General features: G+C 67.0%; 52 protein-coding genes and 1 tRNA gene (1 of these 53 only partly in view). 23 read left to right on the top strand and 30 right to left on the bottom strand.

What is annotated here, in order from left to right; all coding sequences use genetic code 11:
* The 6 genes from WS49_RS07880 to nagE all read left to right on the top strand — a co-directional run.
* A protein-coding gene (locus tag WS49_RS07880; RefSeq protein WP_059526171.1) for an error-prone DNA polymerase crosses the window boundary here: on the top strand, positions 1-566 show its 3' portion. Its footprint begins 2,650 nt before the window's first position; the window shows 566 of its 3,216 coding nt (coding positions 2,651-3,216); its start codon lies off the left edge, out of view; it ends in the stop codon at positions 564-566.
* 320 nt (positions 567-886) lie between these two features.
* Positions 887-1,621, top strand: coding sequence for a GntR family transcriptional regulator (locus WS49_RS07875; protein WP_059526168.1), 735 nt, complete (start codon positions 887-889; stop codon positions 1,619-1,621).
* 107 nt (positions 1,622-1,728) lie between these two features.
* Positions 1,729-2,832 carry an N-acetylglucosamine-6-phosphate deacetylase gene (gene nagA, locus WS49_RS07870; RefSeq protein WP_059526166.1) on the top strand — a complete coding sequence of 368 codons (1,104 nt, stop codon included), beginning with the start codon at positions 1,729-1,731 and terminating at the stop codon, positions 2,830-2,832.
* Entirely contained in the window at positions 2,825-3,832 is a 1,008-nt protein-coding gene (locus tag WS49_RS07865) for an SIS domain-containing protein (RefSeq protein ID WP_059526163.1), read from the top strand. The genes nagA and WS49_RS07865 overlap by 8 nt, the downstream gene beginning before the upstream one ends.
* 15 nt (positions 3,833-3,847) lie before the next feature.
* Complete coding sequence (gene ptsP, locus WS49_RS07860) at positions 3,848-6,430, top strand: phosphoenolpyruvate--protein phosphotransferase (RefSeq protein WP_059526160.1); 2,583 nt, start codon at positions 3,848-3,850, stop codon at positions 6,428-6,430.
* Positions 6,431-6,516: 86 nt separating this feature from the next.
* A complete protein-coding gene (gene nagE / locus WS49_RS07855; protein WP_059526157.1) occupies positions 6,517-8,280 on the top strand; it encodes an N-acetylglucosamine-specific PTS transporter subunit IIBC in 1,764 nt (587 codons plus the stop codon).
* A 174-nt stretch (positions 8,281-8,454) separates the two neighbouring features.
* Here the strand turns inward: nagE and WS49_RS07850 are convergent, their stop codons facing one another.
* The 6 genes from WS49_RS07850 to rpoH all read right to left on the bottom strand — a co-directional run bounded on the left by WS49_RS07850 (position 8,455) and on the right by rpoH (position 15,956).
* Entirely contained in the window at positions 8,455-10,938 is a 2,484-nt protein-coding gene (locus tag WS49_RS07850; RefSeq protein WP_059526151.1) for a family 20 glycosylhydrolase, read from the bottom strand.
* Between the two features lie 560 nt (positions 10,939-11,498).
* Entirely contained in the window at positions 11,499-11,621 is a 123-nt protein-coding gene (cydX, locus tag WS49_RS07845) for a cytochrome bd-I oxidase subunit CydX (RefSeq protein WP_059526148.1), read from the bottom strand.
* A gap of 54 nt (positions 11,622-11,675) precedes the next feature.
* Positions 11,676-12,812: a cytochrome d ubiquinol oxidase subunit II gene (gene cydB / locus WS49_RS07840; protein ID WP_059526145.1), complete on the bottom strand. Its 1,137-nt coding sequence runs from the start codon at positions 12,810-12,812 to the stop codon at positions 11,676-11,678.
* Between the two features lie 31 nt (positions 12,813-12,843).
* On the bottom strand, positions 12,844-14,424 hold the full coding sequence (locus tag WS49_RS07835) for a cytochrome ubiquinol oxidase subunit I (RefSeq protein ID WP_059526141.1): 1,581 nt from the start codon (positions 14,422-14,424) through the stop codon (positions 12,844-12,846).
* On the bottom strand, positions 14,414-14,692 hold the full coding sequence (gene cydP, locus WS49_RS07830; protein ID WP_059526138.1) for a cytochrome oxidase putative small subunit CydP: 279 nt from the start codon (positions 14,690-14,692) through the stop codon (positions 14,414-14,416). Before cydP ends, WS49_RS07835 begins: the two co-directional genes overlap by 11 nt.
* A gap of 328 nt (positions 14,693-15,020) precedes the next feature.
* A complete protein-coding gene (gene rpoH / locus WS49_RS07825; protein WP_059526134.1) occupies positions 15,021-15,956 on the bottom strand; it encodes an RNA polymerase sigma factor RpoH in 936 nt (311 codons plus the stop codon).
* 361 nt (positions 15,957-16,317) lie between these two features.
* Between rpoH and WS49_RS07820 the strand changes: the two genes are divergently transcribed.
* Together WS49_RS07820 and WS49_RS07815 are read left to right on the top strand one after the other, a co-directional pair.
* The gene (locus WS49_RS07820) at positions 16,318-16,887 is read left to right on the top strand and encodes an acyloxyacyl hydrolase (protein ID WP_059526132.1); all 570 of its coding nucleotides are present in this window, start codon (positions 16,318-16,320) and stop codon (positions 16,885-16,887) included.
* 45 nt (positions 16,888-16,932) lie between these two features.
* On the top strand, positions 16,933-17,316 hold the full coding sequence (locus WS49_RS07815; RefSeq protein WP_059526129.1) for a nuclear transport factor 2 family protein: 384 nt from the start codon (positions 16,933-16,935) through the stop codon (positions 17,314-17,316).
* Between the two features lie 143 nt (positions 17,317-17,459).
* Here WS49_RS07815 and leuA read toward each other — a convergent pair whose 3' ends face one another.
* Both leuA and ybiB read right to left on the bottom strand, forming a co-directional pair.
* On the bottom strand, positions 17,460-19,106 hold the full coding sequence (gene leuA / locus WS49_RS07810; RefSeq protein ID WP_059526126.1) for a 2-isopropylmalate synthase: 1,647 nt from the start codon (positions 19,104-19,106) through the stop codon (positions 17,460-17,462).
* Between the two features lie 394 nt (positions 19,107-19,500).
* Positions 19,501-20,475 (bottom strand): DNA-binding protein YbiB, encoded by a 975-nt coding sequence (gene ybiB, locus WS49_RS07805; RefSeq protein ID WP_059526292.1) that lies wholly within the window; start codon positions 20,473-20,475, stop codon positions 19,501-19,503.
* A gap of 183 nt (positions 20,476-20,658) precedes the next feature.
* Here ybiB and maiA point away from each other — a divergent pair, with 183 nt between their 5' ends.
* Positions 20,659-21,303: a maleylacetoacetate isomerase gene (maiA, locus tag WS49_RS07800; RefSeq protein WP_059526123.1), complete on the top strand. Its 645-nt coding sequence runs from the start codon at positions 20,659-20,661 to the stop codon at positions 21,301-21,303.
* A 94-nt stretch (positions 21,304-21,397) separates the two neighbouring features.
* On the opposite strand, the gene ftsY is transcribed toward maiA, so the two are convergent.
* A complete protein-coding gene (gene ftsY / locus WS49_RS07795) occupies positions 21,398-22,558 on the bottom strand; it encodes a signal recognition particle-docking protein FtsY (protein ID WP_059526120.1) in 1,161 nt (386 codons plus the stop codon).
* 202 nt (positions 22,559-22,760) lie between these two features.
* Between ftsY and rsmD the strand changes: the two genes are divergently transcribed.
* From rsmD to WS49_RS07780, 3 genes are all read left to right on the top strand, one after another.
* Positions 22,761-23,375: a 16S rRNA (guanine(966)-N(2))-methyltransferase RsmD gene (gene rsmD, locus WS49_RS07790; protein ID WP_059526118.1), complete on the top strand. Its 615-nt coding sequence runs from the start codon at positions 22,761-22,763 to the stop codon at positions 23,373-23,375.
* Positions 23,376-23,486: 111 nt separating this feature from the next.
* Complete coding sequence (gene coaD, locus WS49_RS07785) at positions 23,487-23,984, top strand: pantetheine-phosphate adenylyltransferase (protein WP_006398238.1); 498 nt, start codon at positions 23,487-23,489, stop codon at positions 23,982-23,984.
* A 59-nt stretch (positions 23,985-24,043) separates the two neighbouring features.
* Complete coding sequence (locus tag WS49_RS07780) at positions 24,044-24,310, top strand: YfhL family 4Fe-4S dicluster ferredoxin (RefSeq protein ID WP_059526115.1); 267 nt, start codon at positions 24,044-24,046, stop codon at positions 24,308-24,310.
* Between the two features lie 64 nt (positions 24,311-24,374).
* Here the strand turns inward: WS49_RS07780 and hisC are convergent, their stop codons facing one another.
* From hisC to WS49_RS07740, 8 genes are all read right to left on the bottom strand, one after another.
* Positions 24,375-25,442 (bottom strand): histidinol-phosphate transaminase, encoded by a 1,068-nt coding sequence (hisC, locus tag WS49_RS07775; RefSeq protein WP_059526111.1) that lies wholly within the window; start codon positions 25,440-25,442, stop codon positions 24,375-24,377.
* Between the two features lie 128 nt (positions 25,443-25,570).
* Positions 25,571-26,170, bottom strand: coding sequence for an aminoacyl-tRNA hydrolase (gene pth, locus WS49_RS07770; protein WP_059526108.1), 600 nt, complete (start codon positions 26,168-26,170; stop codon positions 25,571-25,573).
* A gap of 120 nt (positions 26,171-26,290) precedes the next feature.
* Positions 26,291-26,899, bottom strand: a complete 609-nt coding sequence (locus WS49_RS07765; protein WP_059526288.1) for a 50S ribosomal protein L25/general stress protein Ctc — start codon at positions 26,897-26,899, stop codon at positions 26,291-26,293.
* 162 nt (positions 26,900-27,061) lie between these two features.
* Positions 27,062-28,024, bottom strand: coding sequence for a ribose-phosphate pyrophosphokinase (locus WS49_RS07760; RefSeq protein ID WP_059526106.1), 963 nt, complete (start codon positions 28,022-28,024; stop codon positions 27,062-27,064).
* Positions 28,025-28,068: 44 nt separating this feature from the next.
* Positions 28,069-28,145, bottom strand: a tRNA-Gln gene (locus WS49_RS07755).
* A 53-nt stretch (positions 28,146-28,198) separates the two neighbouring features.
* On the bottom strand, positions 28,199-29,080 hold the full coding sequence (gene ispE / locus WS49_RS07750) for a 4-(cytidine 5'-diphospho)-2-C-methyl-D-erythritol kinase (protein WP_059526104.1): 882 nt from the start codon (positions 29,078-29,080) through the stop codon (positions 28,199-28,201).
* Between the two features lie 27 nt (positions 29,081-29,107).
* On the bottom strand, positions 29,108-29,728 hold the full coding sequence (gene lolB / locus WS49_RS07745; RefSeq protein ID WP_059526102.1) for a lipoprotein insertase outer membrane protein LolB: 621 nt from the start codon (positions 29,726-29,728) through the stop codon (positions 29,108-29,110).
* Positions 29,728-31,551, bottom strand: coding sequence for a tetratricopeptide repeat protein (locus tag WS49_RS07740; RefSeq protein WP_059526101.1), 1,824 nt, complete (start codon positions 31,549-31,551; stop codon positions 29,728-29,730). The genes lolB and WS49_RS07740 overlap by 1 nt, the downstream gene beginning before the upstream one ends.
* 86 nt (positions 31,552-31,637) lie before the next feature.
* Between WS49_RS07740 and mutM the strand changes: the two genes are divergently transcribed.
* Both mutM and mutY read left to right on the top strand, forming a co-directional pair.
* Positions 31,638-32,465 carry a bifunctional DNA-formamidopyrimidine glycosylase/DNA-(apurinic or apyrimidinic site) lyase gene (gene mutM / locus WS49_RS07735; RefSeq protein ID WP_059526099.1) on the top strand — a complete coding sequence of 276 codons (828 nt, stop codon included), beginning with the start codon at positions 31,638-31,640 and terminating at the stop codon, positions 32,463-32,465.
* A gap of 37 nt (positions 32,466-32,502) precedes the next feature.
* On the top strand, positions 32,503-33,609 hold the full coding sequence (gene mutY, locus WS49_RS07730; RefSeq protein ID WP_059526097.1) for an A/G-specific adenine glycosylase: 1,107 nt from the start codon (positions 32,503-32,505) through the stop codon (positions 33,607-33,609).
* Positions 33,610-33,728: 119 nt separating this feature from the next.
* Here the strand turns inward: mutY and WS49_RS07725 are convergent, their stop codons facing one another.
* The 11 genes from WS49_RS07725 to kdsD form a co-directional block, all read right to left on the bottom strand.
* On the bottom strand, positions 33,729-34,364 hold the full coding sequence (locus WS49_RS07725; RefSeq protein ID WP_059526095.1) for an LON peptidase substrate-binding domain-containing protein: 636 nt from the start codon (positions 34,362-34,364) through the stop codon (positions 33,729-33,731).
* 26 nt (positions 34,365-34,390) lie between these two features.
* Complete coding sequence (rapZ, locus tag WS49_RS07720) at positions 34,391-35,299, bottom strand: RNase adapter RapZ (RefSeq protein WP_059526093.1); 909 nt, start codon at positions 35,297-35,299, stop codon at positions 34,391-34,393.
* Between the two features lie 77 nt (positions 35,300-35,376).
* Positions 35,377-36,345 carry an HPr(Ser) kinase/phosphatase gene (gene hprK, locus WS49_RS07715; RefSeq protein WP_011353227.1) on the bottom strand — a complete coding sequence of 323 codons (969 nt, stop codon included), beginning with the start codon at positions 36,343-36,345 and terminating at the stop codon, positions 35,377-35,379.
* A gap of 119 nt (positions 36,346-36,464) precedes the next feature.
* Complete coding sequence (locus WS49_RS07710) at positions 36,465-37,004, bottom strand: PTS sugar transporter subunit IIA (protein WP_059526091.1); 540 nt, start codon at positions 37,002-37,004, stop codon at positions 36,465-36,467.
* A gap of 170 nt (positions 37,005-37,174) precedes the next feature.
* Positions 37,175-37,534 (bottom strand): ribosome hibernation-promoting factor, HPF/YfiA family, encoded by a 360-nt coding sequence (gene hpf, locus WS49_RS07705; RefSeq protein WP_006477786.1) that lies wholly within the window; start codon positions 37,532-37,534, stop codon positions 37,175-37,177.
* A 159-nt stretch (positions 37,535-37,693) separates the two neighbouring features.
* Positions 37,694-39,199, bottom strand: coding sequence for an RNA polymerase factor sigma-54 (locus tag WS49_RS07700; protein WP_059526090.1), 1,506 nt, complete (start codon positions 39,197-39,199; stop codon positions 37,694-37,696).
* Positions 39,200-39,366: 167 nt separating this feature from the next.
* Complete coding sequence (gene lptB / locus WS49_RS07695; protein ID WP_021162599.1) at positions 39,367-40,143, bottom strand: LPS export ABC transporter ATP-binding protein; 777 nt, start codon at positions 40,141-40,143, stop codon at positions 39,367-39,369.
* On the bottom strand, positions 40,140-40,805 hold the full coding sequence (lptA, locus tag WS49_RS07690; RefSeq protein ID WP_059526088.1) for a lipopolysaccharide transport periplasmic protein LptA: 666 nt from the start codon (positions 40,803-40,805) through the stop codon (positions 40,140-40,142). The genes lptB and lptA overlap by 4 nt, the downstream gene beginning before the upstream one ends.
* Positions 40,806-40,825: 20 nt before the next feature.
* Complete coding sequence (gene lptC, locus WS49_RS07685) at positions 40,826-41,440, bottom strand: LPS export ABC transporter periplasmic protein LptC (protein ID WP_059451451.1); 615 nt, start codon at positions 41,438-41,440, stop codon at positions 40,826-40,828.
* A gap of 3 nt (positions 41,441-41,443) precedes the next feature.
* A complete protein-coding gene (locus tag WS49_RS07680; protein WP_059526086.1) occupies positions 41,444-41,980 on the bottom strand; it encodes a KdsC family phosphatase in 537 nt (178 codons plus the stop codon).
* Positions 41,980-42,963: an arabinose 5-phosphate isomerase KdsD gene (gene kdsD, locus WS49_RS07675; RefSeq protein ID WP_059526084.1), complete on the bottom strand. Its 984-nt coding sequence runs from the start codon at positions 42,961-42,963 to the stop codon at positions 41,980-41,982. The genes WS49_RS07680 and kdsD overlap by 1 nt, the downstream gene beginning before the upstream one ends.
* Before the next feature lie 125 nt (positions 42,964-43,088).
* Between kdsD and WS49_RS07670 the strand changes: the two genes are divergently transcribed.
* From WS49_RS07670 to purU, 5 genes are all read left to right on the top strand, one after another.
* On the top strand, positions 43,089-45,095 hold the full coding sequence (locus WS49_RS07670) for a monovalent cation:proton antiporter family protein (RefSeq protein WP_059526284.1): 2,007 nt from the start codon (positions 43,089-43,091) through the stop codon (positions 45,093-45,095).
* Positions 45,096-45,173: 78 nt separating this feature from the next.
* Positions 45,174-45,740 carry an adenine phosphoribosyltransferase gene (locus tag WS49_RS07665; protein ID WP_059526281.1) on the top strand — a complete coding sequence of 189 codons (567 nt, stop codon included), beginning with the start codon at positions 45,174-45,176 and terminating at the stop codon, positions 45,738-45,740.
* A gap of 34 nt (positions 45,741-45,774) precedes the next feature.
* Entirely contained in the window at positions 45,775-46,389 is a 615-nt protein-coding gene (locus WS49_RS07660; protein ID WP_059526081.1) for a LysE family translocator, read from the top strand.
* 4 nt (positions 46,390-46,393) lie between these two features.
* Entirely contained in the window at positions 46,394-47,251 is an 858-nt protein-coding gene (locus WS49_RS07655) for an NUDIX hydrolase (protein ID WP_059526079.1), read from the top strand.
* Positions 47,252-47,339: 88 nt separating this feature from the next.
* Positions 47,340-48,224: a formyltetrahydrofolate deformylase gene (gene purU, locus WS49_RS07650; RefSeq protein ID WP_059526077.1), complete on the top strand. Its 885-nt coding sequence runs from the start codon at positions 47,340-47,342 to the stop codon at positions 48,222-48,224.
* A 123-nt stretch (positions 48,225-48,347) separates the two neighbouring features.
* Here the strand turns inward: purU and WS49_RS07645 are convergent, their stop codons facing one another.
* Entirely contained in the window at positions 48,348-49,430 is a 1,083-nt protein-coding gene (locus WS49_RS07645; RefSeq protein WP_059526075.1) for an AI-2E family transporter, read from the bottom strand.
* Between the two features lie 255 nt (positions 49,431-49,685).
* Positions 49,686-52,571, bottom strand: a complete 2,886-nt coding sequence (uvrA, locus tag WS49_RS07640; protein WP_059526073.1) for an excinuclease ABC subunit UvrA — start codon at positions 52,569-52,571, stop codon at positions 49,686-49,688.
* Positions 52,572-52,846: 275 nt separating this feature from the next.
* Here uvrA and WS49_RS07635 point away from each other — a divergent pair, with 275 nt between their 5' ends.
* The 4 genes from WS49_RS07635 to phaP all read left to right on the top strand — a co-directional run bounded on the left by WS49_RS07635 (position 52,847) and on the right by phaP (position 56,861).
* Entirely contained in the window at positions 52,847-54,034 is a 1,188-nt protein-coding gene (locus WS49_RS07635) for an MFS transporter (RefSeq protein WP_059451442.1), read from the top strand.
* 103 nt (positions 54,035-54,137) lie between these two features.
* Positions 54,138-54,701 carry a single-stranded DNA-binding protein gene (locus tag WS49_RS07630; RefSeq protein WP_059526071.1) on the top strand — a complete coding sequence of 188 codons (564 nt, stop codon included), beginning with the start codon at positions 54,138-54,140 and terminating at the stop codon, positions 54,699-54,701.
* 350 nt (positions 54,702-55,051) lie between these two features.
* The gene (locus WS49_RS07625) at positions 55,052-55,816 is read left to right on the top strand and encodes a ParA family protein (RefSeq protein ID WP_059526069.1); all 765 of its coding nucleotides are present in this window, start codon (positions 55,052-55,054) and stop codon (positions 55,814-55,816) included.
* 463 nt (positions 55,817-56,279) lie between these two features.
* Positions 56,280-56,861: a TIGR01841 family phasin gene (phaP, locus tag WS49_RS07620; protein WP_059526067.1), complete on the top strand. Its 582-nt coding sequence runs from the start codon at positions 56,280-56,282 to the stop codon at positions 56,859-56,861.
* Positions 56,862-57,195: the final 334 nt, after the last annotated feature.

The following is a 57,195-nucleotide window of genomic DNA, read 5'->3' as shown; positions in this document are numbered from 1 at the left end:
AAGCGCTCGCCGCCGCGAACGCGCTCGCGACGCTCGCCGGCCATCGCCGCGATGCACTGTGGCAGGCCGTCGCCGCGGCACCGGAGCGCGACCTGCTCGCCGCCGCGCCGATCGACGAAACGGAGCAGCCGGTGCTCGGCGCGCCGTCGGAAGCCGACGACATCCTCGCCGACTATCACACCACCGGCCTCACGCTGAACCGCCACCCGGTCGCGCTGCTGCGGCCCGCGTTGCGCGCGCAGCGGCTGTCGTCCGCGGCCGAGTTGCGCGACCGTCCCGACGGCCGGCTCGCGCGTGCGTGCGGGCTCGTGATCGCGCGGCAGATGCCGGGCACCGCGAAGGGCGTGATGTTCATGACGCTCGAGGACGAGACGGGCTGCGTGAACGTGATCGTGCGGCCCGAGCTGCTCGCGCGGCAGCGCCGCGAAACGCTCGATTCGCGACTGCTCGCGGCGTCGGGCGTGTGGCAGGTCGTCAGCGACGTGAGGCACCTCGTCGCGCAGCATTTCGAGGATCTGACGCCGCTGCTCGGCGGCCTGCGCACGTCGAGCCGCGAGTTCCACTGACGCTGCGCGCCGGCACGCCGTCCGCGCGTTGCCGCCGGATGCATACCAGTCGGCCGAACTGGTTCTATTCCGGTATCGTTTCCGGCTTCCCAAGCCTGGCAAATCCGGCCCGGGAACTGTCCCCTTGCATACCAATCCGGGTAAATCCCTATCCCGCATCGCATTGTAAACAAAGGCTTTCCTGCAACTAAAACGCTTGCCGGGCAAGGCTCCCGGCGATTTTCATGCCGCTAATACCAGTTCGTTGACTGGTATTATGGTGGTTATATAATGCGTTCACTTTCGACGGTCCGAGATCGTCGTCCGACACCCGGAGGCACATGGAAACCGGCTGGTCCGAACTGGCGCCCGATCCCCTCGACGACACGCCGCTGTATCTGCAGCTCGCCCGTAACCTGGCGAGCGCGATTCACGCCGGCGCGTGGCGGGCCGGCGAGGCGCTGCCGTCGGAGCGGCTGCTGTCGGGTTCGGTCGGCGTGTCGCGGATCACGGCCCGCCGTGCGCTCGCGCTGCTGGTCGAGCAGGGGCTGATCAAGCGGGCGCGCGGGGCGGGCAGCTTCATCACGCCGCGCGTTGCCGATCCGCTGTCGCGTCTCGTCGGCTTCACCGCGAAGATGCAGCAGCGCGGTTTCGTGCCCGATTCGGTGTGGCTGTCGCGCACGCTGCGCACCGCGAGCCGCGACGAGATCACGCGTCTCGGCCTCGCGCCCGGCGCGACGGTCGCGCGGCTCGAGCGGCTGCGCCGCGCGGACGGCATCGTGATGGCCGTCGAGCATTCGACGCTGCCGGCCGCCGTGGTGCCCGATCCGCAGGCGCTCGGCGCGTCGCTGTACGAATACCTCGACGCACGCGGGATGACCGTCGTGCGCGCGCTGCAGCACTTTCGCGCGGCGAACGCGACGCACGAGATCGCGAAGTGGATGTCAGTGAAGCCGGGCTCGGCCCTGCTCGTGATCACGCGCATCGGCTACGGTGTCGACCAGCGCGCGATCGAAGTGTCCGAAACGTATTGCCGCGACGACTATTACGACTTCGTCGCCGAACTGAAACGCTGACGCGCGAGACTGCCCGTGCGCCACGCGCGGCGGAGCGCAACGAAGCACAACGGATTTGCAAATCGCGACGCGGATGTCCGCGTCACCAGATCATCAAGAGAAACGTCATGCTGACTGGAAACATCCTCACCCCCGACGGCTGGATTCTCGGCTCGCTCGACAGCGAGAACGGCCGCATCACCACGCTCGACGGCACGCCCGCCGATCCCGCGAAGAACGACGCGCCGTACATCCTGCCCGGCTTCATCGACCTGCACGTGCACGGCGGCGGCGGCGCCGACGTGATGGAAGGCGGCGACGCGATCGAGACGATCGCGAGCACGCACGCGCAGTTCGGCACGACGAGCCTGCTCGCGACGACGATGACCGCGCCGCGCGACGAACTGATGCAGGTCGTCGCGAATCTCGGCACCGTCGCGCGCACCCGCACGCCCGGCGGCGCGCGCGTGCTCGGCGTGCATCTCGAAGGGCCGTACATCAACCCCGGCAAGCTCGGCGCGCAGCCGGACGCGGCCGTGTCGGCCGTGCTCGACGAAGTGCTGAAGTACCTGTCGATCGCGCCGATCCGGGTCGTCACGCTCGCGCCGGAAATCGCCGGTCACATCGAGATCATCGGCGAGATGGCCGCGCGCGGCGTGCGCGTGCAGCTCGGCCACTCGCTCGCGACCTACGACGACGCCGTCGCCGCGCTCAAGCACGGCGCATGCGGCTTCACGCACCTGTTCAACGCGATGTCGCCGCTGCATCACCGCAACCCGGGCCTCGTCGGCGCCGCACTCGCGCATGCCGAATACGCGGAAATCATCCCCGACCTGCTGCACGTGCATCCGGGCGCGATTCGTGCGGCGCTGCGCGCGATCCCGCGCCTGTACGTCGTGACCGACAGCACGTCCGCCACCGGCATGCCCGACGGCGAATACCGGCTCGGCAGCCAGCACGTGACCAAGTGCCTCGGCGGCGTGCGGCTCGCCGACGGCACGCTCGCCGGCAGCACGCTGACGATGGACCAGGCGCTGCGCAACCTCGTGTCGCTCGGCCTGCCGATCGCCGACGTGTCGAACCGGATGTCGCGCTATGCGGCCGACTACCTCGGCGTCACCGATCGCGGCCGCCTCGAGCGAGGCGCATGGGCCGACCTCGCCGTGTTCGATCGCGACCTGAACCTCACCGCGACCTACGTCGAAGGAGAATCGATTGTCGAATATGCTTAAGGAAGCGCGCGAGTCCGCCCAGGTCGTCGCCGCGCAACTCGCCGACACCACGCGCGTCGAAGCGCTCGCCGGCCAACTCCTCGATCACCCGCCGGCCGTCGCGCTGACGGTCGCGCGCGGCAGCTCGGATCACGCCGCCAGCTATTTCGCGAGCCTGACGATGAGCCGCCTCGGCGTGCCCGTCGCGTCGCTGCCGATGTCGGTCGCGACGCTGCAGCAGGCGCCGCTGAAGGTGCAGGACCAGCTCGCGCTGGCATTCTCCCAGTCGGGCAAGAGCCCCGACCTCGTCAACACGATGGCCGCGCTGCGCGAAGCCGGCGCGCGCACCGTCGCCGCCGTCAACGTGCTGCCGTCGCCGCTCGCCGACGCGTGCGAGCATCAGCTGCCGCTGCTGGCCGGCCCCGAACTGTCGGTCGCCGCGACCAAGAGCTACATCGCGATGCTGTCGCTGTCCGCGCAGATCGTCGCGTACTGGCAGCGCGACGCCGCGCTGATCACGGCACTGCGCGGCCTGCCCGACGTGCTCGCGCAGGCGGGCCGGCTCGACTGGTCGCCGGCCGTCGCCGCGCTCGCGGGCATCGAGCGGATGATCGTGATCGGCCGCGGCCTCGGTCTTGCGATCGCGCAGGAAGCCGCGCTGAAACTGAAGGAAACCTCCGGCATCCAGGCCGAGGCGTTCTCGAGCGCCGAAGTCCGTCACGGCCCGATGGAGCTGATCGACCGCGACTATCCGCTGCTCGTGTTCGCGCCGCCGGGCCCGGAGCAGGCCGGACTGCTGCAGCTCGCGCAGGACATGCGCGCACGCGGCGCGGCCGTGCTGCTCGCGGCGCCCGCCGGCACGCCCGGCGCGACCTTGCCGCTCGCGCAGTCCGCCCATTCGGCGCTCGACCCGATCGCCGCCATTCTTTCGTTCTACGTGATGGCGGCGGATCTCGCCGTCGCGCGCGGCCGCAATCCCGACACGCCGCGCCACCTGAACAAAGTCACCGAAACGCACTGATAGCCGAGACAGCCGATGAGACGCGCCGAGGAGTCCCAGTTGAAGAGTTCCACCCATGATCAGATCGTCCTGCTTGCCCCGCTGACCGGGCCGATCGTCGCGTTGGCCGACGTGCCCGATCCGGTGTTCTCCGGCGGGATGTTCGGTGACGGCATCGGCATCGATCCGCTCGCGGGCCGGCTCGTCGCGCCGTGCGCCGGCATTGTGTCGCATCTCGCGCGCACCGGCCATGCGGTGACGATCACGACGCCGCAGGGCGCGGAAGTGCTGCTGCACATCGGCATCGACACCGTCGAGCTGAACGGGCAGGGCTTCACCGCGCGCGTCGAAGCCGGCGCGCGTGTCGCGGCGGGCGACCTGTTGATCGAGTTCGACCAGGACGCGGTCGCGCGCAGCGCGCATTCGCTCGTCTCGGTGATCGCGATCGCGAACTCCGACGCGTTCGACGTCGTCGAGCGCGCGAGCGGTTTCGCGACGGCCGGCGAGACGCAGTTGCTGACGCTGCGCGGCAAGGGCGAAGCCGCCGCGCAGGCGGCGCAGGCCGGCGCGGCGGCGATGAACGAAGTGCGCCGCGCGGTCGTGCTGACGCAGCCCGGCGGCCTGCATGCGCGCCCGGCCGCGCGGGCGCGCGAAGCCGCGCGCGGGCTCGACGCACATGTCGACGTGCTTTTCGACGGCCGCAAGGCGCCGATTGCAAGCGTGGTCGGCCTGCTCGGCCTCGGCGCCGGCGAAGGCGCGACGATCGAACTGATCGGCCGCGGTGCGCACGCGCGGGAAGCCGTCGAAGCGGTCGAGCGTGAGTTGCTGCGCGAAGCGCATGGCGAGGTCGAGGAAAAGCCGGCGCGGCTCAAGTCGCCCGCACCGCAGCCGATCGTGCGCAACACCGGCGCAACACTCGATCCGAACACGCTCGCGGGCGTGTGCGCGGCGCCCGGCATCGCGGTCGGCACGCTGGTGCGTCTCGACGATGCGGACATCGTGCCGCCCGAACAGGCGACCGGCACGCCCGCGTCGGAAAGCCGCCGGCTCGATCAGGCGCTGACGGCGGTCGATGCCGAACTCGACGAAACGGTGCGCAACGCATCGGCGCGCGGCGCGGTCGGCGAGGCGGGAATCTTCGCGGTGCATCGCGTGCTGCTCGAGGACCCGACGCTGGTCGACGCGGCGCGCGACCAGATCAGCCTCGGCAAGAGCGCGGGCTTCGCGTGGCGCGCGACGATCCGCGCGCAGATCGATACGCTGTCGAAGCTCGACGACGCGCTGCTCGCCGAGCGCGCGGCGGACCTCCGCGACATCGAGAAGCGCGTGCTGCGCGCGCTCGGCCACACGAGCGGCGCGACGCGCACGCTGCCCGACGAGGCCGTGCTCGCCGCCGAGGAATTCACGCCGTCGGACCTGTCGTCGCTCGATCGCCAGCGCGTGACCGCGCTCGTGATGGCGCGCGGCGGCGCGACGTCGCATGCGGCGATCATCGCGCGTCAGCTCGGCATTCCGGCGCTCGTCGCGGTCGGCGACGCGCTGTACGCGATTCCGGACGGCACGCAGGTCGTCGTCGATGCGAGCGCGGGCCGTCTCGAACACGCGCCGACCGCGCTCGACGTCGAACGCGCACGCCACGAACGCCAGCGCCTGGACGGCGTGCGCGAAGCGAACCGGCAACAGGCCGGCGCTGCCGCCGCGACCATCGACGGCCGCGCCATCGAGGTCGCCGCGAACATCGCGACGCTCGACGACGCGAACACCGCGGTCGACAACGGCGCGGACGCGGTCGGCCTGCTGCGCACCGAACTGATGTTCATCCATCGCCAGGCCGCGCCGAGCGTGGTCGAGCACCAGCAGAGCTACCAGTCGATCGTCGACGCGCTGCAGGGCCGCACCGCGATCATCCGCACGCTCGACGTCGGCGCCGACAAGGAAGTCGACTACCTGACGCTGCCGCCCGAACCGAATCCGGCGCTCGGCCTGCGCGGCATTCGCCTCGCGCAGGTGCGCCCCGATCTGCTCGACGATCAGCTGCAGGGCCTGCTCGCGGTGAAGCCGTTCGGCGCGGTGCGGATCCTGCTGCCGATGGTGACGGATGCGGGCGAGCTCGTGCGGCTGCGCAAGCGGATCGACGAATTCGCGCGTGCGCAGGGCCGTACCGAGCCGATCGAGGTCGGCGTGATGATCGAGGTGCCGTCGGCGGCACTGCTCGCCGACCAGCTCGCGCAGCACGCGGATTTCCTGTCGATCGGCACCAACGACCTGACGCAGTACACGCTCGCGATGGACCGCTGCCAGGCCGATCTGGCCGCGCAGTCCGACGGCCTGCATCCGGCCGTGCTGCGCCTGATCGACATCGCGGTGCGCGGCGCGGCGAAGCACGGCAAGTGGGTCGGCGTGTGCGGCGCGCTCGGCGGCGATCCGCTCGCGGTGCCGATCCTCGTCGGCCTCGGCGTGACCGAACTGTCGGTCGACCCGGTGTCGGTGCCGGGCATCAAGGCGCGCGTGCGCCGTCTCGATTACCAGCTGTGTCGCCAGCGTGCACAGGATCTGCTCGCACTCGACTCGGCACAGGCGGTAAGGGCAGCAAGCCGCGAGGTCTGGCCGCTCGACTGAACGTCGACGGCGGGCGCGCGAGCGTTTCACCACGCAAGCAATTAGGTCAACGACGATTAATGACGAGACATGGATTGGAGGACTGAATGGACGGGAATCCGTTTCTGAAGATACAGGGCCTGGGTCGAGCGCTGATGCTGCCGATCGCGGTGTTGCCGGTCGCCGGCATCCTGCTGCGGCTCGGACAGCCGGACGTGTTCAACATCAAGATGATCGCCGACGCCGGCGGCGCGATCTTCGACAACCTGCCGCTGCTGTTCGCGATCGGCGTGGCGGTCGGTTTCGCGAAGGACAACAACGGCGTGGCGGCGCTCGCGGGCGCGATCGGTTACCTGATCGAAACCGCGATCATGAAGGATATCGATCCCAAGCTGAACATGGGCGTGCTGTCCGGGATCATCGCGGGCGTGGTCGCGGGCTTGCTGTACAACCGCTACAAGGACATCAAGCTGCCGGACTACCTCGCGTTCTTCGGCGGCAAGCGGTTCGTGCCGATCATCACGGGGCTGGTGTGCGTGGTGCTCGGCATCGCGTTCGGGTACGTGTGGCAGCCGATCCAGCATGCGATCGACGCGGCCGGCCAGTGGCTGACGACGGCGGGCGCGATCGGTGCGTTCGTGTTCGGCTTCCTGAACCGCCTGTTGCTCGTCACGGGCCTGCACCACATCATCAACTCGCTCGCGTGGTTCGTGTTCGGCAACTTCACGCCGCCGGCCGGCGGCGAGCTCGTGCACGGCGACCTGCACCGCTTCTTCGCGGGCGATCCGACCGCGGGCACCTTCATGGCCGGCTTCTTCCCGATCATGATGTTCGGCCTGCCGGCCGCGTGTCTCGCGATGCTGCATGAAGCGCCGAAGGAGCGCCGCGCGATGGTCGGCGGCCTGCTGTTCTCGATGGCGCTCACGTCGTTCCTGACCGGGGTGACCGAGCCGATCGAATTCAGCTTCATGTTCCTCGCACCGGTGCTGTATGTGATCCACGCGGTGCTCACGGGGCTGTCGCTCGCGGTCTGCCAGATCCTCGGCGTGAAGCTCGGCTTCACGTTCTCGGCCGGCGCGATCGACTACGTGCTGAACTACGGGCTGTCGACGAAGGGCTGGATCGCGGTGCCGCTCGGTATCGCATACGGCGTCGCGTATTACGGACTGTTCCGCTTCTTCATCCGCAAGTTCAACATGGCGACGCCGGGCCGCGAGCCGGCCTCGGCCGATGCGGCGGCCGAGTCGTACGCATCGGGCGGCTTCGTCGCGCCGGCAGCCGGCGCCGCCGCGGCAGCACCGCGTGCGCAGCGCTACATCGCCGCGCTCGGCGGTGCAGGCAACCTGACGGTCGTCGACGCATGCACGACGCGCCTGCGCCTGACCGTCGTCGATCCGGAGAAGGTGTCGGAGCCGGAACTGAAGTCGATCGGCGCGCGCGGCGTGCTCAAGCGCGGCGGCAACAGCGTGCAGGTGATCATCGGGCCCGAGGCCGACATCATTGCCGACGAGATGCGCTCGGCGATCGGCAGCGGCGCGACCGGTGCCGCCGTGACAGCCACGGCCGCCGCGGCTCAGCCGGTCACGGGCGCAGCCGCCGGTCCGCTCGATCCCGATCCGCTGCGCTGGCTCGCGGTGTTCGGTGGGGCGACCAACGTCGCTTCGCTCGACGCGATCGCGACCACGCGCCTGCGCGTCGTCGTGCGTGACGCATCGGCGGTCGATCGCGATCGACTCGGCGCGCTCGACGTCGCATGGGTGTCGCCGGACACGTTCCACATCGTCTGCGGCAACGCGGCGGCACGCTACGCGGAACAGCTCGGCGCGCGCCTGACGTCGACGGGCGGCGGGGCAGCGCCGCAACCGGCCTGATCCGGCACGATGCGATGAGGTGGGCCCGATCCGCGTGGCGGGTTCGGGCCGCCGGTCGGTAAAACGAAAACGGCTTGCGATACGTTGCAAGCCGTTTTGCTTTGGCGGGGCGTGGGCGCGATGCAATCGTCCGCATCGCGCACCGCTTGCGCGGATCTGCAACCGCTCAATCGTTCACGGGTTCGTCAGCGTGAAGGTCGGCTTCCGGTAGCCGATGCCGGCCCGGTCGAGCTTCGGCAATTCGCGCTGCGTGAGCAGCGTCGCGAAGCCAGCCCAGTCGCGCTGCAGCGCGGCCAGGTCGACGTGATGCGTGTCGCCGCGCTTGAACCGCACGCCGGCCGCATACGGCAGCTCCCAGTCGGCCCGGTGCCACGCGCGTTCGGCGAGCGCGAGCAGCCGCGGATAGGCCATGTATTCGAGGAACGTGTCGTTGCGCATCACCTCGCCCCACGCCTGTCCCTGCATGCCTTCGATGCGCGGCGCGGGGCCGGTGCCCGTCACCTCGAACGCGTTGCCGTCACGATCGCCCATCACTTCGGCGTTCTGCGGCAGGTTCTCGGGCGCGAACGAGAACACCTTGTACTCGTCCGTCGCGTGCGAGCCCCAGTAATAGCCGCGCTCGCGCGGGTTGAGCGTGTACGGGAAGTCGAAGTACAGGTAGTCGGGCAGCGCGAGCACCGTCAGGTAACCCTTGCCGCTCAGGTCGCGTGCGCTGTCCGACGCACCCCAGAAGATCGTGTCCCACAGCGACACCATCACGTGGCGCGTGCTGAAGTCCTGCGGCCCGTTCGCATGCTTGATGCCGTCCTGCCACGCGGCCATCGTGTCGATCCCGTTCGCGTCGACCGCCGCGCTCACCTGTTTCGCGAAACGCGTCGGCAGTTCGTCGATCGATTTGATCTCGCCGCGCTGGAGCAGCGCCGTGCACGCGGGCGAACGCGCCCACGGCTTGTCCTGCGCGGCGACATCGATGCGCCCCTTGTTCGGGTCGGTGCCGTTCAGCGGCTGGAAGCCCCCGCCGAGGAAGATGTTCTTCGCCTCGTCGCCGCCGTAGTGCCAGGTGTGCAGCGGCGCTTGCGCGTCCGCATGCATCGCAGCGATTTCGCGGATCACCTTCGACGCGAAATTGAGCGCGCCCGGCACGCACGGGTTCAGGTCGCTGCGCCGATCGTAGAACTGCACCGTCGTCAGGTTCGTCGTGTCCTGCGGATCGAGCAGCCGATACGCGTTCGCTTCCTGCTCGCGGCCGGCCGCGTGCAGCCGCCGGTAGCGCGCCTCCATCGTCACGACGGCCGCGCGCGCATGCGCGGGCATGTCGATCTCGGGGATGATCCTGACGAAGCGGGCAGCCGCGTAGCGCACGAGCGCCACGTAGTCGTCGCGCGTCAGGTAGCCGCCGCCCGAGCGGTTGTCGGGGCCCGAGCCGAGTTGCGGCAGCAGGCAGCGCGTCTCGCTCGGGTCGTGACAGCGGCGCGAACCGATATCGGTCAGCTCCGGCAGGCCGGGAATCTCGATGCGCCAGCCTTCGTCGTCGGACAGATGCAGGTGCAGGCGGTTGAGCTTATACGCGCTCATTTGGTCGATCAGGCGGCGCAGCGTCGCCGGGTGCTTGAAGTTGCGCGCGAGGTCGACGTGCATCCCGCGATGCGTGAAGCGCGGTGCATCCTCGACGAGCATCGCCGGGATCGGGCCGCCGCCGGCGGGCGCGAGCGAGTAGAGCGTCTGCACGCCGTAGTAGAGGCCCGCGCGATCGTAGCCTTCGATCAGCACGCCGCGCGGCCCGATCGCGAGCCGGTAGCCGCCCGGCACCGCAATGTCGGCCGGCAGCCGGCGCGGTGCGACGGCACCGCGGACCGGCACGCGCGCGCCGTCGAGCCCGAGTGTCGTCGCACGTTCGCGCAGCGCCGCGATTTGCCCATCCGGCAGGTCCGGCAGCGCGAGCTCGACGCCGCGCAGGTCGAGCGTGCCGGGCAGCGGCTGTTCGCGTTTCACGCTCGGCAGTGCGCGGCTCGCGTCGGGGCGTGCCGCCACGGGCGGCGCGTTGCCGGTCGAATTGTTTTGCGCGTCGGCCGGCAGCGATTCGACATAGCGGAGCTCATCGTCGGTGTCGTTGTAGCGGAGCACGGCGGGCGGTGCGCCGTCGACGACGACATACGGGCGCGGAATCACGTCGCTGTAGCGCAGCAGCCAGTATTCGGCGACGAACGGCAGTTCGATGCGTTCGCCGGGCGCGAGCCGCACCGAACCCGGCTGCGGCGTCAGCTCGTACAGGTCGCCGGTGAGCCGCCGCAGTGCGAAGCCTGGACGATCGATCCTTAGCAGCCTGCGGATGCTGTGCAGGTACAGCTTCCAGCCGCCGTCGGCGATCGTCTGGTGGCCGCGGTTCTGCAGGATCAGACGGCCGGTCGCGCAGGCCGCGCCGTCGGCGCCGAGATCGGCGCACGGCACGCCGGCCGCGGCCGCGTGGTTGTTGTCGACGGCGACGCGCAGCGCGAGGCCGTTCGACAGAAGCGTCGCGAGACTGGCCGCTTGCGCGGCCGGTTGTGCGATGCCGGCGGCCGCGACGGCGGCGGTCGGCGTCGGCTGCGCGCCGATCGCGACGGGCGGCAGCGCGGCGATCAACAGGGCGGCAATGAAGGATGGCAAGGTGTGCTTCATTCGAACTCCTGAGAAAAAAGTGGGCGTGGCGGCGTCGTTGGGGGCGACGTCGCCGCGATCGGGTCTTTCAATGGAGCTGCGGGAGATACCCGCGCACGGGGCGATGCGGCCGCACCGCGCGCATTCGGCACGCGGGGGCGTGCGTTACGGAACGGGAGGCGGGCACGCGTGCCGATCGGATCGGCGGGGCGGCGGATGCGTGCTCATCGGCGGCGCACGGCAATCGCCGCGGCAACGATGCGACCGCGGCGGAGTGGGTTCGACCGGCCGCGCACGATCGCAACGGCGGCCGCTGCCGCATACGCATGGCAACTCGGCGCGCGGGCGCGCGCCGGACACGGGATTCGCATGTCTCCCCCACCAGATGGATTCGGCCTGTCGGCGGCCGTGTCCAAAGATCTTATGAAACCTTTGATTGGTATTCAAGTGGTATCAATCTGGCGCTAAATTGGCATCGGGGAATCGCGGGGCCGCCGATGGTACGGACGAAAAAAAACCTCGCGTGACGCGAGGTTCGTTCCGGACGGGAGGGGCGGTGCGAGCCGCCTTCCCGCGTGCGATCAGCCGCGGCGTGCGCGCACCGGCGCTTCCTGCGGCTTCTGCCGCGCTTCGAGCCACATCGCGTTGACGATGCCGAACGACAGCGCGACGCCGATACCGAGAATCCAGCTGAAATACCACATGATTCGACTCCTTGCGAAACGGTGGGCAGGGGCGCGTGCGCGCCCCGGCCGGGTTCAATACATCGAGTGCTTGTTCTCTTCGAGCGACTGATGCGTGACCTTGCCGCGCATCACGCGGTACACCCAGCTCGTGTAGAGCAGGACGATCGGCAGGAACACGATCACCGCGAACAGCATCACCTGCAGCGTCATGTGGCTCGACGTCGAATCCCACACGGTCAGGCTGCTGCGCGGGTCGAGCGACGACGGCATGATGAACGGGAACATCGAGAAGCCTGCGGTCAGGATCACGCCGGTGATCATCAGGCCGGTGCAGAAGAACGCCGTCTTTTCCTGCTTCGAGCCGGCGAGCAGCAGCGCGAGCAGGCCGCCCGCGATCCCGACGACGGGTGCCGCGATCATCCACGGATACTCGCCGTAATTCGCGAGCCACAGGCCCGAGCCGGCGGCGACGTCCTTGAGCAGCGGGTTCGCGACCGTGTCGGTCGGCGCGGCGTGCGTGATGTGGAAGCCGCCGATGGTCGACGCGATCAGCACGCCGGCCAGCACGAACAGCACGACCGCGAGGAGCGCCGACACGCGCAGCGCGATCGACGCGCGGCGTGCGATCACGCCGTCGGTCTTCATCTTGATGAACGCGGCGCCGTGCGCGACGAGCATCGTGAGGCTGACGAGCCCGCAGAGCAGCGCGAACGGGTTCAGCAACGCCCAGAAGCCGCCGTAGTAGGTCACGCGCAGATCGCTGTCGAACTTGAACGGCACGCCCTGCAGCAGGTTGCCGAACGCGACGCCGAACACCAGCGCCGGCACGAAGCCGCCGACGAACAGGCCCCAGTCCCAGCCGGCGCGCCAGCGCGGGTCGGGCCGCTTGCTGCGATAGTCGAAGCCGACCGGCCGGAAGAACAGCGCGAACAGCACGAGCAGCATCGCGAAGTAGAAGCCGGAGAACGACGCGGCATAGACGAGCGGCCAGGCGGCGAACATCGCGCCGCCGGCCGTGATCAGCCACACCTGGTTGCCTTCCCACGTCGCGCCGACCGTGTTGACGATGATGCGGCGTTCCTCGTCGGTCTTGCCGAGGAACGGCAGCAGCGCGGTCGCGCCCATGTCGAAGCCGTCGGTGACGGCGAAGCCGATCAGCAGCACGCCGACGAGCAGCCACCAGATCAGCTTGAGAGTTGCATAGTCCATAGCGATTCCTTGTTCGGTTTCAGGTGCGCGCTCAGGCCGACGCGTGCTCGCCGGCGGCCGCCAGCTCGTGGTGATAGCGGCCGGTATGCAGCGAGGACGGGCCGAGACGCGCGTACTTGAACATCAGCTTGATCTCGATGACGAACAGTGCCGTGTAGAACGCGATGAAACCGGCGAGGCTCAGGTACAGGTCCGTCGACGTCAGGCTGGACGCGGACAGATGCGTCGGCAGGATGCCCGCGATCGTCCACGGCTGGCGGCCGAGCTCGGCGACGACCCAGCCGAATTCCGCGGCGAGCCACGGCAGCGGGATCGCCCACACTGCATAGCGCAGGAACCAGCGGCGGTTGTCCTGCAGCAACTGCCGGCGCGCGCAGAACCAGAATGCGGCGACGAAGGTCGCGAGGAACAGGAAGCCGAGGAACACCATGATCCGGAACGAGAAGAACACGGGCGCGACCGGCGGGATCGTCTTCTTCGCGGCGGCCTTGATCTGCTCCGGCGTCGCATCGACCACGTTCGGCGTGAACTGCTTGAGCATCAGCCCGTAGCCGAGATACTGCTTGTGCTGGTCGAACAGCGCGCGGGTCGCGTCGCTCGTGTCGCCTTCCTTGATCTTCTGCAAGGCGCCGTACGCGACCATCCCGCTCTGGATGTGTTCCTCGCTGTGCTTCGCGAGCTCGCGCAGGCCGATCACCGGTTCGTCGATCGAGCGCGTCGCGATCAGGCCGAGCGCGTACGGGATCTTGATCGCGTAGTCGGTGCGCTCTTCCTTCTGGTTCGGGATGCCGATCAGCGTGAACGATGCCGGTGCCGGCTGGGTTTCCCATTCCGATTCGATCGCGGCGAGCTTCATCTTCTGCACTTCGCCGGTCGTGTAGCCCGATTCGTCGCCGAGCACGATCACGCAGAGCGTCGACGCGAGACCGAAGCCTGCCGCGACCGCGAACGAGCGCAGCGCGAAGTCGGTGTCGCGCTTCTTCAGCAGGTACCACGACGAGATGCCGAGCACGAACATCGCGGCCGTCACGTAGCCGGCCGACACGGTGTGCACGAACTTCACCTGGGCGACCGGGTTGAACAGCACGTCGAACAGGTTCGTCAGCTCCATGCGCATCGTCTGGTAGTTGAACTCGGCGCCGACCGGATTGTTCATCCAGCCGTTCGCGACGAGGATCCAGAGCGCGGACAGGTTCGAACCCAGCGCAACGAGGAACGTGACCAGCAGATGCTTGACCTTCGACAGGCGGTTCCAGCCGAAGAAGAACAGGCCGACGAACGTCGATTCGAGGAAGAACGCCATCAGGCCTTCGACCGCGAGCGGCACGCCGAAGATGTCGCCGACGTAGTGCGAGTAGTACGACCAGTTCGTGCCGAACTGGAATTCGAGCGTGATGCCGGTCGTCACGCCCATCGCGAAGTTGATCCCGAACAACTTGCCCCAGAACTGGGTCATGTCCTTGTAGACCTGTTTGCCGGTCATCACGTAGACGGCTTCCATGATGACGAGCAGCCAGGACAGGCCGAGCGTCAGCGGCACGAACAGGAAGTGGTAGAGCGCCGTGATGCCGAACTGCAGACGCGACAGATCGACGACTTCGCTACTTATCATGGTGGTCTCCCTCGGTAGATGCAGGCGCCGGCACCGAGAGCAGCTTCTCGGCGACGACGGCAGGCGGCAGCGACATGTGCTTGGCCTGCGGATGATTGAAGAATGCGTATTTGAGCGACATCAGGAGGATCAGCTTGACGATCACCACCAGCGTGATGTCGCGCATGAGGGTCGGCCCGCGCGCCCACGCGGCGATGCGTGCGCGCCAGCCGAGCGTGCCGGCGGCCTGCGGGGGAGGCGGCGCAGGCTCTTTATTGATCGAGATCAAGGCGATTATCCTGAATCGATTTACGTGGGTTTTGGGGCGACTCTACGTCGGATTTATGACGGCAGTTAAGCTGTTTTAATCCTTTTAAGCCGACATGCCAATTTTAAAATGCCGGCTTTCCGATGCCGAGTGTTGCGCTGCGGCAGACCGTCGCGAAGCACGTGTCGAAACTTGATGCAGATCAAGGTTATGCGGAAGGGGGCGGAATTCGCCCGATACCCGATCAATAAGGTCGATTAATACGGGGTGATCGAGGCCAAAACATAGACGAAAAAAAACCGCTGCCGGGTGGGCAGCGGTTTTGGGTAAAGCGCTCTAAATCGCGGAGTTACGCGTATTCGGCGAGTGCCGTGCGCATCTTCTTCATGGCGCTCGCTTCGATCTGGCGGATGCGTTCCGCCGATACGCCGAACTCGGCCGCGAGATCGTGCAGCGTCGAGCCGCCCGAGCCGTCGTCGTCGACGTTCAGCCAGCGCGCCTCGATGATCCGGCGGCTGCGTGCGTCGAGTGCCTCGAGCGCCTGCGCGATGCCGTCCGTCTGCAGCGTGTCGCGCTGACGCGCGGCGAGCACGGCGGTCGGCTCGTTGTGCGAATCGGCCAGGTAGGCGATCGGTGCGTACGACTCCTCGCCGTCTTCCACTTGGCCTTCGAGCGCGATGTCGCCGCCCGACAGACGCGTCTCCATCTCGGTCACGTCTTCGCGCTTGACGTTGAGCTCCTGCGCGAGGCCGTCGATTTCCTCGGGCGTCATCGCCTGCATGCTCTTCTTGTGGCTGCGCAGGTTGAAGAACAGCTTGCGCTGGGCCTTCGTCGTCGCGACCTTCACCATCCGCCAGTTGCGCAGGATGTACTCATGGATCTCGGCCTTGATCCAGTGGATCGCATACGACACCAGGCGCACGTTTTGCGCCGGGTCGAAACGTTTCACAGCCTTCATCAGGCCGATGTTGCCTTCCTGGATCAGGTCGCCGTGCGGCAGGCCGTAGCCGAGGTAGTTGCGCGCGATCGACACGACGAGCCGCAGGTGCGACAGCACGAGGCGGCGTGCCGAGTCGAGGTTGTTGTCTTCGCGGAATTCGGTCGCGTACTGGCGTTCCTCTTCGGCGGTCAGGAGCGGGATCCGGTTGACGGCCTGGATGTACGCGTCGATGTTGCCGAGCTGGCCCGACAACATCGATTGAGTCGCGAGCGCCAGCGAGCCTGCCGATTCGGCCTTGGCCGGCGTCGGGCTCAGGGTGTTCGGAAGGGTCAGGGCGTGGCTCACTAAAAAACTCCTTTGGAATCAGGGACAAACCCCTGGTCTCGGATGAGATTCCGGGGCCCATCTTAGCACTCCCGTAATCCGAGTGCTAATTCCTTAGAGGGGGTGCGGGCATCCAAGTTCCCGGTTCTCTATTGAACTTGTCGAGTCGATAGTCTAATTTGCGACCGGACTGGCCGGTGGAAGTTCCGTAAGTTGTTGTTTCTGATAGTAATCAGTAGACGGTTTCGATTTTTGTAGTTTTGGAAGCAAACAATTTCGCTTCGCGATGCCGATTCGAAAAGTCCTTTACCATACCATTCAGTTCGCTCGGGCCCGGCCGTTGCGGCAAGGCTCCATTCAACCCACGAAGTTGGAGTGTCTGATGAACAATAAGAAGAATTGCCGGCCCCGTAGTCGGCTTGCGCTGCATGCGCTGCTGGCGGCGTCGCTGCTGGGCGGATCGGGTGCCGCGTTCGCGGATCGATGGGGAATCCAGGCGGGTGGCGGGTTTTCCGATCGCCACGGGATCGACAAGGCCGATCTCGGCGTCGTGTGGGATCCGGGCTGGAACTGGTGGGAAATCGGCGGCTGGCACTTCGCGTTCGTGATGGAAGGCCATGCCGGCTACTGGCACACGGGAGGCAATGTTCACGGCAGCATCGGCGAATTCGGTGCGACGCCGATGTTCCGCTTCATCAAGAGCGCGGGCCAGGTGCGGCCGTTCATCGAGGCCGGCGCCGGCATCCGCTTCCTGACGTCCCCGACGATCTCCAACAAACTGTCGCTGGCGACGTCGTTCCAGTTCGTGGACGTCGTCGGCGTCGGCGCGCAGTTCGGAGAACGGCAACAGTACCAGCTCGGCTACCGTTTTCAACATGTGTCTAACGCGGGTATCAAAGAGCCGAATCCTGGTATAAATTTCCACCAGTTCTACGTGCAGTACAACTTCTGATCCGCACGCCCGCGCACGGCGGGTGCGTTGCCGAGGAGTCAGGCGATGGCGAAGGTGGTCGATGCGATTCGCGCGCTCGAGCGCGATCGGTTCCGGGCGATGGTCGACGGGGACGGCGAGGCGCTCGAGGCGCAATTGTCGGACAAGGTGTTCTTCGTGCACACCAACGGCAAACGCGAAACCAAGCAGCAGTTCATCGACGCCATCGTCGCCGGCCGCCGCCGCTATCGTCAGATCGAAATCCAGTCGCAGGACCTGCTGCCCGTCGGCGACGCAACCTGCGTCGTCACCGGGCGCGCACTGATCGAGATGGAAACGAACAACGGCGGGCTGGTGTTTCCGATCGCCTATACCGCCGTCCATACCCATGAGCAGGGGCAGTGGCGCCTGCTGGCGTGGCAGGCGACGCGGTGCGCGACCGAGACATGAGCGCGCGTGGCGCTCCTTTTCGTGTCCCGACCGAGGCGGCCTTCTGGGCCGCTTTTCATTGCCCGTGCGACGCGGATTGCGCGGCGCACGGGCGGTCACGCACCGCTCGCTGACGTTCGAACCCCGAAACGAAAATTTGCCGATCAGGCCGCCGCACGGCGGTCGGCGCACTGCCACGCCGAGCGGTTGATCGCGCTGACGACCGCATCGAGTGCGGCGCTCGCCGCATCGGCGTGCACGCCGACGCCATGCCGCAGCGGCGCATCGCCGACCCGGCAGCCGACCGATACCGCAATTCGTCCGTCCGTCGTACGCGCGTGTTCGCACGAGGCGACGTCGATCGTCGCGCCGGCCGCCGTCGCGAAGGCCGCGGCCGTGCGTTGCACGACGTCTTCGGGTGTCGCGCCGGCCGGCGGCGCGCCCGCGATGTCGCGGTTCTGCCAGCGTGCGGCGTCGCCGTGGCGCGCGGCCGGGCCGTCGGTTTCGAAGAATTCGCGGGCGAACAGCGCGCAGATCGCGTCGCCGGTCACTTCCTCGCCGGACGCGTCGGCGAGCGTCTGCACCGCGTGGCTGAATTCGATCTGCACGCGCCGCGTCGGCGTGAAGCCCATCCCGCGTTCGAGCAGGAACGTCGCGCCGCCCTTGCCGGACTGGCTGTTCACGCGAATGACCGCGTCATAGCTGCGACCGAGGTCGGCCGGGTCGATCGGCAGATACGGCACTTCCCACACCGCGTCGGGGCGCTGCTGCGCGAAGCCCTTGCGGATCGCATCCTGGTGCGAGCCCGAGAACGCGGTGAACACGAGGTCGCCCGCGTACGGATGACGCGGATGCACCGGAATCTGGTTGCAGCGCTCGACCACGCGGCGCACCGCGTCGATGTCGGAAAAATCGAGGCCCGGATCGATGCCCTGCGTATAGAGGTTCAGCGCGAGCGTGACGAGGTCGACGTTGCCGGTGCGCTCGCCGTTGCCGAACAGGCAGCCTTCGATGCGGTCGGCGCCCGCGAGCAGCGCGAGTTCCGCGGCCGCGACCGCGGTGCCGCGATCGTTGTGCGGATGCACGGACAGCACGATGCTGTCGCGATACGCGAGGTTGCGGTCCATCCACTCGATCTGGTCGGCGAACACGTTCGGGCTCGCGGCTTCGACGGTCGCCGGCAGGTTGACGATCATCTTGTGATCGCGGGTCGGCCGCCACGCCTGCGCGACCGCGTCGCACACTTCGCGCGCGAACGTCAGCTCGGTCATGCTGAAGGTTTCCGGCGAGTACTGGTAGGTCCAGTGCGTGTCGGGGCGGGCCGCCGCGTGTTCCTTGATGAGTCGCGTGCCCTCGACCGCGAGCGCCTTCACGTCGTCCTTCGACATCCCGAACACGATGCGCCGGAACGACGGGCAGATCGCGTTGTACAGGTGCACGATCGCGCGCGGCACGCCTTCGAGCGCATCGAAGGTGCGCGCGATCAGGTCTTCGCGCGACTGCACGAGCACTTCGATCGTCACGTCGTCGGGAATGCGCTTGTCGTCGATCAGCTTGCGGACGAAATCGAAGTCGGTTTGCGACGCCGACGGAAAACCGACTTCGATTTCCTTGAAACCGATCGCGACCAGCATGTCGAAGAATTCCAGCTTCTGTTCGATGCTCATCGGCTCGATCAGCGACTGGTTGCCGTCGCGCAGGTCGGTGCTCATCCAGACCGGCGCACGCTTGATGGTGCGGGTCGGCCAGCGGCGGCCATTGATGCGGACGGGCTCGAACGGACGGTACTTGTCTTGCGGGTTGCGCTTCATCTTCTGGACCTCGGGTCTCAAGTCGCGAGCGAAGACGGGCGGCATGGGCGACGGGTGGCGCTGCCTCGCACCGTGGCGCGACAAACGCGCTGCGGATGCGGATGATCTTCGCGAATCGGCCGACGGATAGACGGACGAATGCTGACGACTTCGGGTTGTAAAAACTGCGAGAAGGGTGCTGCGAGGAACTGCAGGGAGGGACCGTGCGGACAGCACACGGCGCTAAGACAGCCTTAGGCTAGTCGTAGCGATAGCGACCGCGCTAGGCGGCCGGAGGTAATTCGGAGGGTGTTCGGAAAGGAACGCATGGCGACAACTCTATGCCAGGATGCGTGCGCGTGTCAAATGGTCGGTTGAAAGGCCGGTGCGGCGGCGTGCCGGCCCGGGATGCAGGTCACGGTGCGAGCCGGGCGATTCGTACGATCGTCTCGACCTGCCGCGCAAGCGCGTCGGGTACCGGAATTTCGCCGCGCAACACGGCGTCCGTCCACGCGGCCGTGGTTGCCGCGTCGCGCGATTCGGGCAGCGCGACGGGCGGCGCGTCGCTCGACGAGCGCTCGGGCTCGATCAGCGTGTCGCATACGCCGTCGTGCAGCCAGTCGACCTGCACCTGGCGCCGCGTGTCGGCCACCGCTTCGCCTTCCGTGCCGCGCGCGAGCAGCGCGCCGCCGAGTGCGGCGTCCGGGTGATCGCGGAACAGTTGCGCGAGGCTGTCGCGGTACGGCGGATGCGTGTAGTTGACGAGCCGCAACCCGGCCGGCGCGAACGGCTGCAGGATCTTCACGAGCGTGTGCGTCGAGTTGCGCACGCCGAGCACGCCGCGCAGCGACAGCAGACGCGCGATGCGCGGCGCCAGCGCGGCGATGGGCGCGAACGCGACGCGGCGTTCCGCGAGCATGTCCTCGATCGCGTCGTGCGACGTCGATGGCGGGATCGACAGCGCCGAGAAGATCTCCGCGCTCGTCACGCGGCCCGGATCGCGCTCGACACCGTGCACGAGCACCGGCACGCCTTCTCGCGCGAGCAGCAGTGCGAGCAGCGGCACCAGGTTCGGCTGCTTGCGCGCGCCGTTGTAGCTCGGGATCGACACCGGGCGGAACGCGGCATCCTGCACGTGCACGGGTTCGAACGACGCCTGCGCGGCGGCGAGCATCGCGGCCAGTTCGTCGGCGCTTTCACCCTTCAGACGATAGGCGATCAGGATCGCGCCGAGTTCGAGGTCCGACACGCGCGCGTCCAGCATCGCGCGATAAAGCTCGAACGTGTCTTCGGCGGACAGCGCGCGTGCGCCGTGCGGGCCGCGGCCGATTTCCTTGATGAAGCGGGCGCAAGGGAACGGCGAGGCTGCGGGGTCGAGGGAAGCGGTCATCGGGGCGTGGGGCGGGCGGCCGGCATCGGGCCGCGCGGTGAGCGGTAAGGAATGCCCCGAGTATCGCACGGGCACGGCTGCGCGCGCCGACGCGGCGCGGCGCGCTAAACTCGGGTTCCCGGCGGTGCCGCGTGCGCCGCGGACGCCGTCGCCGGCCGAATACGAATTCCAGAGAGACATCCCATGAAGCTCTACAGCTATTTCCGCAGTTCCGCGTCGTACCGCGTGCGGATCGCCCTGAACCTGAAGCAGCTGCCGTACGACACGGTTCCCGTGCACATGCTGCGCGACGGCGGCGAGCAATTGAAGGACGCCTACCGCGCGGTGAATCCGGATGCGGTCGTGCCGACGCTGATCGACGGCGATGCCACGCTGCAGCAGTCGCTCGCGATCATCGAATATCTCGAGGAAACGCATCCCGAACCGGCGCTGTTGCCGACGCAGCCGGTCGACCGCGCGTCTGTGCGGGCGATCGCGCTGCAGGTCGCGTGCGAGATCCATCCGCTGAACAACCTGCGCGTGCTCAAGTACCTGAAGCACACGCTGAAGGTGTCGGAGGAAGCGAAGAACGACTGGTACCGGCACTGGATCGAGGCGGGTTTCGCATCGCTCGAGACGCGCCTCGCGAACGATCCGCGCACCGGCAAGCTGTGCTTCGGCGACACGCCGACGCTCGCCGATATCTGCATCGTGCCGCAGGTGTTCAACGCGAACCGTTTCTCGATCGACACGACGCGCTTTCCGACGATCCAGCGGATCGCCGATCATGCGTCGACGCTCGACGCGTTCAAGGCCGCCGAGCCCGGCGTGCAGCCCGACGCCGAATGACGTCGCGCGGCTGTCAGCCACCGGCTGACGGCTTCCGGACGCGCATCAAAAAAGGGCGCCCGAAGGCGCCCCGTGCGGTGCGGGCCGGCGACGTTCAGCCGAGCAGCGCGTCCGCGAATTCCACCGCGCTGAACGGCTGCAGATCCTCGACCTTCTCGCCGACGCCGATGAAGTAGACGGGCACCGGGCGCTGCCGTGCGATTGCGGCGAGAATGCCGCCCTTCGCGGTGCCGTCGAGTTTCGTGACGATCAGGCCCGTGAGGCCGAGCGCATCGTCGAATGCCTTCACCTGCGTGAGCGCGTTCTGGCCCGTGTTCGCGTCGATCACGAGCAGCACCTCGTGCGGCGCGCCATCATGCGCCTTCGAGATCACTCGCTTCACCTTCTTCAGCTCTTCCATCAGGTGCAGCTGCGTCGGCAGGCGGCCGGCCGTGTCGGCCATCATCACGTCGATCCTGCGCGCGCGCGCGGCGCTGACCGCGTCGAAGATCACCGCGGCCGGGTCGCCGCTTTCCTGCTGGACGACCGTCACGTTGTTGCGCTCGCCCCAGACCGCCAGTTGTTCGCGCGCGGCAGCGCGGAACGTGTCGCCCGCGGCCAGCAGCACCGACTGGTCGAAGCTCTGCAGGTGCTTCGCGAGCTTGCCGATGCTGGTGGTCTTGCCTGCGCCGTTCACGCCCGTGATCATCATCACGAGCGGCTGCGCGCGGCCGAGCATCAGCGATTTCTCGAGCGGCTTCAGCAGTTCGACGAGCAGGTCGTGCAGCGCGCCCTTCACCTGCTGCGGATCGGTCAGCCGGCCCGCACGCACCTTCTCGCGCAGCGCGCCGAGCAGGTACTCGGTCGCATCGACGCCGGCGTCGGCCATCAGCAGCGCGGCTTCGAGCTCCTCGTACAGGTCCTCGTCGATCTTCGTGTTGACGAACACGCCGGTAATGCTCGAGCCCGTCTTCGCGAGGCCCGACTTCAGGCGCGCGAGCCACGATTTCTTCGCGGAGGCGTCCTGCGTCGGCGGCGGCACGATCTCGACCGCTTCGACGACTTCGTCGCTGCCGTCGTTGGTCGGCGTGACCGTCATCACGACAGCCGGCGCGGCCGGCTGCGGTTGCGCGGGCGCTGGCGGCGCTTCGATCGCCTGGCGCGCGTCGGCGGCGGGCGAGTCGGACGGTTCGTCCGGTTGCGGCGCATCGATCGATTGCGATTCCGCGGAGTCGGGCTCCTGCGTTTTCTTGAACCGTTTGAAGAAGCTGAACATGGTCTGACGTCGGGAAGAGGGCGGGGCGCCGCCAGGGCGGAGCGCCGGAGGGGCCGTCATGCGTGCGCACGGCGGCCGAAACCCTGCATTTTATCAGTGCGGCGGCGCACTCGCGTCAGCCGGTGCCGCCGCTGTGGTAACGTGCGCCTGTTTGGCGGTGCGCCCTCCCGCGCACCCGGTCCCCCCGTCGTCGATATTCCGTATGTCCCGTTCCTCTTCCGGCCGCCCGACGGCCCCCCCTGGCCGCGGCAAGCCGCACACGATCCGCATCATCGGCGGTGACTGGAAGCGCACGCCGCTCGCCGTGCTCGATCTCGACGGCCTGCGGCCGACGCCCGATCGCGTGCGCGAGACGCTGTTCAACTGGCTCGGCCAGGATCTCGAAGGCCGGCGCTGCCTCGACCTGTTCGCGGGCACCGGCGCGCTCGGATTCGAGGCTGCGTCGCGCGGCGCGACGAGCGTCGTGATGGTCGAGCGCCACCCGCGCGCGGCGCAGCAGCTGCGCGCGATCAAGGACAAGCTCGGTGCACGCTCGGTCGAGGTCGCGGAAGCCGACGCGCTGCGGCTCGCGGCCGGGCTGACCCCGGGCGCGTTCGACGTCGTGTTCCTCGATCCGCCATTCGGTGAGCCGGCCGTGCTCGATCGCGCGATTGCGCTGACGGCGCCGCTCGTCGCGCCGGATGGCGCGCTGTACGTCGAGACGGGCGCGGAGCTCGACCCGGCCGCGCACGAAGCGCTGGCCGGTTGGCAGGTGGTGAAGCACGGCAAGGCGGGTGCGGTTCACTATCATTTGCTGCGGCGCGAAAATGATGAATAATGCGCGTTCCATACGAGGCGGCGCACCGCAAAGGCGACGCATGCCCATCTCGGCAGTGGCGTGCGCGTCGCACGGCTGCCACCCCGTTTGCGTGATGACAGGAGGAGCGACATGGTAGTCGCCGTGTATCCCGGTACGTTCGATCCGCTGACGCGCGGGCACGAAGACCTCGTGCGGCGTGCGTCGAGCATTTTTGATACGCTGGTGGTCGGTGTTGCCGACAGCCGCGCGAAGAAGCCGTTTTTCTCGCTGGAAGAACGTCTGAAGATTGCGAACGAGGTGCTCGGCCATTATCCGAACGTGAAGGTGATGGGGTTCAAGGGCCTGTTGAAGGACTTCGTTCGCACCAACAACGCGCGCGTGATCGTGCGCGGCCTGCGTGCCGTGTCCGATTTCGAATATGAGTTCCAGATGGCGGGGATGAACCGCTATCTGCTGCCCGACGTCGAGACGATGTTCATGACGCCGTCCGATCAGTATCAGTTCATCTCGGGGACGATCGTGCGCGAAATCGCGCAGTTGGGCGGCGATGTCAGCAAGTTCGTGTTTCCGTCCGTGGAGAAGTGGCTGACCGAGAAAGTTGCCGCGATGGGAGGCCCGGCCGCGTGACGCGGCGCCGGCCGGTTTCATCGCGAAGCCGGCCGCCGGCCTGAAGAAGTGAGATCAGTATGTCTTTGATGATTACCGACGAGTGCATCAATTGCGACGTGTGCGAGCCAGAGTGCCCGAACGGCGCGATTTCGATGGGCCCGGATATCTACGTGATCGACCCCAACAAGTGCACCGAATGCGTCGGCCATTTCGACGAACCGCAGTGCCAGCAGGTGTGTCCGGTCGAGTGCATTCCGCGCGATCCGCAGCACGACGAATCGCATGCGCAGTTGATGGCGAAGTATCACGCGTTGACTGCCGCGAAGAGCGACAACGCGCAGTGACGCGCGCGCGTCGCGAATTGCTTGGCCGGCGCCGCCTGGCGCCGGTTCCACTTCTCCCTTCGCTTCAGCCGATCAGGTCGCGCAATGCCGCGACGAGCGTGTCGCACTCGGCGTCGGTGCCGACGGTGATGCGCAAATGCTGGTCGATGCGTGGCGCCCGGAAGTGCCGTACGAAAATTTCCCGATCCTTCAGCTTTGCCGCGATCGTGCCCGCATCGTGCGCAGGATGGCGCGCGAACACGAAATTCGCGGCCGACGGCACGACGTCGAAACCGAGTGCCGCCAGCGCGTGTGTGAGCCGCGCGCGGCTGTCGATCACGCGTCGGCAGGTCGCACCGAAGTAGTCGGTGTCTTCGTATGCCGCCTGCGCGGCGACCTGCGCGAGCCGGTCGAGCGGATAGGAATTGAAGCTGTCCTTCACACGATTCAGTGCGTCGATCAACGCGGCATCGCCGAACGCGAAGCCGACGCGCATGCCCGCGAGCGAGCGCGCCTTCGACGTCGTGTGCACGACGAGCAGGTTCGGATGGCGGTCGATCAGCGTGATCGCGGATTGCGCGCCGAAATCGACGTACGCCTCGTCGATCAGCACGACCGACGACGGGTTCGCGGCCGCGATCCGTTCGATGTCCGCGAGCGGCAGCGCGCGCCCGGTCGGCGCGTTCGGGTTCGGAAACAGCACACCGCCCGCATCGTCGAGATAGTCTTCGACACGGATCGAAAAATCGTCCGCGAGCGGCACGACCGTGGTCTCTACACCGTACAGGCGCGCGTAGGTCGGGTAGAAGCTGTACGAGATGTCGGGAAAGCGCAGCGGCCGGTCATGCTTGAGCAGTGCCTGGAACGCATGCGCGAGCACTTCGTCGGAGCCGTTGCCGGCGAAGACCTGCTCGGGCTTGATGCGATGATGGGCCGCGACCGTCTCGCGCAGTGCGCGCGCGAGCGGGTCGGGATAGCGGCGCAGCGTGTCGCCGGTGTCGCCGAGTTCGCGTGCGATCGCCGCGACGACGCGCGGCGAAGGCGGATAGGGATTCTCGTTGGTGTTCAGCTTGACGGGGTGTGCGAGCGCGGGCTGTTCGCCCGGCACGTAAGGCACGAGTTGCTGAACGACGTCGCTCCAGTAACGGCTCACCGCTTGGCTCCTGACGGGCAAAAACGACCAGATTACCGCATGTGGACGCTGCGGTGCGCGATTGCGCACGACGGAGATACCGCCCGGCGCAGCCGGACGGCCGTTGCACCATGCCGGTGCGGTGGACGTCAGTTGCGATGCAGTTGCATCGTCGCGCGGTCGAGTTCGCCCTTGACGACCATCGGCATCACGGCGAGCGCGCGCTCGATCGATGCGTCGATCACGTCCTGCTCCTCGCGGCGCGGCGGCTTCAGCACGAAGTTCGCGACGTCGGGCTTTGCGCCGGCGCGCGCGCCTTCCGGGATCAGGTCGCGCGGATGGCCGATGCCGATGCGCAGGCGCCAGTACTGCTGCGATGACAGATGCGCGGTGATGTCCTTCAGGCCGTTGTGACCGCCGCTGCCGCCGCCGAGCTTCAGCTTCACCGTGCCGGGCGGCAGATCGAGTTCGTCGTGTGCGACGAGGATCTGGTCGGGCAGGATCTTGAAGAAACTCGCGAGCGCGACGACCGACTGGCCGGAGCGGTTCATGTAGGTTTGCGGCTGGAGCAGGTGGACTTCTTCGCCGTGCAGGCGCGCTTTCGCGTAGAAGCCGTGGAAGCGGCGCTCGTCGCGCAGCGTCGCGCCGGCTTCGCGGGCGAGCTGGTCGATCAGCCAGAAGCCGGCGTTGTGGCGCGTCGCAGTATATTCCGCCCCGGGATTGCCGAGGCCGACGATCAGTTTGATCATGACGTTTCGTAGGCGGCAGCGCCCGCCTGGGCGCAGAAAAAGAAAAACCCGCCGGGCAAGCCGCGGCGGGTTGCGTCGACCGTTTCTTGAAACGGATCGAACGGGCGCGTAGGCGGCCGCTTAGGCAGCCGGCGTTTCGCCTTCGCCTGCTGCGTCCGACACGGCGCCAGCCGGGACCGTCGCCGATGCGACAACCGGGTTTTCCGCGTCGACGTGCGCGACCAGCGTCACGCCCTTCGGCAGTGCGATGTCCTTCGCGTGCAGCGACTGACCTGCTTCGATCTTCGACAGATCGACTTCGAGGAATTCCGGCAGAGCCGACGGCAGGCACTCGACTTCGATTTCCGTCGCGACGTGCGAGACGATTGCGCTCGACAGCTTCACTGCCGGGCTGACTTCAGCGTTCAGGAAGTGCAGCGGCACCTTCGTGTGCAGCTTCTTCTTCGCGTCGACGCGCTGGAAGTCCACGTGCAGCACGAGTTGCTTGAACGGGTGGTATTGCACGTCGCGCAGCAGAACCTGTTGCGACTGGCCAGCCACTTCGAGGTCGAGGATCGACGAGTGGAAGGCTTCCTTCTTCAACGCGTGCCACAGCGCGTTGTGATCGAGTTCGATCTTTTGCGGGGCAGCTTCGCCACCGTAGACGATACCCGTGGTCTTACCGGCGTTGCGCAGGCGGCGGCTCGCACCCGTACCTTGCTCTTGGCGCTCGAAAGCGACGACTTTCATGTGATTCTCCATTAGCTGCCCGCGACCAGGCAGTAAAACGGGGCCGGCGAAATGGCGGCCCCCGATGAAACGGACGGGGTTTCGTCTATCCCGTCCGATTGTGCAAAAAGCGAAGCGTTGCCGCTTCGCTTTCCGCGCATACTTTGTCGTGTCGTTCCGCGATCAGGATTCCGCGAACAGCGACATCACCGAGTCGCCGCGGCGAATCCGCGAGAACGTTTCGGCCAGCAGGCTCGCGCTCGTCAGCGAGCGGATCTTCGAGCAGCCGAGCGATTCGGCCGACAGCGGGATCGTATCGGTGACGACCAGCTCGTCGAGTGCCGATGCGGCGATACGCTCGGCGGCGCCACCCGACAGAACCGGGTGCGTCGCGTACGCGAACACCTGCTTCGCACCGCGATCCTTCAGCACTTGCGCTGCCTTGCAGAGCGTGCCGGCCGTATCGACCATGTCGTCCATGATCACGCAGGTGCGGCCTTCGACTTCACCGATGATGTTCATCACTTCGGCGACGTTCGCCTTCGGACGACGCTTGTCGATGATTGCGAGATCGCAGTTGAGCTGCTTCGCGAGTGCCCGGGCACGGACCACGCCGCCGACGTCCGGCGACACGACGAGCAGATCCGAGTAGTTCTGCTTGCGCAGGTCGCCCAGCAGGATCGGCGTTGCGTAGATGTTGTCGACCGGGATGTCGAAGAAGCCTTGAATCTGGTCGGCGTGCAGATCCATCGTGATGATCCGCTCGACGCCGGCGATTTCCAGCATGTTCGCGATGACCTTCGCCGAGATCGCGACGCGCGCCGAGCGCGGGCGACGGTCCTGGCGGGCATAGCCGAAGTAGGGGATGGCGGCGGTGATCCGGCCGGCGGACGCACGCTTGAGCGCGTCGACCATGATCATCAGTTCCATCAGGTTGTCGTTCGTCGGCGCGCACGTGGATTGCAGGACGAAGACGTCCTTGCCGCGCACGTTTTCCTGGATCTCGACCTGGATCTCGCCGTCGGAGAAACGGCTGACCATTGCTTTGCCGAGGGGGATTCCAAGGATATTGACGACTTCCTGGGCGAGCGCGGGATTCGCGTTGCCAGTAAAGACCATCAAGCCATCATGGCTGTGGCTGCTCATCGTGCACCTGCTTCAGGCTTAGGCGGGAAATGCGGGAAAATTTTTGGCAGGGGAGGAAGGACTCGAACCCTCGCATGCCGGAATCAAAATCCGGTGCCTTGACCAACTTGGCGACTCCCCTACACTCAACTGATAACTTTACCGGACTTGTAGGCCATCCGATAAAGCAAAACCTCATGACGCGAAAGCGAAGAGCGGATGCTCGTTCAGACTCTCGGCAACTGCACCGTTCCAACCGGTGGGCAGCTTGGCTTTCGCCGCTTCTGCCTCGTGCCTGCTATGAAACGCTGCAAACACGCTTGCTCCGGAGCCGGTCATCCTCGCGGGGGTCACATCATACAACCATTTGACCACCTGCGCAACTTCCGCGTACTTACTTGTCACAACTTGCTGCATGTCGTTCCGGCCGAAACTGTCTGGCCATCCCGCATCGCTGTTTTGCTGTGCAAGAAAGTCCGTAATTGTGACGCGCTTCGTATCTCTTGTCAACAACTCGTCTGAAAAAATTTCAGCGGTTGGGACATGAACGCGTGGCGTCACAACCAAGAACCAGCGAGTCGGCAATTCTACCTCAGCTAATTCTTCTCCGATACCCTCTGCGAACGCATTTTTTCCAAAAACAAAAAACGGGACGTCCGCGCCGAGTTTCACCGCGAGCGACTGCAGTTCCGCACGCGGCAGATCGAGCTGCCACAGGCGGTTCAGCGCGAGCAGCGTCGTCGCCGCGTCGGAGCTGCCGCCGCCAAGGCCCGCGCCCATCGGCAGGCGCTTGTCGATCTCGATGTCGACGCCGGCCGTGGTGCCCGTGTGCGCTTTCAGCAGGTTGGCTGCGCGCACGACGAGATCGCTCTCCTCGGGCACGCCCGGCACGTCGGTGACGCGTGCGACGCGACCGTCGTCGCGCAGCGTGAAGTGCAGCGTATCGCCCCAGTTCAGCAGCTGGAACACGCTCTGCAGATCGTGATAGCCGTTCGGTCGACGGCCGGTGATGTGCAGGAACAGGTTGAGTTTCGCGGGCGCAAGGCAGTTGCGCAGCGAGCGGGTCGAATCGGTCATGCGTATGTCGGGGCTAGGTTCACGTGCTTACTGGTCGAGCACGAGCTTGATGTCGAGCGGCGGCGTCGCGCGCACGAGGTTGACGCGTTTGACGCCCGTGGCCGGGGCGTCCGCGTAGGCGAGATAGTCGATCGTCCAGCCGTCCTGGCGAATCTGCTTGACGTGCGTCGTGTCCGCCGGGTCGCGCACCGTCTGCGCGGGCGTTGCGGGCGCGGGCGTCGGCAGCAGCCAATAGCGCAGACCGGCCAGCGGCAGCGAGAAGCCGAGCGCGTTCTGCATCAGTTCGCCGACGTCGGTCGCGTATTGCGGTTGGCGGTTCGGCAGTTCGAGCGACGCGGCCTGCGGCGTCGATTTCACGACCGCGAGCGTCTGGCCGAGCGGGCTGCGCAGTTCGAGCGACACGTCGTCGCCGTTTTCCTGCCAGTCGAAGTTGCCGTATACGTTCTGCGGTCGGCCGAGGCGGTCGCTGTACTGCACCGCGAAGCGGCCGTGATACGCGTGTGTCGCGGCCGTCTGCAGCACGGTGCCCGACGGCGCATTCGCCGACGGCGGCGTGCTCGCGCAGCCGACGAGCGCGAGCACGCCGCCGGCCGCGGCCAGCGTGCGCAGCGCGCGGGAAGACGAGGAAAACATCGGGAACATCCGCATCAAAGGCCGTTGATCTGCAGGCGCTTGAGCGTCTGCACGAGCGTGTCGTTGTCGGGTTCGAGCTTCTGCGCGGCACGCCACGCGACGCGCGCGTCTTCCTGCGCGCCGCTCTTCCACAGCACTTCGCCGAGGTGCGCGCCGATCTCGGCGTTGGGTTGCAACTCGTACGCGCGCCGCAGCACCTTCGTCGCGCCGGCCGTGTCGCCCATCCGGTACTTCACCCAGCCGAGGCTGTCCATGATGTACGCGTCGTTCGGCGCGAGCGACAGCGCTTTGTCGATAAGCTTGCTCGCCTCGGGCAGGCGCTGGTTACGATCGGCCAGCGAATAGCCGAGCGCGTTGTACGCCTGCGGGTTGTCGGGCTGCGTGCGGATCAGCTCGCGCAGCTGCTTTTCCATCGCCGCGTAGTGGCCGGTCTTCTCGGCCGCCATGGCGTAGTCGTAGCGCAGGTCGGGATCGTCCGGGAAATCCTGGACGGCCTGCGCGAGTCGCGCCTCGGCTTCCGGATAGCGCTTCGCGGTGAACAGGATCGACGCATCGGTGCGTGCGACCACGGCCGCATCGCGCGGATCGCTGATCGGCAGGTCGTCGAGCACCTTGCGCGCCTCGTCGGTCTTGCCCTGTTTCTGCAGCAGTTGCGCGCGCGTGATCTGCGCGGGCAGGTAGTGCTGGCTCGTCTGGTCGACCTTGTCGAGCCATTGCGACGCCTGCGCGTCGTTGCCCTGCTCGATCGAGATCTGCGCGAGGTAGATGTAGCCCTGACCGACGTCGAGGTTCGGCTGCTTGTCGCCGAGCTGCACGTACTGCTTCAGGTACGCGGTCGCGTCGTCGAGTTTCTTCTGCTGGATCTTGATCAGCGCGAGCGCCATCAGCGGCGTCGGGTCCTTCGAGTCGAGCTTGCGCATCGTCTCGAACTGCTTCTGCGCGTCGTCGAGACGGTCGTCGGCGAGATAGAGCTGCGACAGCGCAAGTCGCGCATCGCGCGACTTCGGATTCTGCTGAACATATTTCTCGAACGACGCGATGCCGGCCTTGCGCTCGGCCGGCCCCATCTGCGACAGCATCAGCGCCGCCGGCAGATAGTCGGGGCGGATCTGCAGCGCCTGCTTCAGCGACTGCGCCGCGCCTTCCTTGTCGTCGACCGCGAGTTGCTGCCGCGCGATCGCGAGCTGCGCCTCGGGGCGGTTCATGTCGTTCTTCAGCATGTCCTTCAACACCGCGAGGCCGCCGACGCGGTCGGAGCCGCGCACCAGCAGTGCCTGCAGCGCGAGGATCGCGGGGCCGCGCGTTTCGCCGGTCGCGCGGGCCAGTTCGCGCGCGAGCAGCGGCTGTGCGTCGGCCGGCTTGCCGGCGAGCACGAGCAGCGCGGCGTCGACTTGCGATGCGCGGTTCGAACCGGGGGCGTACTGGCGCCACAGATCGGCCGCGGACAGCGCGTCGGCCGGGCTTTGCGCGCCGAGCGCGATTTCGGTCGCACGCTGCGCCATGCGCGGGTCGCGCGTGTCGCGGGCGAGCGCGAGGTAGGTCTGGTAGGCCGGCGCAGGCTGGTTGCGCTGGAGCGCGACCTCGGCGGCCAGCACCTGGTAGACGATCTGGCTCGTCAGCGGGACGCCCGGGAGATCCTTTTTCTCGTCCGGCAACACGTGCTCGAACGCGCCCTGCGGCTCCGCGTCGTCCGATGCCGGATTCTGCGCGTGAGCCGGGAAGGCGGTGAGGGTCCACGCGGCGAACAGCGCGGCGCCGAGCGCACGGCGGACCGGGAAGGCGCGCGCGCCGCGCACGGCGGCGGGGCGCTTCAGAAGCAGCTTCGAGGGCAAGGTCATGGAAATCCGTTCGATGTTTCAACCGATTGTAACGCGCTCGCTACAATACACGCACGATCGTGAATCCAGTCTCAGACCCGCAAAACATGCCAGAGTTGCCAGAAGTCGAAGTCACGCGCCGGGGCATCGAGCCCTTTGTCGCGGGCCGCCGCGTCGAGCGTGTCGACGTCCGTACCGCGATGCTGCGCTGGCCCGTGCCGGCGGGGCTCGCCGAGCAATTGCGCGCGCGCGAGGTGCTCGCCGTCGAGCGTCGCGGCAAGTATCTGCTGTTCGAGGTCGACGCGGGCTGGTTCATCGTTCATCTCGGGATGACGGGCACATTGCGCGTGCTGCCCGCGGCCGGCGTGCCGGTCGCTGCAAAACACGATCACATCGACTGGATCTTCGACGAATTCGTGCTGCGGTTCCGCGATCCGCGCCGTTTCGGCGCGGTGCTGTGGCACCCGCGCGAAGCGGGCGACGTGCATGCGCATCCGCTGCTCGCCAGCCTCGGCGTCGAGCCGTTCTCGCCGGCGTTCACCGGCGCGCTGCTGCACGCGCGCACGCGCGGCCGCACGGTGTCGGTCAAGCAGGCGCTGCTCGCGGGCGACATGGTCGTCGGCGTCGGCAACATCTATGCGTCGGAGAGCCTGTTTCGCGCGGGCATCCGGCCGACGACCGCCGCCGGCAAGGTGTCGCTGCCGCGCTACGAGCGGCTGGCCGACGCGGTGCGCGCGACTCTCGCCGACGCGATCGAGCGCGGCGGCAGCACGCTGCGCGATTTCGTCGGCAGCAACGGCGAAAGCGGCTATTTCCAGCTCGACTGCTTCGTCTACGATCGTGCAGGGCTGCCTTGCCGCGCATGCGGCACGCCGATCCGCCAGATCGTGCAGGGGCAGCGCTCGACCTATTTCTGCCCGACCTGTCAGCGTTGAGTCGCGCGTTGCAACCACTTTCCAAAGATTCGAACACTTGAAGCCGCCCCGCATTGCTCCCGCTCCGTTCCCCGTCACGCCGCTGCATCGCACGTTCGCCACGCGCCTGATCGCCTGGCAGCGCGTGCACGGCCGCCACGACCTGCCGTGGCAGAACACCCGCGATCCCTACTGGATCTGGCTGTCGGAAATCATGTTGCAGCAGACGCAGGTCTCGACCGTCGTCCCGTATTACGCGCGCTTTCTCGAGCGCTTTCCCGACGTCGCCGCGCTCGCGGCCGCGCCGTCCGACGACGTGATGGCGCTATGGGCCGGGCTCGGCTACTACTCGCGCGCGCGCAACCTGCATCGCTGCGCGCAGGTCGTCGTCGCCGAGCATGGCGGCGTATTCCCGTCGACGCCGGAAGCGCTCGCCGAACTGCCGGGCATCGGCCGTTCGACGGCCGCGGCGATTGCTTCGTTCGCGTACGGTGCGCGCGCGACGATCCTCGACGGCAACGTGAAGCGCGTGCTGGCGCGGGTGTTCGGCGTCGAAGGCTTTCCGGGCGAAAAGCGCGTCGAGAACGACATGTGGGCGCTTGCGGAATCGCTGCTGCCGGATGCCGCGAACGCGGCCGACGTGAGTGCCTATACGCAAGGGCTGATGGATCTCGGCGCGACGCTGTGCGTGCGCGGCAAGCCGGATTGCGCGCGCTGCCCGTTCGCGGGCGACTGCGTCGCGCAATCGACGGGCCGGCAGCGCGAACTGCCGGCCGCGCGGCCGAAGAAGGCCGTGCCGACGCGCAAGACCTGGATGCTCGTGCTGCGCGACGGCGACGCCGTGCTGCTCGAGCGGCGTCCGCCGGCCGGCATCTGGGGCGGCCTGTGGTGCCTGCCGCAGGCAGACGGCGATGCGGCACTCGCGGAGCTCGCACGCGGCTTCGGCGGTGGCGGCCCGGTGCCGCTCGCGCCGTTCACGCACACGTTCACGCATTTCCGGCTCGAGATCGAGCCGCGGCTGAGCGATGTGGCCGACGGCGAGCAGCCGTTCACGCAAGCGCAGGATGCCGAGACGGCGTGGGTGCCGTTGGCGGGGCTCGATGCGTACGGCGTGCCGGCGCCCGTGCGCAAGCTGCTCGATGCGTTGAGCGGGCCGCTGCTGTAAAGAACGGGGAAGGGCGCGACGCGGTCGCGCTCACCGAAGCGCCGGGCCGACGCGCGTGTTTTGCCCGCCAGGATGATCCGCTCGACACCGCCGCTGCGGCGCGCTTGGCCGACCGCGGCTTACAGCCATCCGTGCCGGTCGAGCACGTGGTGCACGGCATCGATCCGCGCGCCGACGTCCGGAAATTCCATCAACTTCTGCCGCGCACGCAGGTCGAGCGGCAGCAGTTCAGCGAGGCGGTTCGATACCCAGCTCGGGTCGTCGAGGCGGAACGGTTCGCCGAACGGCATCTTGTCCGGTTCGGATTTCTTCAGTGCTTCGATGATGCGCTCCAGCACTTCGGCACACGAACCGAATTGCGCAAGCGCTTGTTCGCCTTCGAGCGGAATGTCGTCGGGCAACGGCTCCGCGATCCCGACCAGCAGCCCGTTGCCTTCGACGCGATACGACAGCAGCTCGAATCGCTGCGTGCCGATCGCCTGCAGGTACAGCATCCCGAACTCGCCGGTATCGCACTCGGTGATGCGCGCCATGCAGCCGATCGTCTCGGGCACCGACACGGCGCCGTCCTGCGCGACTTCGGGCCCGCTCTTCAGCAGGCACACGCCGAACGGTGCGTCGTCGCGCAGGCATGCGCGGGACATGTCGAGATAGCGCGCCTCGAACACCTTGAGCGGCAGCCAGCCACCGGGGAACAGCACCGTGTGCAGCGGAAACAGCGGCAGGTCGATCAGGGTGGTCGATAGCGTGGACATGGCGCACCGGCAAGAAGGCGGTGTCGCTAAGGTCGTTCGACCTCGGCGACGAGCCGCGACGACGCGTCGACATCCACGGGCGCGTCACGATGCCGCACGATCACGTTCGCATCGTGCGCGAGGCGCGCGGCGAGCGTTTCCGCGATGAACACCGAGCGATGCTGACCGCCCGTGCAGCCGATGGCGACGGTCAGGTAGCTGCGGTTGTCTTCACGAAAGTGCGGAAGCCATTTCGTCAGGAACGCATGGATGTCGTCGATCATCTGGTGGACGATCGGCAGTGCGTCGAGAAAGGCGATGACCGGCTGGTCCAGCCCGGTGAGCGGGCGCAGCTCATGGTCATAGTACGGGTTCGGCAGCGCGCGCACGTCGAACATCAGGTCGGCATCGAGCGGCACGCCGCGCTTGAAGCCGAACGACTCGAACATCACCATCAGGTCGTTGTTCTTCTGTTCGATGAAGCGCTTGACCCACGTGCGCAGCACGTTCGCGCGCAGCGTGCTGGTATCGATCTGGTGACCGAATTCGGCGAGCGGTGCGACCAGTTCGCGTTCGCGCTCGATCGCTTCCTCGAGCGAGGACAGCAGCCCGACGTTCGCGTCGTGCGACGGCGAGCCGGACAGCGGGTGGCGCCGGCGCGTTTCGGAGAAGCGCTGGATCAACGCCTGCGTGCTCGCGTTGAGGAACAGCACGCGGACATCGTGCTCGAGCGACAGCGCGCGGATCAGGCCGGGCATTTCGTCCAGCGATGCGCTCGAACGCGCGTCGATCGCGACCGCGAGCCGGTGCTGGCCGCCGTCGGCCAGGTAGCGGGCGAGTTCGGGCAGCACGTGCGGCGGCAGGTTGTCGACGCAGTAGTAGCCTGCGTCTTCGAGCGCGTTCAGCGCGACGGACTTGCCTGAGCCGGAGATGCCGGTGATGAGGACGATGCGCATGGGAAGCAGAGAATCCTGACGTTTCATCATAGCACCGGCTCGACGCGTCGGCGCTGCGAGGCCGGCGCGCGGGAGCGTTACACGAGCTTGCCGGGGAACTGACTATCGGGATCTTGCATCGCGAGTCGTTGCCGATCCATGAAATCGCGCAACGTGTCGATTCCGCGCAACTGCAGGATCGTGTTCCGCACGGCCGCCTCGACGAGCACCGCGAGGTTGCGGCCGGCCGCCACCTGGATCGTGACCTTGCTGATCGGCAGGCCGAGCACGTCGACCGTCTGGCTTTCGAGCGGCAGCCGCTGGAATTCGCCATCCGGGCGGCGCACGAGCTGGACGATCAGTTTCAGCTTCATTTTCCGGCGCACCGCTGTTTCACCGAAGATCGTCTTGATGTCGAGCAGGCCGAGGCCGCGCACTTCGAGCAGGTTCTGCAGCAGCGGCGGGCAGCGGCCTTCGACGAAATCGGGGCCAAGTCGGACGAAATCGACCGCGTCGTCGGCGACGAGGCCGTGGCCGCGGCTGATGAGCTCGAGGCCAAGTTCGCTCTTGCCGAGGCCCGAATCGCCGGTCAGCAGCACGCCCATCCCGAGGATGTCGATGAACACGCCGTGCAGCGTCGCGCGCGGCGCGAGGATCCGCGACATGTAGAGCCGCAGGCTGTCGATCACCGCAGCGGCCGACATCGGCGTCGTGAACAGCGGCGTGGACGAGCGCGTGCAGCGCAGCACGAGTTCGGGCGGTGCCGCGGCGCCGCCCGCGACGACGAGGAACGGTGGCTCGAGGGCGATCAGCTCGGCCATGTGGCGCGAACGGTCTTCGTCGGTTTGCCGCTGGTAGTAGTCGATTTCGGCTTCGCCGAGCACCTGGATCCGGTTCGGGTGGATCAGGTTCAGGTGGCCGACGAGGTCGGCGCTCGACGTTGCGTTGCCGACGGTGTCGGCCGAAAAACCGCGCTCCCAGCCTTCATGCCCCGTCAGCCAGCTCAGCTTCAGCGTGGCCGCGTTGTCGTCGAAGATGCTCTGGGCGTTGATGCTGGACGTATCCATGACTCTCGTCACTCCAATGGGCCGGTGTTCAGGCGCGCGGCGACGGACGTCGCCATGCCGGGCGGCCCTGGAAGGCGGCGCGTGCCGCCTCGTACCGGAAAAATTCCGCCCGGATCAACTCAAGGTTGCCACTGAGTGAGCAGGCGATGCAACTCGGCGATATCCGTTTCGTTGTGCAGACGCTCGCGCGCGTCGCGATCGGACAGCAGTTGCGCGATTTCCGACAGGATCTCGAGGTGCTGCTGGGTGGCTTGCTCGGGGACGAGCAGGAAAATCAGGAGACCGACGGGCTGGCCGTCGGGGGCTTCGAACGGGATCGCGTCGGCGAGCCGGACGAACGCGGCGAGCGGGTGCTTGAGACCCTTGATGCGCCCGTGCGGAATCGCGACGCCTTCGCCGAGCCCGGTCGAGCCGAGGCGCTCGCGCGCGAACAGGTTGTCCGTGACGGTGCTGCGGGCGATGCCGTTCTGATTCTCGAACATCAGCCCGGCTTGTTCGAAGACGCGTTTCTTGCTGGTGACGGAGAGGTCGATGACGACGTTCTCTATGGGCAGGATTTTGGCTAGGCGATTCATGTTGGCAGGCGATTGGGCGGCCTGGGGTCTCCTTGCGGCGGCAGACTGATTTTCCATGTTCGGCGATATCAAGGCGTTCGGCATCGGAAACCTGCAAGGCAGCTACCGCACCCAACGCCCCCCCGGCGATAACCGGAACATTATAGAGCACAGCCGCGCGCGTGGCGCGGCATGGACGGACCGGTCGCACCACTGCCGCTCGGACACAAAAAAAACGCCCGGCGAACCGGGCGGCGTGTGTATTGCGGTGAACGTTATTGCGGCGGCAGTTCGATCTGATCGATCGACGGCTGCAGCTTGATCGGGTCGTGCGCATGGGTCTGCAGACGCTCCATGTGCTTGACGACCTGACGATCCAGCTTGTCGATCAGCAGATCGATCGCAGCATACAGGTTGCCGTTCGCGCTTTCGACGAAGATGTCCTTGCCCTTCAGGTGCAGGTTGATTTCCGCGCGCTGCTGCTTGTCCTTTTCCTTGTGATTGTCGACCGAGAGGATCACAGTGCCATCGATCACCTGATCGCTATGCCGTAGCACCCGGTCCAGCTTGGTGATCACGTATTCGCGAATTGCAGGCGTGACTTCGAGATGATGTCCACTGATCTTCAGGTTCATAGTGCTTCTCCAAGCGAGTGACCACCCGGCCGCATCGAGGCGGCGCTCCGGTCGACTTGCCCCTGCCGCAGGTAGCGGCAAATTCGCGGACGAGTCGCCCGGCCTGTTCCCCGTGTGCGCGGTGGCCGGAACACGCCTGCCGCCGGGCAGGCAGCAGGCTTAAAGAGACTTGCGCAGATTCACTGCCGGGATTTTGAGGGCTTCGCGATACTTGGCAACCGTGCGGCGCGCGACCACGAATCCCTGTTCTGCCAGCAGCTCGGCAATGCGGCTGTCCGAAAGTGGCGATTTTGGGTCTTCAGCTCCTATCAGTTGCTTGATCAGGGCTCGGATGGCGGTCGACGATGCGGCGCCTCCGGTGTCGGTCGAAACGTGTGATCCGAAGAAGTACTTAAATTCAAGCGTCCCGAACGGGGTCAGCATGTACTTGCCTGTTGTCACACGGCTGACAGTCGACTCGTGTAGGCCCAGCGTATCAGCTATTTCCCGCAAAACCAAGGGGCGCATGGCAATTTCACCGTGCGCAAAGAAATTCTTCTGACGTTCGACAATAGCCTGCGCGACACGCAGGATCGTGTCGAATCGCTGCTGGATATTCTTGATCAGCCAGCGTGCTTCCTGGAGCTGCTGTTTCAACGATCCGGCCGACGGATCGCCGCGGCTGTTGCGCAGGATGTTCGCGTACAGGTTGTTGATCCGCAGGCGCGGCATCACTTCCGGATTGAGTTCCGCGAGCCAGCCCTGGCCGGCCTTCTTCACGATGATGTCGGGCACGACGTAGTCGGCCTCGGCCTTGCCGTATGCGGCGCCGGGGAACGGCTCCAGCGAACGGATCAGCGCGTGCGCGTCGCGCAGCGCATCGTCGCTCGCCTTCAGGTGCTTGCGCAGCCGCGTGAAGTCGCGCGCGGCGAGCAGTTCGAGATGCTGCGACACGATCTCCAGCGCGAGCGTGCGCGTGGGGGACGGATCGAGGCGCAACAACTGCAGCTTCAGGCATTCCGACGCCGAGCGGGCCCCGACCCCGGGCGGATCGAAACTGTGCAGCAGCGCGAGCGCCGCATTCAGTTCGTCGCAGTCGATTTCCAGTTCCGGCGGCAGGTCGGCGAGCACTTCGTCGAGCGAGGCGGTCAGGTAGCCGTCGTCGTCGAGCGATTCGATCAGGAACATCACGAGCGCGCGATCGCGCGGGCTGGCCTGCGTGACGCGCAATTGCGCGGACAGGTGGTCGCGCAGCGACGTCGCCGCTTCCTGTACCTGCAGCGGGGGGAGGTCGTCGTCGTCCGATGCGCCGCTCGAGCGGCCGAACTCGTCGAGATTCCACTGCGGGCCGTCGCCGGCGTCGCCCGATGCGTAGCTGTCGTATTCGTCGGCAGCGGCCGGCTCGTCGCGCTCGGCGCGGTCGCTCGACTGGCTGCTGCCGTTCGCGGCGCCCGGCTCGGTGTTCTGGCCGGGAGGCGTCTGCGCGATCAGCGATCCGTCCGCCGCGACGCGCAGCGGGCTCGCGATCCATTCGTCATCGTTCTCGAGCAGTGGATTCTGCGCGACGGCCATCGCGACTTCCTGCTGCAGTTCGAGCGTCGACAGCTGCAGGAGCCGGATCGACTGCTGCAGTTGCGGCGTCAGTGCCAAGTGTTGCGACAGGCGGAGTTGAAGGCTGGCTTTCATGGCAGAGAGGGAGTCATACCGGCAGTTTGCCACGACCCAGGCGCCTTGAGCCATCCGCGATTACGCGCGGCGCGGCGTACGGCCGCAGGGGCCGCCGTGCGGGGCACGCGGACGCGGCCCCGCGCGGCGATGCCGGGCGCCGGAGCGGCGGCCAGCCACGGGGGAAGTTACATGCGGAAGTGTTCGCCGAGGTACACGCGGCGCACGCTTTCGTTTTCGATGATTTCGCTCGGGGCGCCGGCGGCGAGCACCGAACCGTCGCTGATGATGTATGCGTGGTCGCAGATGCCGAGCGTTTCGCGGACGTTGTGATCGGTAATCAACACGCCGATGTTCCGCTGCTTCAGGAACTTGACGATCTTCTGGATCTCGAGCACCGCGATCGGGTCGACGCCTGCGAACGGTTCGTCGAGCAGGATGAAGTTCGGGTTGGTCGCCAGTGCGCGCGCGATCTCGACGCGACGGCGTTCGCCGCCCGACAGCGACAGCGCCGGGTTCTCGCGCAGATGGCCGATCTGCAGCTCGTCGAGCAGCGCCTCGGTGCGCGACGCGATCGCGTCCTTCGACAGCCGCTTGCCGTCTTCGCCGTGCTGCAGTTCGAGCACCGCGCGGATGTTTTCCTCGACGGTCAGCTTGCGGAACACCGACGCTTCCTGCGGCAGGTACGACAGGCCGAGCGACGCACGCTTGTGGATCGGCAGCAGGCTGATCGAGCTGCCGTTCAGCGAGATCTCGCCCGCGTCGAGCGGCACGAGGCCGACGATCATGTAGAACGACGTCGTCTTGCCGGCGCCGTTCGGGCCGAGCAGGCCGACGACTTCGCCGCTCTTCACGTCGAGCGACACGTCCTTGACGACCGTGCGCGAGCCGTAGCGTTTCTTCAGATTGCGGACGACGAGCGAGCTCGTCGTGCCGGCCGGCTGGCGGTTCGGAAGCGCGTTCATTGGCCCGGCGCTCCCTGGATCGTGGTCGACGGCGACAGCTTCGCCGGCGCGCCGTTCAGCTGCCCGGGGCCGCCGTTCTTCGGCGACAGCATCGCGCGCACGCGGCCGTTCGGGTTGCCCGGCGCCGCGACGTCCTTGCCGCCCTTCGCGGTGTAGAAGTCGCGCTGGCCGTCGTACGTGATCACGCTGCCGTGCACGGTATCGGCGATCGTCGCCGTGCCTTGCAGGCGGCGCACGGTCGCGGCGGTGGTCAGCGTGGTCAGGTCCTGCTTGCCGTCGTAGTCGATGCGCTCGGCGTCGCCGTCGATGTACTCGTCGAGACCTTCGCGCTTCTGGCGGAACGTCGCGTGCTTCTTGCCGCTGCCGAACGACGTCGCGTACTGATAGCCTTCGGGATCCTGACGCACTTCGACGCGGTCGCCCTTGATGATGATCGTGCCTTTCGTGATCACGACGTTGCCGGTCGCGACCGTCACCTGCTTCAGGTCGTCATAGGTCAGGTTATCGGCCTCGACGTTGATCGGCTTGTTCTGGTCGGCCTTCTCGGCATGGGCGAGCGGCGCCAGCCCGACGAGCGGGAGCGCCACGAGCGTCGCGGCGAGCGCGGCGCGGACGGCGCGCGCAGCGCCGCCGGAATTCTGTCGAGGGAACGGTTCGTTCATGCAGTCACGTGAGGGATGCGTCACCTGGATTGACCTTTCGAGCCGCCGGACGTGTCCGCAGCGGCGATCGTGCCGCGCACGTTGCCGTAAAGCTCGATGACCCGGGTGACGTTGTTGTACTTCATGCCGTCGGTCGCGTTGACGAGCGACAGGCCGCGCTGAAGTTTAACCGGCTTTTCGGTCTGGATCACATCGTCATTGACGAAGATCCGGAAATGCTGGGAATCGGCCTGCATCTGCGGATCGCCGCCGCCGGCCACGCGCAGGATGCGTGCGTCGTCGTACAAGTCGACGATCGACACGTCGCCGTTGACGGTGCCGCGCTTCGCGGTGGTCGTCACGACCGGCTTGCCGGGCTGGAATGCGCGCATGGCCGGATCGGTCAGGTCGCTGTTTTCGGTGTCTTCGTAATGGATCAGCTTCGCGGCCGTCAGGCGGTATTGCGTCGTGCCCGTCTGGTCGAGTTCGGTGACCGAGAAGTTGTCCGCGAAATAGTCGGGCGTGTGGCGCTTCGGCTGCACGGTGCCTTCGCCGGGCGGCGGCAACGTCGCCTGCAGCAGCCACCACGTGATGCCCGCGAGTGCGGCGACCGCGACGAGCGGCAGCAGCTGGGTCCAGCGGAAATGCGTGTTCATCCGTCAGGCTCCGCAGGCAGCCGCGAGCAGCGCGTCGTAGCGGCGCTGCGCGCGCAGGATCGCGTCGCAGACTTCGCGCACCGCGCCGTTGCCGCCGCGGGCCTCGGCTACCCAGTGCGCGCGGGCGATCACCTCGGGGTGCGCGTTGGCCGGTGCCGTCGCGAAGCCGCAGCGCAGCATCACCGGCAGGTCGGGCCAGTCGTCGCCCATGTAGCCGGCGGCGTCGGCGGTGATGCCGAGCGACGCGATCAGGTCGTCGAACACGGCGAGCTTGTTCTCGACGCCCTGGAACAGATGCGCGATCTTCATTTCCTTCGCGCGGGCCGCGACGATTTCCGAGCGGCGCCCGGTGATGATCGCGGTCGCGATGCCGGCCTCGCCGAGCAGCTTCACGCCGTGGCCGTCGAGCGAATTGAACGACTTCATCGCGTCGCCTGCCGCGGTAAACAGCAGGCCGCCGTCGGTCAGCACACCGTCGACGTCGAAAATCATCAGCTTCACGCGGCTCGCGCGTTCGGCCGCAGTCAGCGCTGCGCTCATCAGATCACCTTCTTCGAAAACAGGTCGTGCATGTTCAGCGCGCCGATCAGCGCGCCGTCGGCATCGACCACCAGCATCTGGTTGATCCGGTGGCGCTCCATCAGTTCCACGGCTTCGACCGCGAGATGGTCGGGGCCGATCGTCCGCGGTTTGCGCGTCATCACGTCGACGATCGGCAGCGTGCGGAAATCGCCGTCGCGCGCCAGCACGCGGCGCAGGTCGCCGTCGGTGAAGATGCCGGCCACGCGGCCGTCGGCGTCGACCACGGCGGTCATGCCGAGCCGCTTCGCGGTGATCTGGAACAGTGCGTCCGACAACGTCGCGTCGAGCCCGACGCGCGGAATGTCGTCGCCCGAGCGCATCACGTCGCGCACGTGGGTGAGCAGGCGCCGGCCGAGTGCGCCGCCCGGATGCGAGCGCGCGAAATCCTCGGAGCCGAAGCCGCGCGCGTCGAGCACCGCGACGGCGAGCGCATCGCCGAGCGCGAGCGCGGCGGTCGTGCTCGCGGTGGGGGCGAGGTTCAGCGGGCAGGCTTCTTTCGAGACCGCGGCGTTCAGGTTCACGTCGGCGAGCGTGCCGAGGCTCGACTCCGCACGGCCCGTGATCGCGATCAGCTTCGCGCCGATCCGCTTCACGAGCGGCAGGATCGCGACGAGCTCTTCCGACTCGCCGGAATAGGAGATGCCGATGAAGACGTCGTCCGACGTGACCATGCCGAGGTCGCCGTGGCTGGCCTCGGCCGGGTGGACGAAGAAGGCCGGCGTGCCGGTGCTCGCCAGCGTGGCCGCGATCTTGCGGGCGATATGCCCCGATTTGCCGATGCCGGATACGACGACGCGGCCGCGGCAGCCGAGCAGCAGCGCGACGGCCTGGACGAAGTCGCCGTCGAGCTGGTCGCGCAGCGCGCGCACGGCGTCCGCCTCGATGTCGAGCACGTCGCGGGCGAGCGCGAGCGCCCGATCATCATTGATTTTCGCTATCATGCGCGGAGTATAGCAAAGGCGTTTGTTCGCCGCGCCGCGCCTTCGGACTCGTCCGATGCCGCTTGCCCACCGCCACCACCCGCGCCCGCATTGCCGTGGCCCCGACGAACGAGGACGCTTCGCCCGTGATTTCCCCGCTCGAAATGACCCTGCTGCTGCTGCTGGCCTCGGTGGTGGGCGTCGTCGTATTTCGCTCGTTGAACCTGCCGCCGATGCTCGGCTACCTGACCGTCGGCATCCTGGTCGGGCCGCACGCGTTCGGCGTCGCCGCGGATCTGGAGCGGGCCGAGCATCTCGCGGAATTCGGCGTGGTGTTCCTGATGTTCTCGATCGGCCTCGAATTCTCGCTCGCGAAGCTGCGGGCGATGCAGCGGCTCGTGTTCGGGCTGGGCCTCCTGCAGGTGGTCGCGACGCTCGTGCTCGCGCTGGCGCTCGGCATGCTGTTCGAGCGCTGGGTGCACATCACGTGGCAGGGCTGCATCGCGCTCGGCGGCGCGCTCGCGATGTCGTCGACGGCGATCGTGTCGAAGATGCTCGCCGAGCGGCTCGAGATCGAGACCGCGCACGGCCGCAACATCTTCGGCGTGCTGCTGTTCCAGGATCTGGCCGTGGTGCCGCTGCTGATCGTGATCGCCGCGTTCGGCGCCGAGTCGTCGAAGGATCTCGCGCTCACGCTCGGTTTCGCGGCGGTCAAGATCGTGATCGCGCTGGCGCTGCTGCTGATCGTCGGGCAGCGTTTCATGACGCGCTGGCTCAACGTCGTCGCGCGGCGCCGCTCGCAGGAGCTGTTCGTGCTGAACCTGCTGCTCGTCACGCTCGGCGCCGCGTTCATCACCGACCGCTTCGGCCTGTCGCTCGCGCTCGGCGCGTTCATCGCGGGCATGCTGATCTCCGAGACGCCGTTCCGCCATCAGGTGGAGGAAGACATCAAGCCGTTCCGCGACGTGCTGCTCGGCCTGTTCTTCGTGACGACCGGGATGCTGCTCGATCCGCGCGTGATCTGGGAGCATCCGTTGCTCGTGTTCGGCTTCTTCGTCGGGCAGATATTGTTCAAGGGGACGATGATCGCGGGCCTCGCGCGGCTGTTCGGCGCGACGCCGGGCGTCGCGATGCGCACCGGCATCGGCCTCGCGCAGGCCGGCGAATTCGGCTTCGTGCTGCTGAACCTGATCCTCGACCGGCATCTCGTCGATCCGACGCTGCTGCAGGCGATCCTCGCGTCGATGCTGCTGTCGATGCTCGCCGCGCCGTTCCTGATCCAGAATGCCGACCGGATCGTGATGCGGCTGTCGTCGACGGAGTGGATGCAGCAGTCGCTGCAGATGACGCGGATCGCGACGCAAAGCCTCAAGCAGCGCGGCCACGTGATCATCTGCGGCTACGGCCGCGCAGGGCAGAACCTGGCGCGCATGCTCGAGCAGGAAGGCATTTCGTACGTGGCACTGGACCTCGACCCCGATCGCGTGAGTGCGGCCGCGACGGCCGGCGAATCGGTCGTGTTCGGCGACGCGGCGCGCCGCGAGTCGCTGCTCGCGGCCGGTATCCATCGCGCGGCGGCCGTCGCGATCACGTATGCGAACACGCCGTCCGCGCTGCGCGTGCTGCATCACGTGCACGAACTGGAGCCGACGCTGCCGGCGATCGTGCGCACGGTCGACGACGCCGATCTCGAGAAGCTGCTCGCGGCCGGCGCGACCGAGGTGATTCCGGAGATCGTCGAGGGCAGCCTGATGCTCGCGTCGCACACGCTGGTGCTGGTCGGCGTGCCGATGCGCAAGGTCGTGCGGCGCGTCGAGGAGATGCGCGACGAGCGCTACAGTCTGTTGCGCGGCTATTTCCGCGGCGCGGACGATGCGGACGACGACGATCACGAGCAGGTGCGGCTACAATCGGTCCCGGTCGATGCGCGCGCGGACGCGGTCGGGCGCTCGCTGGAGGAACTCGGGCTATATGCGCTCGGGCTGGAAGTCACGGCGATCCGCCGGCACGGCATCCGCGGCGTCGAGCCCGACCCGCAGACCAAGCTGCGCGCGAGCGACATCGTCGTGCTGCGCGGGCTGCCCGAAGCGCTCGCGCTCGCGGAGGAGCGGCTGTCGCGCCATCGGCGCGAGCCGCCGGCCGCGGTTGCCTGAGTCGCGATTCGATAACCTGACCCGTATTTGTTCGAAACGGTGCCCGATCTTCGCGCACCGTTTTTTTCGGAGAGTTTCATGCCGCATTCGTCGTCGGGCGCACCGCTCGATCCGGTCGCCTTCATCCACAGCCAGATCCGCACCGTGCCCGACTGGCCGCAGCCGGGCGTGATGTTCCGCGACATCACGACGCTGCTGCAGAGCCCGAAGGCGCTGCGCATCCTCGTCGACCTGTTCGTCGAACGCTATGTCGATGCGAAGCTCGACTACGTCGCGGGGCTCGACGCGCGCGGCTTCATCATCGCGCCGATCGTCGCGTACGAATTGAGCGTCGGCTTCGTGCCGATCCGCAAGGTCGGCAAACTGCCGTACAAGACGTGCTCGGAGTCGTACGACCTCGAATACGGCAGCGCGACCGTCGAGATCCACGAAGACGCGTGCCGCGCGGGCGATCGCGTGATCATCATGGACGACCTGATCGCCACCGGCGGCACGATGATGGCGGGGCGCAACCTGCTGCAGCGGCTCGGCGCGGTCGTCGTCGAAGGCGCGGCGATCATCGATCTGCCCGATCTCGGCGGCTCGACGCTGCTGCGCAACGCGGGGCTGCCCGTCTATACCGTCACCGAATTCGCCGGCCACTGAACCACTGGACGCCGGCCCACGCCGCGAGGTCACGATGCCCAACTTCATGCTGTTTCTCGCCACGTCGATCGCGATCACGTTCGCGCCGGGTCCCGACAACCTGCAGGTGCTCGCGCGCGGCATCTCGCAGGGCCGCGCGGCCGGCTTCGTCGCCGCGCTCGGCTTCACGGCCGGGATCCTGTTCCATACGACGCTCGCGGCGCTCGGCGTCGCGGCCGTGCTGCGCTCGTCGCCGGTCGCGTTCCAGATACTGAAGCTCGCGGGCGCCGCGTACCTCGTGTGGATCGGCATCAAGGCGCTGCGCAGCCAGGGTCTCGCGAACGCGCACGAGCGTCCGCCGCAGCCGCTTGGCGCGATCTTCCGGCAGAGCGTGATCGGCAACCTGATGAATCCGAAGGTCACGCTGTTCTTCGTCGTGTTCCTGCCGCAGTTCGTCGATCCGCATGGCGTGCAGGGCGTGACGCTGCAGATGTTCGAGCTCGGGGCGCTGTTCATGCTGCAGACGGCCGTGGTGTTTTCGCTGTTCGGCGTCGGCGCGGGCGCGATCGGCACATGGCTGAAGCGCCGCCCGAAGGCCGGCGTGTGGCTCGACCGGATCGCCGGCGCGACTTTCATCGCGATCGGCATTCGCGTCGCGCTGAAGGACTGAGCCGATGACGTTTCCGTGCATCGCGGCCGCGCGCCGCTTCGATCCGGCCGCGCACCTGCGTTTCGAGATCGCCGGCGAGCAGGTCGGCTGGGTGCGCCGCCAGGACGTCGCGAAGCTCGCCCGCTGGACCGACGTGTTCGAGCTGACCGACGCGCGCGTCGTGCTGTCGGCGCGTTACGACACGGTCGACGCGCGCAGCATGGCGCTCGCGAGCGCGATCGGCGCGCTCGCGGCCGAGGGCGCGATTCCGGGCTGGCGCGACGAGATCTACGCGATCCGCAACCGCTTCGACGATCCGCCGCTCGCGTATATCGAACGCGCCGCGTCGCGCTTCTTCGGCACGCAGACCTATGCGGTGCACCTGAACGGCATCGTAGAATATGCGGTTGCGCCGGGCGAGCCGGCCGTGCCGCGGATGTGGCTCGGCCGCCGCAGCGCGACCAAGGCCACCGATCCCGGCATGCTCGACAACGTCGTCGCGGGCGGCATCGGCTGGGGCCTGGGCGTTCACGAGACGCTCACGAAGGAATGCTGGGAAGAGGCCGGCATGCCGGCCGAACTGGCGGCGCGCGCGATCGCGGGCCGGGCGGTGCAGGTGCTGTGCTCGCTGCCGGAAGGCACGCAGTCCGAACTGATCTTCGTGTACGACCTGCCGCTGCCGCGCGACTTCGCGCCGCACAACCAGGATGGCGAAGTGGCCGAGCACCTGCTGGCCGGTGTGCCCGAGGTGATCGGCTGGCTGCGCGAAGGCCGCGCGACGATGGATGCGAGTCTCGCGATGCTCGACACGCTGCTGCGCCATCGCTGGCTCCCGGCGGCCGACGCGGCGGGCATCGACGCGCTGTTCGCGCCGGCCGCGTAACGCGCGGCACGCCGGCCCGAGCGCGGGCACGAGCGCGGCCGAACGAACGGCCTATTTGACGAATACCGAAACGAAGGGAGTAGCGGTCATGTCGACCGATCACAGCTTTATCTTGAAACTGTCGTGCCCCGACCGGCACGGCATCGTCCACGCGGTCTCGGGCTTCCTGTTCGAGCGCGCCAACAACATCCTCGATTCGGCGCAGTTCGGCGACAGCCGCACCGGCGAGTTCTTCATGCGCGTGCACTTCGTGCAGGACGGTGGCGGCGCCGATGCCGCGTCGGCGCTCGACACGCTTCGCAACGAATTCGCGCCGCTCGCCGAGCAGTTCGCGATGCGCTGGGAGATGCACGACGCGGCCGTGAAGCCGCGCGTCGTGATCATGGTGTCGAAGATCGGCCACTGCCTGAACGACCTGCTGTTCCGCTACCGCACCGGCCAGCTGCCGATCGAGATCCCGGCGATCGTGTCGAACCACAAGGAGTTCTACCAGCTCGCCGCGAGCTACAACATCCCGTTCCATCACTTCCCGCTCGTCGGCGGTTCGTCCGATGCGGCGAAGGCCGCGCAGGAAGCGCGCGTGCTCGAAGTGATCGACGAACACCAGGCCGATCTCGTCGTGCTCGCGCGCTACATGCAGATCCTGTCGCCGAACATGTGCCAGCAGCTCGCCGGCCGGGCGATCAACATCCACCATTCGTTCCTGCCGAGCTTCAAGGGCGCGAAGCCGTACTACCAGGCGTTCGACCGCGGCGTGAAGCTGATCGGCGCGACCGCGCACTACGTGACGACCGATCTCGACGAAGGCCCGATCATCGAGCAGGAAGTCGAGCGCGTCGATCACAGCATGACGCCCGACCAGCTCACCGCGATCGGCCGCGACGTCGAGTGCGTGACGCTCGCACGTGCGGTGAAGTGGCACGTCGAGCACCGGATCGTGCTGAACGGGACGAAGACGGTCGTGTTCCGCTGATCGGCGGTTCGGGGCGGCCGTCGGCCGTCCGGCCCGCCGGCCCGCATGCAAAAACGCCGCGCCCTTCACGGGGCGCGGCGTTTTTTTTCGTGTGAGGCGCGCGACGCGCCGGGGCGGGGGGCGTCAGATCAACCGCAGCATGTACAGCTCGCGCTTCAGGTACGCATAGAAGATCGGCGCGGCGATCACGCCCGGCAGCCCGAACGCGGCTTCCATGATCAGCATCGCGAGCAGCAGCTCCCACGCGCGCGACTCGATCTGGCCGCCGATGATCTTCGCGTTCAGGAAGTATTCGAACTTGTGGATCACGACGAGGAACGCGAGCGACGCGATCGCCGTGCCCATGCTGACCGACAGCGACACCGCGACGATCAGCGTGTTCGAGATCAGGTTGCCGATCACCGGCAGCAGGCCGACGATGAACGTGACGAGCACGAGCGTCTTCGACAGCGGCAGCCGCTGATGGAAGATCGGCAGCGCGACGAGCAGGTAGATGCCGGTGAAGGTCGCGTTGATCGCCGAGATCTTGATCTGCGCGAACACGATCCGGCGGAACGATTCGGCGAAGCGCGACACGCGCGTGACGAGCGCGGTCGACAGCGGCCGGCGCACCTTGCCGTGCTCGACGCCGATCGCGATCATCGCGCCGATGATCATCCCGAACAGCACGTGGCCGAAGCCGCGCGCGACGCTCTTGCCGCCTTGCTGGAGCTGATCCATGTGCGAGTGCATCAGCAGCGCCGCCTTGGTCTTCATCTGTTCGACGTCGACCGGCAGCAGGCTCGCGATCCAGGACGGTGTGCGGGCGCGGGTCTGCTCGACGATCTGCATCAGCTGGTCGAGCAGGCTCTGCAGGTTCGGCACCGTGTGCTCGAAGTGCTCGATGATGCCGATCGTCAGGCCCGTGAGCCCGCCGACGATGGCGATCGACAGCAGCACGACGGCGACCCAGCGCGCCCGCATGCTCGTGGTGTGGCGTTCGACCACCGGGGCGATCGTGTGGATCAGCTGATAGACCAGCATGCCGGCCAGCAGCCCGCCCAGCAGCTTCAGTTCGATGACGAGCACCATCGCGACGAGGGCGAACAGGTAGCTGCCGATCTCGATTGCCGACAGCTTCGGCAGGCTGAAGTCGCTCGTCAGCCGCACGCTGCGCAGGTGCGGCTCGCGGTTCTGCGCGTCGCGCGACTCTTGTTGCTTCTCCATCGTGGATTCCTGTCGTTCGTGTGTCGCGCCGCGCGGTGGGCGGCAGGACGGCGGTCGCCCGGTGCCGCACCGGATTGGTGCGGATGGCGAACCTTACGACCGTAAAGTATAGCTGCCATTATGGTCCGCCACGGGGCAGTTTGGCTCGTGGTGTAAACGCAGAAGGGAAAACCGCAGAAGGGAAAACGATGAGGCCGGCGCCGCCGCGGGCGCCGGACGCGCGCGGCCGGCAGCCGCGCGCGGGAACGGAAAGTGTCAGCCGGCCGCCGCCTTGCGGGTCGGACGCTTGAGCAGCGGCGCGAGGTACTTGCCGGTGAAGCTCGCCTTCGTCTTCGCGACCTGCTCGGGCGTGCCCTGCGCGATGATCTGGCCGCCGCCGGCGCCGCCCTCGGGGCCGAGGTCGATCACCCAGTCGGCGGTCTTGATCACGTCGAGGTTGTGCTCGATGATCACGACCGTGTTGCCCTGGTCGCGCAGCCGGTGGATCACTTCGAGCAGCAGCGCGATGTCGTGGAAGTGCAGGCCGGTGGTCGGCTCGTCGAGGATGTACAGCGTGCGGCCCGTGTCGCGCTTCGACAGCTCCAGCGACAGCTTCACGCGCTGCGCCTCGCCGCCCGACAGCGTCGTGGCCGACTGGCCGAGGCGGATGTAGCCGAGGCCGACGTCGAGCAGCGTCTTCAGCTTGCGGGCGATGACCGGCACCGCGCTGAAGAATTCGTACGCGTGCTCGACCGTCATGTCGAGCACTTCGCTGATGTTCTTGCCCTTGTACTGCACTTCGAGCGTTTCGCGGTTGTAGCGCTTGCCGTGGCACACGTCGCACGGGACGTAGACGTCCGGCAGGAAGTGCATCTCGACCTTCAGCACGCCGTCGCCCTGGCACGACTCGCAGCGGCCGCCCTTCACGTTGAACGAGAAGCGGCCCGGATCGTAGCCGCGCTCCTTCGCGGTCGGCACACCCGAGAACAGCTCGCGGATCGGCGTGAACAGGCCCGTGTAGGTGGCCGGGTTCGAGCGCGGCGTGCGGCCGATCGGCGACTGGTCGACGTTGATCACCTTGTCGAAGTGCTCGAGGCCTTCGATCGCCTCGTGCGGCGCCGGCTCGGCCGACGAGCCGTACAGGTGGCGCGCGACCGCGTGGTACAGCGTGTCGTTGATCAGCGTCGACTTGCCGGAACCCGACACGCCGGTGATGCAGGTCAACAGGCCGACCGGCAGCTCGAGATCGACGTGCTTCAGGTTGTTGCCGTGCGCGTCGACGATGCGCAGCATCCGCTCCGGATCGGGCGCGATCCGCTCGTCCGGATACTCGATCGTGCGCTTGCCGACCAGATACTGGCCCGTCAGCGACTGCGGGTTCGACTGCACCTGCTTCGGCGTGCCTTCGGCGACCACCACGCCGCCGTGCTCGCCCGCGCCGGGGCCCATGTCGACGACGTAGTCGGCCGTTCGGATCATGTCCTCGTCGTGCTCGACGACGATCACCGAGTTGCCGAGGTCGCGCAGGTGCTTGAGCGTCGCGATCAGGCGGTCGTTGTCGCGCTGGTGCAGGCCGATCGACGGCTCGTCGAGCACGTACATCACGCCGGTCAGGCCCGAACCGATCTGCGACGCGAGCCGGATCCGCTGCGCCTCGCCGCCGGACAGCGTTTCGGCGCTGCGCTCGAGCGACAGGTAGTCGAGGCCGACGTTGTTCAGGAAGGTCAGGCGCGCGACGATTTCCTTGATCACCTTGTCGGCGATCTCGCGCTTCGCGCCGTCGAGCGACAGGCCGTCGAAATAGCCGAGCGCGTCGCGCAGCGGCCAGCCGCTGATTTCATAGATGCCGCGCGCGTAGTCGCCGGTGCCGACCCGCACGTGGCGCGCCTCGCGGCGCAGCCGCGTGCCGTCGCACGACGGGCACGGCTGGTTGTTCTGGTATTTCGCGAGCTCTTCGCGCACCGCGACCGAATCGGTTTCGCGGTAGCGGCGCTCGAGGTTCGGGATGATCCCTTCGAACACGTGCTCGCGGATCGTCGTGCGGCCACGCTCGTTGATGTACGAGAACGGGATCGTCTGCTTGCCCGAGCCGAACAGGAGCACCTTGCGGATCTTCTCCGGCAGGTCCTCGAACGCGGCGTCGATGTCGAATTCGTAGAACGCCGCCAGGCTCTGCAGCATCTGGAAATAGAACTGGTTGCGGCGGTCCCAGCCCTTCACGGCGCCCGCCGCGAGCGACAGCGACGGGTGCGCGACGACCCGCTTCGGATCGAAGAACGTGATCTGGCCGAGGCCGTCGCATTCCGGGCACGCGCCCATCGGGTTGTTGAACGAGAACAGGCGCGGCTCGAGCTCCTGCAGCGAGTACGAGCAGATCGGGCACGCGAACTTCGAGCTGAACAGGTGTTCGCGGTCGGTGTCCATTTCCAGCGCGATCGCGCGGCCGTCGGCGAGGCGCAGCGCGGTCTCGAACGATTCGGCGAGGCGCTGCTTCATGTCCGGGCGCACCTTCAGCCGGTCGACCACGACGTCGATCGTGTGCTTGTCGTTCTTCTTGAGCTTCGGCAGCGACTCGACCTCGAAGATCTTCGCGACGCCCTCGTTCGCGGTGCCGCCGCCCGAGCGCACGCGAAAGCGGACGAAGCCCTGCGCCTGCATGTCCTCGAACAGCTCGGCGTGCTCGCCCTTGCGGTTCGCGACGACGGGCGCGAGGATCATCAGCTTGGTTTCCTCGGGCAGCGCGAGCGCCGCGTCGACCATCTGCGACACGCTCTGCGCCTCGAGCGGGATGTCGTGGTCGGGGCAATACGGCGTGCCGACACGTGCGAACAAAAGTCGCAGGTAGTCGTGGATTTCGGTGACCGTGCCGACGGTCGAACGCGGGTTGTGGGACGTCGCCTTCTGCTCGATCGAGATCGCGGGCGACAGGCCCTCGATCAGGTCGACGTCGGGTTTCTCCATCAGTTGCAGGAACTGGCGGGCGTACGCGGACAGGCTTTCGACGTAGCGGCGCTGGCCTTCGGCATAAAGGGTGTCGAACGCGAGCGACGACTTGCCCGACCCTGACAACCCGGTAATCACGATCAGCTTGTGGCGCGGCAGGTCGAGATTGACGTTTTTCAGGTTGTGGGTGCGTGCCCCACGGATACGGATCTGTTCCATGAACCTGGCGAAAATGGAGGGAACCAAACCTGCTACTATAACGGCTTTTCGAGGCCGTCGTTGGGGGTCCCCAGCCTTTGCAGCAGCTGGCAGCAAGGCGGTTCCACGCCGGGGAAGCGGCCGCGCCGCACGGCTCGAGGCGGCCCGCGGGCAGCCTGCGTGACGTCCCGGAAAGCAGTCCCGGAAAGCGCCTGCCAGGCCCGCCGGGCCGGTGGCCCTGATCTTCCGCCGCCCGCCGCCGGGCGGACATTCCGATCATTCGAAATTCATTCCCGATGTCCAATCCGTCCGCCACGTCTTCCCGCATGAGTGCGCCCGAACTGCGCGCGACCACGTCGCTCGCGGCGATCTTCGCGCTGCGCATGCTCGGCCTGTTCATGATCATGCCGGTTTTCTCGGTCTACGCGAAAACCATCCCGGGCGGCGACAACGTGCTGCTCGTCGGCATCGCGCTCGGGGCCTACGGCGTCACGCAGTCGCTGCTGTACATCTTCTACGGGTGGGCGTCGGACAAGTTCGGCCGCAAGCCCGTGATTGCCACCGGCCTGCTGATCTTCGCGCTCGGCAGCTTCGTCGCCGCGTTCGCGCACGACATCACGTGGATCATCGTCGGCCGCGTGATCCAGGGCATGGGCGCCGTGTCGTCCGCGGTGCTCGCGTTCATCGCCGACCTGACCTCCGAGCAGAACCGCACGAAGGCGATGGCGATGGTCGGCGGCTCGATCGGCGTGTCGTTCGCGGTCGCGATCGTCGGCGCGCCGATCGTGTTCCACTGGGTCGGGATGAGCGGGCTGTTCGCGATCGTCGGCGTGCTGTCGATTCTCGCGATCGGCGTCGTGATGTGGATCGTGCCCGATGCGGCGAAGCCCGTGCACGTGCCGGCGCCGTTCGGCGAGGTGCTCCACAACGGCGAGCTGCTGCGCCTGAACTTCGGCGTGCTCGTGCTGCACGCGACGCAGACGGCGCTGTTCCTCGTCGTGCCGCGCCTGCTGGTCGACGGCGGGCTGCCGGTCGCCGCGCACTGGAAGGTCTACCTGCCGGTGATGGGGCTCGCGTTCGTGATGATGGTCCCGGCGATCATCGTCGCGGAAAAACGGGGCAAGATGAAGCCGGTGCTGCTCGGCGGCATTCTGGCTATCCTGATCGGCCAATTGTTGCTCGGCAGCGCACCGCATACCATCCTGATTGTGGCGGCGATCCTGTTCGTGTACTTCCTCGGCTTCAACATCCTGGAAGCGTCGCAGCCGTCGCTCGTGTCGAAGCTCGCGCCCGGTTCGCGCAAGGGTGCGGCCACGGGCGTCTACAACACCACGCAATCGATCGGGCTCGCGCTCGGCGGCATCGTGGGCGGCTGGCTGCTGAAGCACGGCGGCGCGAACACCGTCTTCTATGCATGCTCGGGGCTCGTGGCGGCGTGGCTTATAATCGCGGCCAGCATGAAAGCGCCGCCGCGCAAGGCCTGAACCCTCTTTTCGGGCAGGCACCGGCGGCGCTCGCCGGCTTGCCCGGCGGGCCGCTCCGACGACATTCGCGGGCGGCCCGGCATCGAATTTACTGGAGAAACACATGGCATCCGTCAACAAGGTCATCCTCGTCGGCAATCTCGGCGCCGATCCTGAAGTCCGTTACCTGCCGAGCGGCGACGCGGTTGCGAACATCCGTCTCGCGACGACCGATCGCTACAAGGACAAGGCAAGCGGCGATTTCAAGGAAATGACCGAGTGGCACCGCGTCGCGTTTTTCGGCCGTCTCGCCGAAATCGTCAGCGAATACCTGAAGAAGGGTTCGTCGGTCTATATCGAGGGCCGTATCCGCACGCGCAAGTGGCAGGGCCAGGACGGCCAGGATCGCTATTCGACCGAAATCGTCGCCGACCAGATGCAGATGCTCGGCGGCCGCGGCGGTTCGGGCGGCGGCGGTGGCGGTGGTGACGAAGGCGGTTACGGCGGCGGCTACGGTGGTGGTGGCGGCGGCGGTCGCGGCGGCGAACAGATGGAACGCGGCGGTGGCGGCGGCCGTGCCGGCGGTGCGCCGCGCGGCGGTGCAGGCGGTGCCGGTGGTGGTCAGAGCCGTCCGAGCGCGCCGGCAGGTGGCGGTTTCGACGAGATGGACGACGATATTCCGTTCTGACGGAACGTCGGCATCCCGCACCGGAATGGGCCCGAATGTCCGAGTCAAGCGAATCGCTTGGCACGGGCCTTCGGGTCTTTTTTCGTTTACGCCCCGCGCCCCGGAGGCCGGCCGTGGCTGACGCGCTTCCCCCCGCGCGGCGAACATCTCGCAGGCTTCACGCCGACGAAATCGCGCCGAGTGACCGCAACTGCTGAACAGGACTGGATCCTCGCGACAACGGACCGATGGAGCGTGCCCGGCAACCGTCATGCGTCAGAGCCGCTGCCGCGCATCTGACCTATGTCACGCGGCCGCCACGATTGACCGGCTAAGCTCGTTCTTTCGACGTTTCGATCGAAGGAGACACCATGCGGCGGGTCGTGTTCAACCAGAAGGGCGGTGTGGGCAAGTCGACGATCGTCTGCAACCTGGCGGCGATCAGCGCGAGCGAAGGGCTGCGCACGCTCGTCATCGACCTCGACGCGCAGGCGAATTCCACCCGCTACCTGCTCGGCGATCGCGCGGCCGACGCGCATCCCGGCGTCGCCGAATTCTTCGAGACCGCGCTGACGTTCAACTTCCGGCCGGTCGACGTCGCATCGTTCATCCATCCGACGCCCTTCGACGGGCTCGACGTGATGCCCGCGCATCCGGACCTCGACACGCTGCACGGCAAGCTCGAGTCGCGCTACAAGATCTACAAGCTGCGCGATGCGCTCAACGAGCTCGACACCTACGATGCCGTCTACATCGACACGCCGCCCGCGCTGAACTTCTACACGCGCTCGGCGCTGATCGCGGTCGAGCGTTGCCTGATTCCGTTCGACTGCGACGACTTCTCGCGCCGGGCGCTGTACACGCTGCTCGAGAACGTGAAGGAAATCCAGCAGGACCACAACGCGGCGCTCGAGGTCGAAGGGATCGTCATCAACCAGTTTCAGCCACGCGCGAGCCTGCCGCAGCGGCTGGTCGACGAGCTCGTCGAGGAGGGGCTGCCGGTGCTGGCGTCGCGGCTGTCGGCGTCGGTGAAGATCCGCGAGTCGCATCAGCAGTCGACGCCGGTGATCCATCTCGAGCCGGCGCATAAGCTCGCGCAGGAGTTTCGCGCGCTGCATCGCGAACTGGTCGGGTGAGGGGCGGGCGCCGTCGCACGTCCCGGCGATTTATATACGATCATTGAATTCGTCATTAATAATCCCGGGAACGATTTCAAAATAAATCTGGAAAAACGATTACATAAGCATCCGCCCCATTTTCAATGCGCGCCCTTTTTCTAATAATGGGAATAATGGCGGGGGTAAATGTTGCGCGTGGCTGCGGTGGGTTATCCTGTAAAAAAGTAAAAATCGTTGCCGGACAAGGCGTTGCGACACGACCCCATTACGGGCGTGCACCGTCGTGGTACGGTCGCTTCGGCCGCTAAGGGTTTTCACCTAGCATTAATGCAATTTAATTGACAATTAATCCATCTAAAATGGCCATCCTCAACTCTTCGCAGTCAATCGTGCCCGAGGGTTGTGAATAAGGAAGCAGGCCCTCGATCTGCCTTCCATTTTCTTTACGTCGTCTCTCGCATTGCCAACAGGAGCGTGCCCGATGTCCGTATTTGCCCCCGAAAAATTCGCCGCCGATTATCAGTCCGGAATCGCCGCGTGGTTCGCGATTGCCCGCCCGGCAATCAATGGTTTCGAGGCAGTCGTCGAACTCAACCTGCAAGCGGCCAAGACGGCGCTCGAGGAATACGAGGACAAGCTGAAGAACGCGTTCAACGCGAGCAACCCGGCGGCAGGCTTCGCGCAGCAAGTCGCCGCACCGCAGGAAGCCGCCGGCAAGGCCGTCGCATACGGTCGCCATCTGTTCGATATCGCGGTGTCGACGCAGGCCGAGTGGGCGAAGGTTGCCCAGGCTCAGTACGAACAGAACGACAAGCGCGTGAAGGAAGTGGTCGGCGAGCTGACGAAGCATGCGCCGGCGGGTTCGGGCGCCGTGGTCGCCGCGCTGAATTCGGCGCTGTCCGCGGCGACGGCCGCGGCCGACTCCGTGCGTGCAGCGACGGGGCAGGCGATCGAGGCCGCACAAAGCGGTTTCGACGCGGTCAGCGAAACGACGGCCCGCGGTGCCAAGCAGACCGCCGCCGCCGCTCGCAAGGAAGCGGCTTCGCGCGAATCGGCTGCATGAGCGCGTGTCGCGCGCAGGCGCGACACTGATTGAGCGGCGCCGACGGGCGCCGGCCGCCGCGTGTGCCGCGCGGCGATCGGCGTACGTCCGGTTCGCCGCCGCGTGCCCGGACGCGGTCGAGGCGGGCGGATGCGCGGCGCGCATGCGCGCGCGAACGTGCAACCGCATCGCCGGCCGCATGGCGCTCGCGCGCCGCCGCCGCGCCGTACCGGCGCGCAATACGGATCGACCCACTGATTTCAATGCAGGAAGAAAACATGACGGACGTAGTGATCGTATCGGCCGCGCGGACCGCGGTCGGCAAATTCGGCGGCTCGCTCGCGAAGATCGCGGC

It is taken from the genome of Burkholderia sp. RF7-non_BP4, assembly GCF_001521935.1.
In the GTDB taxonomy this organism is placed as follows: Bacteria; Pseudomonadota; Gammaproteobacteria; order Burkholderiales; family Burkholderiaceae; genus Burkholderia; species Burkholderia diffusa.
This window is presented reverse-complemented; position numbering and strand designations above follow the sequence as displayed.

Coding starts and splice junctions, on each gene's coding strand:
- WS49_RS07875 (WP_059526168.1), top strand. CDS start 887: ATGGAAACCGGCTGGTCCGAACTGGCGCCCGATCCCCTCGACGACACG.
- nagA (WP_059526166.1), top strand. CDS start 1,729: ATGCTGACTGGAAACATCCTCACCCCCGACGGCTGGATTCTCGGCTCG.
- WS49_RS07865 (WP_059526163.1), top strand. CDS start 2,825: ATGCTTAAGGAAGCGCGCGAGTCCGCCCAGGTCGTCGCCGCGCAACTC.
- ptsP (WP_059526160.1), top strand. CDS start 3,848: ATGAGACGCGCCGAGGAGTCCCAGTTGAAGAGTTCCACCCATGATCAG.
- nagE (WP_059526157.1), top strand. CDS start 6,517: ATGGACGGGAATCCGTTTCTGAAGATACAGGGCCTGGGTCGAGCGCTG.
- WS49_RS07850 (WP_059526151.1), bottom strand. CDS start 10,938: ATGAAGCACACCTTGCCATCCTTCATTGCCGCCCTGTTGATCGCCGCG.
- cydX (WP_059526148.1), bottom strand. CDS start 11,621: ATGTGGTATTTCAGCTGGATTCTCGGTATCGGCGTCGCGCTGTCGTTC.
- cydB (WP_059526145.1), bottom strand. CDS start 12,812: ATGGACTATGCAACTCTCAAGCTGATCTGGTGGCTGCTCGTCGGCGTG.
- WS49_RS07835 (WP_059526141.1), bottom strand. CDS start 14,424: ATGATAAGTAGCGAAGTCGTCGATCTGTCGCGTCTGCAGTTCGGCATC.
- WS49_RS07820 (WP_059526132.1), top strand. CDS start 16,318: ATGAACAATAAGAAGAATTGCCGGCCCCGTAGTCGGCTTGCGCTGCAT.
- WS49_RS07815 (WP_059526129.1), top strand. CDS start 16,933: ATGGCGAAGGTGGTCGATGCGATTCGCGCGCTCGAGCGCGATCGGTTC.
- leuA (WP_059526126.1), bottom strand. CDS start 19,106: ATGAAGCGCAACCCGCAAGACAAGTACCGTCCGTTCGAGCCCGTCCGC.
- ybiB (WP_059526292.1), bottom strand. CDS start 20,475: ATGACCGCTTCCCTCGACCCCGCAGCCTCGCCGTTCCCTTGCGCCCGC.
- maiA (WP_059526123.1), top strand. CDS start 20,659: ATGAAGCTCTACAGCTATTTCCGCAGTTCCGCGTCGTACCGCGTGCGG.
- ftsY (WP_059526120.1), bottom strand. CDS start 22,558: ATGTTCAGCTTCTTCAAACGGTTCAAGAAAACGCAGGAGCCCGACTCC.
- rsmD (WP_059526118.1), top strand. CDS start 22,761: ATGTCCCGTTCCTCTTCCGGCCGCCCGACGGCCCCCCCTGGCCGCGGC.
- coaD (WP_006398238.1), top strand. CDS start 23,487: ATGGTAGTCGCCGTGTATCCCGGTACGTTCGATCCGCTGACGCGCGGG.
- WS49_RS07780 (WP_059526115.1), top strand. CDS start 24,044: ATGTCTTTGATGATTACCGACGAGTGCATCAATTGCGACGTGTGCGAG.
- pth (WP_059526108.1), bottom strand. CDS start 26,170: ATGATCAAACTGATCGTCGGCCTCGGCAATCCCGGGGCGGAATATACT.
- WS49_RS07765 (WP_059526288.1), bottom strand. CDS start 26,899: ATGAAAGTCGTCGCTTTCGAGCGCCAAGAGCAAGGTACGGGTGCGAGC.
- WS49_RS07760 (WP_059526106.1), bottom strand. CDS start 28,024: ATGAGCAGCCACAGCCATGATGGCTTGATGGTCTTTACTGGCAACGCG.
- ispE (WP_059526104.1), bottom strand. CDS start 29,080: ATGACCGATTCGACCCGCTCGCTGCGCAACTGCCTTGCGCCCGCGAAA.
- lolB (WP_059526102.1), bottom strand. CDS start 29,728: ATGCGGATGTTCCCGATGTTTTCCTCGTCTTCCCGCGCGCTGCGCACG.
- WS49_RS07740 (WP_059526101.1), bottom strand. CDS start 31,551: ATGACCTTGCCCTCGAAGCTGCTTCTGAAGCGCCCCGCCGCCGTGCGC.
- mutM (WP_059526099.1), top strand. CDS start 31,638: ATGCCAGAGTTGCCAGAAGTCGAAGTCACGCGCCGGGGCATCGAGCCC.
- WS49_RS07725 (WP_059526095.1), bottom strand. CDS start 34,364: ATGTCCACGCTATCGACCACCCTGATCGACCTGCCGCTGTTTCCGCTG.
- rapZ (WP_059526093.1), bottom strand. CDS start 35,299: ATGCGCATCGTCCTCATCACCGGCATCTCCGGCTCAGGCAAGTCCGTC.
- hprK (WP_011353227.1), bottom strand. CDS start 36,345: ATGGATACGTCCAGCATCAACGCCCAGAGCATCTTCGACGACAACGCG.
- WS49_RS07710 (WP_059526091.1), bottom strand. CDS start 37,004: ATGCCGAACGCCTTGATATCGCCGAACATGGAAAATCAGTCTGCCGCC.
- hpf (WP_006477786.1), bottom strand. CDS start 37,534: ATGAACCTGAAGATCAGTGGACATCATCTCGAAGTCACGCCTGCAATT.
- WS49_RS07700 (WP_059526090.1), bottom strand. CDS start 39,199: ATGAAAGCCAGCCTTCAACTCCGCCTGTCGCAACACTTGGCACTGACG.
- lptB (WP_021162599.1), bottom strand. CDS start 40,143: ATGAACGCGCTTCCGAACCGCCAGCCGGCCGGCACGACGAGCTCGCTC.
- lptA (WP_059526088.1), bottom strand. CDS start 40,805: ATGAACGAACCGTTCCCTCGACAGAATTCCGGCGGCGCTGCGCGCGCC.
- lptC (WP_059451451.1), bottom strand. CDS start 41,440: ATGAACACGCATTTCCGCTGGACCCAGCTGCTGCCGCTCGTCGCGGTC.
- WS49_RS07680 (WP_059526086.1), bottom strand. CDS start 41,980: ATGAGCGCAGCGCTGACTGCGGCCGAACGCGCGAGCCGCGTGAAGCTG.
- kdsD (WP_059526084.1), bottom strand. CDS start 42,963: ATGATAGCGAAAATCAATGATGATCGGGCGCTCGCGCTCGCCCGCGAC.
- WS49_RS07665 (WP_059526281.1), top strand. CDS start 45,174: ATGCCGCATTCGTCGTCGGGCGCACCGCTCGATCCGGTCGCCTTCATC.
- WS49_RS07660 (WP_059526081.1), top strand. CDS start 45,775: ATGCCCAACTTCATGCTGTTTCTCGCCACGTCGATCGCGATCACGTTC.
- WS49_RS07655 (WP_059526079.1), top strand. CDS start 46,394: ATGACGTTTCCGTGCATCGCGGCCGCGCGCCGCTTCGATCCGGCCGCG.
- purU (WP_059526077.1), top strand. CDS start 47,340: ATGTCGACCGATCACAGCTTTATCTTGAAACTGTCGTGCCCCGACCGG.
- WS49_RS07645 (WP_059526075.1), bottom strand. CDS start 49,430: ATGGAGAAGCAACAAGAGTCGCGCGACGCGCAGAACCGCGAGCCGCAC.
- uvrA (WP_059526073.1), bottom strand. CDS start 52,571: ATGGAACAGATCCGTATCCGTGGGGCACGCACCCACAACCTGAAAAAC.
- WS49_RS07635 (WP_059451442.1), top strand. CDS start 52,847: ATGTCCAATCCGTCCGCCACGTCTTCCCGCATGAGTGCGCCCGAACTG.
- WS49_RS07630 (WP_059526071.1), top strand. CDS start 54,138: ATGGCATCCGTCAACAAGGTCATCCTCGTCGGCAATCTCGGCGCCGAT.
- WS49_RS07625 (WP_059526069.1), top strand. CDS start 55,052: ATGCGGCGGGTCGTGTTCAACCAGAAGGGCGGTGTGGGCAAGTCGACG.
- phaP (WP_059526067.1), top strand. CDS start 56,280: ATGTCCGTATTTGCCCCCGAAAAATTCGCCGCCGATTATCAGTCCGGA.